This window comes from Streptomyces sp. NPDC046881, assembly GCF_040645015.1.
Classification (GTDB): Bacteria; Actinomycetota; Actinomycetes; order Streptomycetales; family Streptomycetaceae; genus Streptomyces.
The window spans coordinates 57086-108368 of sequence record NZ_JBEYXJ010000008.1; the positions used below are offsets into that span (position 1 = coordinate 57086).

The 51283-nt window shown below is 71.6% G+C and carries 40 protein-coding genes; 24 read left to right on the forward strand and 16 right to left on the reverse strand.

Going from position 1 to position 51283, the window contains the following annotated elements; genetic code table 11:
* Positions 1-225: 225 nt before the first annotated feature.
* Entirely contained in the window at positions 226-777 is a 552-nt protein-coding gene (locus ABZ923_RS06625; RefSeq protein ID WP_361467611.1) for a hypothetical protein, read from the reverse strand.
* A gap of 122 nt (positions 778-899) precedes the next feature.
* On the opposite strand from ABZ923_RS06625, the gene tsaB reads away from it, so the two are divergent.
* Genes tsaB through ABZ923_RS06645 form a run of 4 tightly spaced genes read left to right on the forward strand, consistent with a single transcriptional unit; the run spans position 900 to position 3424 of the window.
* The gene (tsaB, locus tag ABZ923_RS06630; RefSeq protein WP_361467614.1) at positions 900-1556 is read left to right on the forward strand and encodes a tRNA (adenosine(37)-N6)-threonylcarbamoyltransferase complex dimerization subunit type 1 TsaB; all 657 of its coding nucleotides are present in this window, start codon (positions 900-902) and stop codon (positions 1554-1556) included.
* A gap of 29 nt (positions 1557-1585) precedes the next feature.
* The gene (gene rimI, locus ABZ923_RS06635) at positions 1586-2086 is read left to right on the forward strand and encodes a ribosomal protein S18-alanine N-acetyltransferase (RefSeq protein WP_361467720.1); all 501 of its coding nucleotides are present in this window, start codon (positions 1586-1588) and stop codon (positions 2084-2086) included.
* Positions 2079-3170, forward strand: coding sequence for a tRNA (adenosine(37)-N6)-threonylcarbamoyltransferase complex transferase subunit TsaD (gene tsaD, locus ABZ923_RS06640; RefSeq protein ID WP_361467616.1), 1092 nt, complete (start codon positions 2079-2081; stop codon positions 3168-3170). Before rimI ends, tsaD begins: the two co-directional genes overlap by 8 nt.
* Positions 3167-3424 (forward strand): hypothetical protein, encoded by a 258-nt coding sequence (locus tag ABZ923_RS06645; RefSeq protein WP_361467617.1) that lies wholly within the window; start codon positions 3167-3169, stop codon positions 3422-3424. The genes tsaD and ABZ923_RS06645 overlap by 4 nt, the downstream gene beginning before the upstream one ends.
* A gap of 204 nt (positions 3425-3628) precedes the next feature.
* Here the strand turns inward: ABZ923_RS06645 and ABZ923_RS06650 are convergent, their stop codons facing one another.
* A complete protein-coding gene (locus ABZ923_RS06650) occupies positions 3629-5923 on the reverse strand; it encodes a glycoside hydrolase family 3 N-terminal domain-containing protein (RefSeq protein WP_361467620.1) in 2295 nt (764 codons plus the stop codon).
* Between the two features lie 138 nt (positions 5924-6061).
* On the opposite strand from ABZ923_RS06650, the gene ABZ923_RS06655 reads away from it, so the two are divergent.
* From ABZ923_RS06655 to ABZ923_RS06685, 7 genes are all read left to right on the forward strand, one after another.
* Complete coding sequence (locus ABZ923_RS06655) at positions 6062-7093, forward strand: LacI family DNA-binding transcriptional regulator (protein WP_361467622.1); 1032 nt, start codon at positions 6062-6064, stop codon at positions 7091-7093.
* Between the two features lie 87 nt (positions 7094-7180).
* Positions 7181-7414 carry a hypothetical protein gene (locus ABZ923_RS06660; protein WP_361467726.1) on the forward strand — a complete coding sequence of 78 codons (234 nt, stop codon included), beginning with the start codon at positions 7181-7183 and terminating at the stop codon, positions 7412-7414.
* On the forward strand, positions 7393-7539 hold the full coding sequence (locus ABZ923_RS06665) for a hypothetical protein (RefSeq protein WP_361467723.1): 147 nt from the start codon (positions 7393-7395) through the stop codon (positions 7537-7539). Before ABZ923_RS06660 ends, ABZ923_RS06665 begins: the two co-directional genes overlap by 22 nt.
* 23 nt (positions 7540-7562) lie before the next feature.
* Positions 7563-8600: an LCP family protein gene (locus ABZ923_RS06670; RefSeq protein ID WP_361467625.1), complete on the forward strand. Its 1038-nt coding sequence runs from the start codon at positions 7563-7565 to the stop codon at positions 8598-8600.
* Between the two features lie 72 nt (positions 8601-8672).
* On the forward strand, positions 8673-10028 hold the full coding sequence (locus ABZ923_RS06675; RefSeq protein ID WP_361467627.1) for an FG-GAP-like repeat-containing protein: 1356 nt from the start codon (positions 8673-8675) through the stop codon (positions 10026-10028).
* A 122-nt stretch (positions 10029-10150) separates the two neighbouring features.
* A complete protein-coding gene (locus tag ABZ923_RS06680) occupies positions 10151-10507 on the forward strand; it encodes a YciI family protein (RefSeq protein WP_361467629.1) in 357 nt (118 codons plus the stop codon).
* Between the two features lie 43 nt (positions 10508-10550).
* The gene (locus ABZ923_RS06685) at positions 10551-11831 is read left to right on the forward strand and encodes an RNA polymerase sigma factor (protein ID WP_361467631.1); all 1281 of its coding nucleotides are present in this window, start codon (positions 10551-10553) and stop codon (positions 11829-11831) included.
* Here ABZ923_RS06685 and ABZ923_RS06690 read toward each other — a convergent pair.
* The gene (locus ABZ923_RS06690; RefSeq protein WP_361467632.1) at positions 11809-12975 is read right to left on the reverse strand and encodes a methyltransferase domain-containing protein; all 1167 of its coding nucleotides are present in this window, start codon (positions 12973-12975) and stop codon (positions 11809-11811) included. The two genes, ABZ923_RS06685 and ABZ923_RS06690, sit on opposite strands and share 23 nt — an antisense overlap.
* 90 nt (positions 12976-13065) lie before the next feature.
* Here ABZ923_RS06690 and ABZ923_RS06695 point away from each other — a divergent pair, with 90 nt between their 5' ends.
* The 4 genes from ABZ923_RS06695 (at position 13066) to groL (ending at position 17097) form a co-directional block, all read left to right on the forward strand.
* The gene (locus tag ABZ923_RS06695) at positions 13066-13986 is read left to right on the forward strand and encodes a polysaccharide deacetylase family protein (RefSeq protein WP_361467633.1); all 921 of its coding nucleotides are present in this window, start codon (positions 13066-13068) and stop codon (positions 13984-13986) included.
* Positions 13983-14795, forward strand: coding sequence for a polysaccharide deacetylase family protein (locus ABZ923_RS06700; protein ID WP_361467636.1), 813 nt, complete (start codon positions 13983-13985; stop codon positions 14793-14795). The genes ABZ923_RS06695 and ABZ923_RS06700 overlap by 4 nt, the downstream gene beginning before the upstream one ends.
* Before the next feature lie 245 nt (positions 14796-15040).
* Positions 15041-15349: a co-chaperone GroES gene (gene groES, locus ABZ923_RS06705; protein WP_004955293.1), complete on the forward strand. Its 309-nt coding sequence runs from the start codon at positions 15041-15043 to the stop codon at positions 15347-15349.
* Positions 15350-15468: 119 nt separating this feature from the next.
* Positions 15469-17097, forward strand: coding sequence for a chaperonin GroEL (gene groL, locus ABZ923_RS06710; RefSeq protein WP_361467637.1), 1629 nt, complete (start codon positions 15469-15471; stop codon positions 17095-17097).
* Positions 17098-17212: 115 nt separating this feature from the next.
* Here the strand turns inward: groL and ABZ923_RS06715 are convergent, their stop codons facing one another.
* From ABZ923_RS06715 to ABZ923_RS06735, 5 genes are all read right to left on the reverse strand, one after another.
* Positions 17213-19357, reverse strand: coding sequence for a DEAD/DEAH box helicase (locus ABZ923_RS06715; RefSeq protein ID WP_361467638.1), 2145 nt, complete (start codon positions 19355-19357; stop codon positions 17213-17215).
* On the reverse strand, positions 19354-20703 hold the full coding sequence (gene brxD, locus ABZ923_RS06720) for a BREX system ATP-binding protein BrxD (protein ID WP_361467641.1): 1350 nt from the start codon (positions 20701-20703) through the stop codon (positions 19354-19356). Before brxD ends, ABZ923_RS06715 begins: the two co-directional genes overlap by 4 nt.
* Positions 20700-23432: a BREX-2 system phosphatase PglZ gene (pglZ, locus tag ABZ923_RS06725; protein ID WP_361467643.1), complete on the reverse strand. Its 2733-nt coding sequence runs from the start codon at positions 23430-23432 to the stop codon at positions 20700-20702. The genes brxD and pglZ overlap by 4 nt, the downstream gene beginning before the upstream one ends.
* Positions 23432-27355, reverse strand: a complete 3924-nt coding sequence (locus tag ABZ923_RS06730; RefSeq protein ID WP_361467646.1) for a hypothetical protein — start codon at positions 27353-27355, stop codon at positions 23432-23434. Before ABZ923_RS06730 ends, pglZ begins: the two co-directional genes overlap by 1 nt.
* A gap of 197 nt (positions 27356-27552) precedes the next feature.
* Positions 27553-27999 (reverse strand): ATP-binding protein, encoded by a 447-nt coding sequence (locus ABZ923_RS06735; RefSeq protein ID WP_361467648.1) that lies wholly within the window; start codon positions 27997-27999, stop codon positions 27553-27555.
* A gap of 216 nt (positions 28000-28215) precedes the next feature.
* Here ABZ923_RS06735 and ABZ923_RS06740 point away from each other — a divergent pair, with 216 nt between their 5' ends.
* From ABZ923_RS06740 to ABZ923_RS06760, 5 genes are all read left to right on the forward strand, one after another.
* Positions 28216-29853 carry a restriction endonuclease fold toxin-2 domain-containing protein gene (locus tag ABZ923_RS06740; protein ID WP_361467650.1) on the forward strand — a complete coding sequence of 546 codons (1638 nt, stop codon included), beginning with the start codon at positions 28216-28218 and terminating at the stop codon, positions 29851-29853.
* 28 nt (positions 29854-29881) lie between these two features.
* On the forward strand, positions 29882-30316 hold the full coding sequence (locus ABZ923_RS06745) for a hypothetical protein (RefSeq protein WP_361467653.1): 435 nt from the start codon (positions 29882-29884) through the stop codon (positions 30314-30316).
* Between the two features lie 68 nt (positions 30317-30384).
* Positions 30385-30867 (forward strand): hypothetical protein, encoded by a 483-nt coding sequence (locus tag ABZ923_RS06750; protein WP_361467654.1) that lies wholly within the window; start codon positions 30385-30387, stop codon positions 30865-30867.
* Positions 30864-32261 carry a ParA family protein gene (locus tag ABZ923_RS06755; RefSeq protein ID WP_361467657.1) on the forward strand — a complete coding sequence of 466 codons (1398 nt, stop codon included), beginning with the start codon at positions 30864-30866 and terminating at the stop codon, positions 32259-32261. The genes ABZ923_RS06750 and ABZ923_RS06755 overlap by 4 nt, the downstream gene beginning before the upstream one ends.
* Positions 32258-33733 carry a hypothetical protein gene (locus tag ABZ923_RS06760; RefSeq protein ID WP_361467660.1) on the forward strand — a complete coding sequence of 492 codons (1476 nt, stop codon included), beginning with the start codon at positions 32258-32260 and terminating at the stop codon, positions 33731-33733. The genes ABZ923_RS06755 and ABZ923_RS06760 overlap by 4 nt, the downstream gene beginning before the upstream one ends.
* Here ABZ923_RS06760 and ABZ923_RS06765 read toward each other — a convergent pair.
* Positions 33676-34752, reverse strand: a complete 1077-nt coding sequence (locus ABZ923_RS06765; RefSeq protein ID WP_361467663.1) for a hypothetical protein — start codon at positions 34750-34752, stop codon at positions 33676-33678. The two genes, ABZ923_RS06760 and ABZ923_RS06765, sit on opposite strands and share 58 nt — an antisense overlap.
* Positions 34753-34978: 226 nt before the next feature.
* On the opposite strand from ABZ923_RS06765, the gene ABZ923_RS06770 reads away from it, so the two are divergent.
* Complete coding sequence (locus tag ABZ923_RS06770) at positions 34979-35821, forward strand: helix-turn-helix transcriptional regulator (RefSeq protein WP_361467666.1); 843 nt, start codon at positions 34979-34981, stop codon at positions 35819-35821.
* Positions 35818-36024, forward strand: coding sequence for a DUF397 domain-containing protein (locus ABZ923_RS06775; protein ID WP_361467669.1), 207 nt, complete (start codon positions 35818-35820; stop codon positions 36022-36024). Before ABZ923_RS06770 ends, ABZ923_RS06775 begins: the two co-directional genes overlap by 4 nt.
* Positions 36025-36076: 52 nt before the next feature.
* On the opposite strand, the gene pglX is transcribed toward ABZ923_RS06775, so the two are convergent.
* The 6 genes from pglX to ABZ923_RS06805 all read right to left on the reverse strand — a co-directional run bounded on the left by pglX (position 36077) and on the right by ABZ923_RS06805 (position 48396).
* The gene (gene pglX / locus ABZ923_RS06780; RefSeq protein ID WP_361467672.1) at positions 36077-39811 is read right to left on the reverse strand and encodes a BREX-2 system adenine-specific DNA-methyltransferase PglX; all 3735 of its coding nucleotides are present in this window, start codon (positions 39809-39811) and stop codon (positions 36077-36079) included.
* Between the two features lie 248 nt (positions 39812-40059).
* Positions 40060-41274, reverse strand: a complete 1215-nt coding sequence (locus tag ABZ923_RS06785) for a hypothetical protein (protein WP_361467675.1) — start codon at positions 41272-41274, stop codon at positions 40060-40062.
* Between the two features lie 209 nt (positions 41275-41483).
* Positions 41484-45890, reverse strand: coding sequence for a BREX system serine/threonine kinase PglW (gene pglW, locus ABZ923_RS06790; protein WP_361467677.1), 4407 nt, complete (start codon positions 45888-45890; stop codon positions 41484-41486).
* Positions 45891-46096: 206 nt separating this feature from the next.
* Positions 46097-46804 (reverse strand): ester cyclase, encoded by a 708-nt coding sequence (locus tag ABZ923_RS06795; RefSeq protein ID WP_361467680.1) that lies wholly within the window; start codon positions 46802-46804, stop codon positions 46097-46099.
* Positions 46805-46878: 74 nt separating this feature from the next.
* A complete protein-coding gene (locus ABZ923_RS06800; protein ID WP_361467683.1) occupies positions 46879-47652 on the reverse strand; it encodes an SDR family oxidoreductase in 774 nt (257 codons plus the stop codon).
* A gap of 75 nt (positions 47653-47727) precedes the next feature.
* Complete coding sequence (locus tag ABZ923_RS06805) at positions 47728-48396, reverse strand: MOSC domain-containing protein (RefSeq protein ID WP_361467685.1); 669 nt, start codon at positions 48394-48396, stop codon at positions 47728-47730.
* Between the two features lie 81 nt (positions 48397-48477).
* On the opposite strand from ABZ923_RS06805, the gene ABZ923_RS06810 reads away from it, so the two are divergent.
* Positions 48478-49386 carry a LysR family transcriptional regulator gene (locus ABZ923_RS06810; protein WP_361467687.1) on the forward strand — a complete coding sequence of 303 codons (909 nt, stop codon included), beginning with the start codon at positions 48478-48480 and terminating at the stop codon, positions 49384-49386.
* Positions 49387-49523: 137 nt separating this feature from the next.
* On the opposite strand, the gene ABZ923_RS06815 is transcribed toward ABZ923_RS06810, so the two are convergent.
* Positions 49524-49853 (reverse strand): WhiB family transcriptional regulator, encoded by a 330-nt coding sequence (locus ABZ923_RS06815; RefSeq protein WP_030641276.1) that lies wholly within the window; start codon positions 49851-49853, stop codon positions 49524-49526.
* Positions 49854-50234: 381 nt separating this feature from the next.
* Here ABZ923_RS06815 and ABZ923_RS06820 point away from each other — a divergent pair, with 381 nt between their 5' ends.
* A complete protein-coding gene (locus ABZ923_RS06820) occupies positions 50235-50846 on the forward strand; it encodes a response regulator transcription factor (RefSeq protein ID WP_003948568.1) in 612 nt (203 codons plus the stop codon).
* The last annotated feature ends 437 nt before the right edge of the window (positions 50847-51283 follow it).

Sequence of the window (51283 nt, forward strand, 5' to 3'; positions counted from 1 at the left end):
CGCGGCCCTTCCCGGTGGAGCGGCTGGGCGACTGGCGGATCACTGCGACCCGGCCGGCGGCACGTCGCGGCCCTTCCCGGTGGAGCGGCTGGGCGACTAGCGGATCGCTGGGACCTGACCGGCGGCACGTCGCGGCCTTTCCCGGTGGAGCGGCTGGGCGACTGGCGGATCACCGCGACCCGGCCGGAGGCACCTCGCGGCCTTCCCGGCGGAGCGTCCGGGTGACTAGCGGATCACCACGACCCGGACCCCGATCGTCGCGAAGCGCCACATCGCGTCGCCGTCCGGTCGGCTCTCCCGGATGCCGCCCGTCTTCACGTCGGGGTCGGCCATCAGCCCCGAGCCGTCGTCCACCGCCGCGCTGAACCCGATGGTCACCCCGTCCACGCTGGTGAACCGCACGACGTGCTCGATGGGCACGCCGTCGGTGCCGGTGGCCGCGTTGGAGCGGGAGGTGACCCAGTACGTGCCGGCCGGCGGGTCGACGCTGCCCGGGCGCACCGGGAAGGTGCGCTGCACCCGGTTGCCGGGGGACACCAGCCAGACCCGGTCGTCGTCCACCGAGTACACGACCCGTTCACCCGTTCCGGAGCCGCTCGGCAGCGCGGTCGGGTGGCGCCGGTCCCGGGGCGCCTTGGACGCGGCCGTCGCGTGCGCCGACGGTCCCGCGCCGGGACGCGCCGGGACGGTCGCCTGGGCCCGGAAGGCGAGGAAGCCGACGGTTCCCAGAGCCACCGCGGTGAGGCCGGCCACGATCGCCGAGCTGGTCCCTGCCACCTGCGCCCACCTCTGCCTCGTCGGACTCGTGCCATATGTCGTACTTCGTACCGACCGTAGCAGTCCGTGACCGTCCGTCCGGGACGGCGATGCGCGAGCCGCGGGCGCCGTAGGCTGTTCGCGTGCTCTTGCTCGCTCTGGATACCGCCACACCCGCTGTCACCGTCGCGCTGCACGACGGCACCGACGTCATCGCCTCGTCGAGCCAGGTGGACGCGCGCCGGCACGGAGAGCTGCTGCTGCCGGCCGTCGACCGCGTCCTCGCCGAGGCCGGCCTGGAACTCGACGCCGTCACCGGCATCGTCGTCGGCACCGGGCCCGGCCCCTACACCGGTCTGCGCGTCGGTCTGATGACCGCCGACACCTTCGGCCTCGCGCTCGGCGTCCCGGTGTACGGCCTGTGCACGCTGGACGGCCTCGCCTACGCCGCCGACATCGAGAAGGGCCCCTTCGTGGTGGCGACCGACGCCCGCCGCAAGGAGGTCTACTGGGCCACGTACGCCGACTCCCGGACCCGGCTGACCGGCCCGGCCGTCGACCGCCCGGCCGACATCGCCGAGCAGGTCGCGGGCCTGCCCGCGGTCGGCGCGGGCGCGCTGCTCTACCCGGACACGTTCCCGAGCGCCCACGAGCCCGAGCACGTGTCCGCCGCCGCCCTCGCCTCGCTCGCCGCGCGGAAGCTGGCCGCGGGCGAGGAACTCCCCGCGCCCCGGCCGCAGTACCTGCGCCGGCCGGACGCCCAGGTCCCCAAGAACTACAAGGTGGTCACCCCCAAGTGACACAGCCGGCATCCCTGCGACTGCGCGACATGCGCTGGTGGGACATCGACCCGGTCCTGGAGCTGGAACGGGACCTGTTCCCCGAGGACGCCTGGTCCCGGGGCATGTTCTGGTCCGAGCTGGCCCACGCCCGGGGCACCGGCGCCACCCGCCGCTACCTGGTCGCCGAGTCCGCCGACGGCCGGATCGTCGGGTACGCGGGCCTGGCCGCCGCCGGCGAGCTGGCCGACGTCCAGACCATCGCCGTGGCCCGCGACCACCAGGGCACCGGCCTCGGCGCGCGGCTGCTGACCGAGCTGCTGCGGGCGGCGACCGCGTTCGAGTGCCACGAGGTGATGCTCGAGTGCCGGGTCGACAACCTGCCCGCGCAGAAGCTCTACGAGCGCTTCGGCTTCGCCCCCATCGGCTTCCGGCGCGGCTACTACCAGCCGGGCAACGTGGACGCCCTGGTGATGCGCCTGACCACGGAACCCGGCAGCGGCTCCGCCGCGGGCTCCGCCCCAGTACAAGGAACCGATATCAATGACTGACGAACCTCTCGTCCTCGGCATCGAGACCTCCTGCGACGAGACCGGCGTCGGCATCGTCCGCGGCACCACCCTGCTGGCGGACGCCGTCGCCTCCAGCGTCGACGAGCACGCCCGCTTCGGCGGTGTCGTACCGGAGGTGGCCTCCCGGGCGCACCTGGAGGCGATGGTCCCGACGATCGACCGCGCGCTGAAGGAGGCGGGGATCAGCGCCAGGGACCTGGACGGCATCGCGGTCACCGCCGGTCCCGGCCTCGCCGGTGCCCTGCTCGTCGGCGTCTCGGCGGCCAAGGCGTACGCCTACGCCCTCGGCAAGCCCCTGTACGGCGTCAACCACCTCGCGTCCCACATCTGCGTGGACCAGCTGGAGCACGGCCCGCTGCCCGAGCCGACCATGGCCCTGCTGGTGAGCGGCGGCCACTCCTCGCTGCTGCTGTCCTCGGACATCACCTCCGACGTCCGCCCGATGGGCTCAACCATCGACGACGCGGCCGGCGAGGCCTTCGACAAGATCGCCCGCGTGCTCGACCTGGGCTTCCCCGGCGGCCCGGTCATCGACCGGTACGCGCGCGAGGGCGACCCGGAGGCGATCGCCTTCCCGCGCGGCCTGACCGGCCCGCGCGACCCGGCGTACGACTTCTCCTTCTCCGGTCTGAAGACCGCGGTGGCCCGCTGGATCGAGGCCAAGCGGGCGGCCGGCGAGGAGGTCCCGGTGCGCGACGTGGCCGCCTCCTTCCAGGAGGCCGTCGTCGACGTGCTGACCCGCAAGGCCGTCCGCGCCTGCAAGGACGAGGGCGTGGACCACCTGATGATCGGCGGCGGCGTGGCGGCCAACTCCCGGCTGCGCGCGCTCGCCCAGGAGCGCTGCGAGGCGGCCGGCATCCGGCTGCGCGTGCCGCGCCCCAAGCTGTGCACGGACAACGGCGCGATGGTGGCCGCGCTCGGCGCCGAGATGGTCGCCCGGGGCCGGGCCGCGTCCGACTGGGACCTGTCGGCCGACTCCTCCCTGCCGGTCACCGACCCGCACGTCCCGGGCCGCGACCACGACCATGTGCACGAGGTCGGCGAGGAGAACCTGTACTCGTGACGGTCGCGCTGATGTGGGAGGCCCGGGCCGCCGAGGGCCGGGGCGCGGACCTGCTCGCCTGGGTGCGGGAACAGCCGCTCACCGGCGAGCCGTTGCGCCGCGAGACCTTCCGCGCGCCGCAGGACCGGGTGCTGGTCATCACCTGGTGGGACGCCCCGTACGACGCCCCGCTGCCCGAACTGCCCGAGCCGGGACCCGAGTTGGTGACCCGGGCCGTGCACCGGTGGCGGTTCGAGGCGGTGGCGGACCACTGAGGTTGCGCGAGCACCCCCCACCTGGGCTATGATCATCACACAGCGAACGGCCGGAACCCGGAAACGGGAACCGACCCGGACGCAGTGCGTTGGTGGTCCAAGGAAAGACGCCCCGCTTCCTGCGGGGAGATGCAGGTGCAAGGCCTGCCCGGCGCTCCACTCGTCACCCCGCCCCCGGGTTCCCGGCGGCGGGGTGTCGGCGTTCTACGCCACCACCTCGCAGCGCAGCCTCCGTTCGGACCCGACCACCCGCGTCGGCCCCGTCAGCCGCAGCCGCGCCCGGTGCCGCACCTCCGCGCTCGACGGGCCGAGGCGCAGTTCCAGCTCGCCGGGCTCCACCACCCGGGCTCCCGTGCGGTCCGTGAAGGACGACAGGTCGGCGTGGAAGCGGAAGGTGAGGCGGCGGGCGGCGCCCGGGGCCAGGTCCAGGCGCTGGTAGCCGATCAGGCGCACGTCCGGGCGGGTCACCGAGGCCACCGGGTCGTGCAGATAGAGCTGGACGACCTCGGTGCCCGCCCGGTCGCCGGTGTTGCGGACGGTGAGGGAGAGGTCGTACGAGCCGTCCGTGCCGATGTCGGCCGCGGAGCCCGCGAAGTCCTCCCAGGCGAACCCGGTGTACGAGCGGCCGTGCCCGAACGGGTACAGCGGGGTCGGGTCCAGGCTGCTGACCTCGCCGGCCAGGCCCAGCGGCGGCTGGAGGTAGGTCCAGGGCTGCCCGCCGGGCAGCCGCGGGACGCTCACCGGGAGCCGGCCGGAGGGGTTCACCCGGCCGGACAGCACCCCGGCGACCGCCGGGCCGCCCTCCTCGCCGGGGAAGAAGGCCTGCACCACCGCGCCGAGCCGGCCGTGCCAGCGGCCCAGGGCGTAGGGCCGGCCGGTGAGCAGCACCAGGACCACCGGGACGCCCGTGGCCACCAGCGCGTCCAGCAACTCGGCCTGCACGCCGGGCAGCCGCAGGTCCGTCGCGTCGCAGCCCTCGCCCGAGGTGCCGCGCCCGAACAGGCCCGCGCGGTCGCCGAGCACCGCCACGCACACGTCCGCCTCCGCCGCCCGGGCCACCGCCTCCGCGAAGCCGGCGGTGTCCGGGTCCGCGACCCCGCCGCCCTGCGCGAACGTGACCTTGGCGTCCGGGAGTTCGGTGCGCAGGGCGTCCAGCACGGTGGGGATCTCGATGCCGGGCGGGATGTCGGGGTGGTGGGTGAGGACATGGGAGGGGAAGGAGTAGCAGCCGAGCATGGCGAGGGCGTCCGCCGCGCGCGGGCCGACGACCGCGATCCGGGTGTCCGGGGCCAGCGGGAGCAGCCCGTCGGGGTTGTCCAGCAGCACCACCGACTCCTCGGCCAGGCGCCCGGCGAGCGCCCGGTTCGCCGCCGAGTCCAGGTCGAGCGGGCCCTCCGGCTCCGGCCGCCAGTCCTCGTCCAGCAGGCCCAGCTCGCACTTCTGCAGCAGGACGCGACGGGCCGCGCGGTCCACCAGCGCTTGCGGGACGCGGCCCTCCCGTACGGCCGCCACCAGGGGCTTGCCGTAGCAGTTGACGGTCGGCAGCTCCACGTCGATGCCGGCGGCCAGCGCCCGGTGGGCCGCCTCCGCCTCGTCCGCCGCGACCCGGTGCAGGCTGTGCAGGAAGGCGATGCCGAAGTAGTCGGCGACCACCGTGCCGGTGAAGCCCCACTGCTCGCGCAGCAGCCCGGTCAGGAGCCCCGGGTCGGCGGAGGCCGGCACGCCGTCGGTCTCCGTGTAGGCCGCCATCACCGAGCGGGCGCCGCCCTCGCGCAGCGCCATCTCGAACGGCGGCAGGGTGACGTCCGCGAACTCCCGCACCCCCGCCCGCACCGGGGCCAGGTTCCGGGCGCCCGCCGAGGACGCGTACCCGGCGAAGTGCTTGAGCGTGGCGACCACACCGGCCGACTCCAGACCCCGCACGTAGGCCGTGCCGATGGTGCCGACCAGGTACGGGTCCTCGCCGATCGTCTCCTCGACCCGTCCCCAGCGCGGGTCGCGGACGACGTCCAGGACGGGGGCCAGGCCCTGGTGGACCCCGGCCGCGCGCAGGTCCCGGCCGATGCGCCGGCCCACCTCCTCGACCAGCTCCGGGTCGAAGGAGGCACCCCAGGCGAGCGGGACCGGGTAGGCGGTCGCCCGCCAGGCGGTGAAGCCGGCCAGGCACTCCTCGTGCGCGACCGCCGGGATGCCGAAGCGGTTCGCGGCGGCGATCCGGCGCTGCGCCCGGGCCAGCGCCCGCGCGCCGACGTCCGGGTCGACGGGGGCGGTGCCGAAGGAGCGGGTCAGCTGGCCGAGGCCGTGGGTGATCAGCTCGTCCCAGTCGTACTCGGCGGTCATCTCGCGCTGCAGCGGGGCGACTCCGTCGCCGTCCGTGGCGGCACCCACCCACACGCCGTACAGCTGGGCGGCCTTCTCCTCCAGGGACATCCGGGACAGCAGGTCGGCCACCCGGGCGTCGGCGGACAGGGCGGGGTCGCGCCAAGGAGCGGTGGTCATGGAACTCCCGTCTCGACTCTGCTTCGCAAGCCGGGCCACGAAGGCCCCGAATGTTTCGACTGATACATCGAATGTTCCGGGAACCTATGGCGCGCGAGGCCCTTCGTCAAGAGGTCCGGCGGGGATACGATCGCGGGCATGAAGCCTTCGAAGTCCGCAGAAACGCAGACGGCGACCCTCGCCGAGATCGCCCGGGAGGCCGGGGTCTCCGCTCCGACTGTTTCGAAGGTCCTCAACGGCCGCGCCGACGTCGCCCCCGCGACCCGTACCCGCGTCGAGGAGCTGCTGCGCGCCCACGGCTACCGGCGCCGGCGCGCCGAGGCCTCCCGCTCGCCCTTGATCGACCTGGTCTTCCACGAGCTGGAGAGCGCCTGGGCGCTGGAGGTCATCCGGGGCGTGGAGAACGTGGCCCGGGACGCCGGGCTGAGCGTGGTCCTGTCCGAGTCGGCCGGCCGGCTCACCCCCGGCCGGACCTGGGCCGACCAGGTCGCCGCCCGCCGCCCCCACGGCGTGGTGCTGGTGCTGTCCGGTCTGGACGAGTCCCAGCGGGCGCTGCTGACCAGCCGGTCCATCCCGTTCGTGGTGATGGACCCGGCCGGCGACCCGGGCCCGGACGTGCCGTCCATCGGCGCCACCAACTGGCAGGGCGGGCTCGCCGCCACCCGCCACCTGGTGGAACTCGGGCACACCCGGATCGGCGCGATCAGCGGTCCCTCCCGGATGATGTGCAGCCGGGCCCGGGTGGACGGCTACCGGGCCGCCCTGGAGACGGCCGGGCTGCCGGCCGACCCCTCGCTCGTCGTGGCCGGCGACTTCCACCACGACGCCGGCTACCGCCTGGGCCTGGAACTGCTGCGCCGCCCGGACCGGCCCACCGCCGTCTTCGCGGGCAACGACCTGCAGGCGCTCGGCCTGTACGAGGCCGCCCGCGAACTGGGCCTGCGCATCCCGGAGGATCTGAGCGTGGTCGGGTTCGACGACCTGCCGGTGGCCCGCTGGGTGGGCCCGCCGCTGACGACCGTACGGCAGCCGCTCACCGAGATGGCCGAGGCCGCGGCCCGGCTGGTGCTGGAGCTGGGACGGGCGCCGGAGGAGCGGGCGGCGACCCGGGTGGAGCTGGCGACGAGTCTGGTGGTGCGGTCGAGCACGGACGTGCCTCCGGCGGCCTGAGCCGTCCGCGTAGTGACGGGGGTGAGGGGTCACCCCACACGGCACCGAAGTCAATCGGTTTCCCAACCGAAACTTTCGGATGCACCCGTGACGAGATCCTCCTTGAGCGCCGTGGTGGCCGCGCTCGTCGCCGCCGTCGGCCTGTCCACCGGTACGCCGGTCCAGGGCACCTTCGACTGGACCGAGGGTGGCCGCCTGCGCGGCCATGGCAGCGGCGGCTGCGCCGCCGCCTACACCGTCACCAGCCAGTGGATTCCGGCGCGGCCGTCTCCTGCACCAACGCCTCGTGCAACGGCCCGGTGCCGGACGGCGGTTCGGTGACGTTCGGGTTCAACGGCTCCTGGAGCGGCAGCAACCCCGGTGCCCGCCGTGACGCTTGGGTGAGCCGTGAGATGAGAAATTCCGAAGAAAACCGACTCGGACGGCTTCCGCTAACAGTCCCCTAATAATTCGGACTTACGTTCCTGCCGTGACGCGACACGAGGAACAAGGCGATACGGGCGGCCCAGGGGGCCGGCGACCGAGAGCGCTGCGGATCGCCGGCCTCACCCTGGCGGGCACCCTGGTGCTGGGCGCTGCGACGGCCGGCTGGGCCTACCGGCATCTCGACCGCAACATCCGCAGCGTCGACATCAACAGCGCCCTCGGCGACGACCGTCCGGCCCCGGCCACCCCCTCCACCAGCGCCTCCCCGTTGCCCACCGGCTCCCTGAACATCCTGGTCCTCGGCTCGGACTCGCGCAGCGGCAAGGCCAACCGGGAGCTGGGCGGCGGGGACAGCGGCGGTGCCCGGTCCGACACCGCGATGGTCGTGCACCTCGACGCGGGCCGCACACGGGCCACCGTCGTCAGCATCCCCCGCGACACCCTCGTCACCCGCCCGTCGTGCCCGCTGTCCTCCGGCGGCAGCACGGCACCCGCGTACGGCGCCATGTTCAACAGCGCCTACGAGGTGGGCGGTCCGGTGTGCGCGGTGAAGACCGTCGAGTCGCTCACCGGCGTCCGCATGGACCACTACCTGGAGATCGACTTCTCCGGCTTCGCGAAGCTGGTCGACGCGCTCGGCGGGGTCGACGTCACCACCACCGAGGACATCGACGACGACCGGAGCCACCTGCACCTCGCGGCCGGCACCCACCACCTCGGCGGCGAGCAGGCCCTGGCCCTCGCCCGCACCCGGCACGGCATAGGCGACGGCAGCGACCTGGGCCGCATCGGGCTGCAGCAGATGCTGGTCAAGGACCTGCTGGAGCAGCTCTCCGGCGCCGGACTGCTCACCGACCCGGCCAAGCTGTACCAGGTCGCCGACGCCGTCACCGCCGGCCTCACCACCGACACCGGCCTGGACTCCCTGAACGAGCTGGTGGGCCTCGGCCGGAGCCTGCGGGGCCTGACCGCCGACCGGGTGCGGACGGTGACCATGCCGGTCGTCACGGCCCCCTCCGACCCCAACCGGGTCGTCGCCGAGGAGCCGCAGGCGGGCCGGCTCTGGGCGTCCCTGCGCTGATGCGTACAACCTTCCGGGTGACCCACGGGTCTGCTGCGATGACCGAACAGCTGTACACCAGGGGGTTTTCCGTTGTTCCGCTCGCGTTCGCACGCCCGTTGGGCGCTGCCGCTGACCCTGGGCCTGACCGCCCTCGGCCTCGCCGTCCCGGCCGTGTCCGCAGCCCCGGCCAAGAGCGCCACACCGGTCCGTGACGACTTCGACGGGGACGGCTACGCCGACCTGGCCGTCGGCGCGCCGAACGCCACGGTCGGCGGCCAGGCCCGGGCCGGTTACGTCGCCGTGCTGTACGGCGGCCCGCACGGCCTGTCCGCCGGCCACCGCACGATCCTCAGCCGGGCCACCCCCGGCATCCCCGGCGACCCCGTCAAGGGACAGGGCTTCGGGGCACAGATCGCCAAGGGCGACCTGGACGGCGACGGGTACGCCGACCTCGTGACCGGCGGGGTCGTCGTCTGGGGCGGGCCGCGCGGACTGTCCGGGGGCACGTCGGTCGGCGGCAACAGCCACCAGACCGGGGACTTCGACGGCGACGGACGGCTCGACCTCGCCGTGATCGTCGGCGGCTCCGGCATGGGCGACGACCCGGCCGGCACCACCGCCGAGATCTGGAAGGGCCCGCTCAAGCGCAGCGGCAGGCCGGCCGCACGCACCCCGCTCGACCCCGACCACCTCCGGTACGTCGACATGCACGACGGCGACACCGGCGACATCAACGGCGACGGCCGCACCGACCTGGTGCTGACCGGCTACTGCGGCGACGGCAACAACTGCAGCCGGGTGTACCTGAGCGGCCCCGCCGGCCTCGCCCCCGTGACCACCCCCTACCGCAGCGGGGACGGCGCGGCGGCCATCGGCGACCTCAACGGCGACGGCTACGACGACCTCGTCACCGGCTTCCAGGACGACAACGCGATCTGGGTGATGTACGGCAGCGCCGCCGGGCTGCGCGGCGAGGACACCTGGAAGCGGTTCACGCAGGACACCCCCGGCGTCCCCGGCAGCCGCGAGTCGAACGACAAGTTCGGCCAGGCGGTGGCCGTCGGCGACATCACCGGGGACGGCATCGACGACGTGGCCGTCGGTGTGCCCGACGAGAACGGCGAGGGCGTGGTCGACGTGCTGCGCGGCAGCCGCTCCGGGCTGACCGGCGCGGGCGCCCAGGCCTTCGGCCAGGACACCGAGGGCGTGCCCGGCACCGCGGAGTCCTACGACTCCTTCGGGTACGTGGTCCGGCTGCTGGACGTCAACCGCAACGGCCACGCCGACCTGGTCGCCGCCGCCCCCGGCGAGGACGGCGGCAACGGCGCGGTGTGGGTGCTGCGCGGACGCCCGTCCGGCCTGGTCACGGACGCGGCCGCGGTCTTCGGCGGGAAGGCGCTCGGGGCGCCGTACAAGAAGGCGGCGTTCGGCTTCGCGCTGAGGTGACGGCGGGCCGGGACAAAATTCCCGGAGATTCTTCCGCGAGCGTGTCGATCCGGGTCGCTCCCGTTCGACGCAAGGGTGAGCGGCGGGGAACGGACCCCGCCGCCCCGACCGAAGGAGTCACCATGCCCCGCTACCTGTCGCTCGTCCGCGTCGACGAGTCCGCCGCCCCCGCCGGAGGACCCGGCGAGGAGCTGATGCAGCGGATGGGCGAGCTGATCGAGGAGATGACCAAGGCCGGTGTGCTGCTCGACACCGCCGGGCTCACCCCGTCCGGCGAGGCCGTCCGGGTGGACTGGGACGGCGCGCAGGTGGCCGTCACCGACGGGCCGTTCACCGAGTCCAAGGAGGTCGTCGGCGGCTACGCGCTCATGCAGTGCAAGGACCGGGCCGAGGCGCTGGAGTGGACCCAGCGCTTCCTGAAGATCCACGGCCCGGAGTGGCGGATCGCCTGCGAGCTGCGGGAGATCGCCGAGGGCTGAACCCGTTTGGCCGTCCGTCGCCCAGGGTGTTGCATGGTGGGCTGTGGAACCACAGCCCACCGCGGCACACGCGATCGAGACCGTCTTCCGCCTGGAGTCCCCCCGGGTGATCGCCGGCGTCGCCCGCATCGTCCGGGACGTCGGCATCGCCGAGGAGCTGGCACAGGACGCCCTGGTCGCGGCCCTGGAGCGGTGGCCCCGGGAGGGCGTGCCGGACAACCCGGGCGCCTGGCTCATGGCCACCGCCCGGCACCGGGCCGTCGACCTGGTCCGGCGCCGCGAGACCTACGCCCGCAAACTCGCCGAGGTCGGCCGGGACCTGGAGACGGCCCCGCCGTCGTACGACGAACCCGCCGACCCGGACGACATCGACGACGACCTGCTCCGGCTGGTCTTCACCGCCTGCCACCCGGTGCTGTCGCCGCAGGCCCGCACCGCGCTCACCCTGCGCCTGCTCGGCGGCCTGACCACGGCCGAGATCGCCCGTGCCTGCCTGGTCCCGGAGCCGACGGTCGCCCAGCGGATCGTCCGCGCCAAGCGCACCCTGGCCACGAAGAACGTCGCCTTCGAGGTGCCGTACGGACCCGACCGCGAGGCGCGCCTCGGCTCCGTCCTGGACGTCATCTACCTGATCTTCAACGAGGGGTACGCGGCCACCGCCGGCGACGACTGGCTGCGCCCCGGCCTGTGCGAGGACGCGCTGCGGCTGGCCCGGGTGCTGTCCGCGCTGATGCCCGGGGAGCCCGAGGTGCACGGCCTGACCGCGCTGCTGGAGTTCCAGGCCTCCCGCGCCGCCGCCCGCACCGGCCCCGACGGGACGCCGGTGCTGCTGAAGGACCAGAACCGCCGCCGCTGGAACCGCATGCTCATCGCGCGTGGGGTCCGCGCCCTCGACCGCGCCGAGGCCACCGCGAGCGGCCCGCCCGGGCCGTACACCCTCCAGGCCGCCATCGCCGCCTGCCACGCGCACGCGTACACGTACGAGGAGACCGACTGGCGCGCCATCACCACCCTGTACCGGCTGCTGGCCGTCCGCGCGCCGTCCCCGGTGGTCGAGCTGAACCGCGCGGTCGCCGTGTCGATGGCCGACGGCCCCGCGGCGGGCCTGGAGCTGGTGGACGCCCTGGCCGCCGCCCCCGCGCTGCGCGGCTACCACCTGCTGCCCAGCGTCCGCGGCGACCTGCTGTCCCGCCTCGGCCGCACCGCCGAGGCCCGCGAGGAGTTCCTCCGCGCGGCCGGCCTGACCCACAACGAGCGGGAGCGGCAGCTGCTGCTGCGCCGGGCGGGGGAGTGCGCCGGCGTCAGCGCAGCGGACGGCCGATGAGCATCGTCGGTGCCCCGGCGACCCGGGTGAGGAACACGGTGGCCGCGTTCGGCCCCTGCGGCCGTACCTTGCGGCGCAGTTCCTCCGGCTCCACCGCCGAGCCGCGCTTCTTCACGGTCAGCGTGCCGACCTCGCGCTCCCGCAGCAGGGCCTTCAGCTTCTTGACGTTGAACGGGAGCCGGTCGGTGATCTCGTAGCCGGTGGCGTACGGGGTGGCCCGCGGCTCGTCGGCCGTGACGTAGGCGATGGTCGGGTCCAGCAGCCCGCCGCCGATCTCCTCGGCCACCTCGGCGACCAGGTGGGCGCGGATCACGGCACCGTCCGGCTCGTACAGGTAGCGCCCCACCGGCCGCACCGCGGGATCGGGCAGTCCGCGGCCGAGCAGGGTGCGCGGGCCGGGCAGCAGCGTGGCCCGCACGGCGCCCGGCGCGCCGGTCCCGAACCACAGCACCGCCTCCTTCACGTCCCCGCCGTCGGAGATCCACTCGGCCTCGGCCGCCGCCGGGACCACCTCGTGCGGGATGCCCGGCGCGATCTTCAACGCGGCCCGGGGCGCCGCGAGCGCGGTGTCGACCGCCCAGGACAGCGGCGGCGAGTACGCCTCCGGGTCGAACACCCGGCCACGGCCGCCCCGGCGCGCCGGGTCAACGAACACCGCGTCGTACCCGGCGGTGTCCACCTCGGTGACGTCGGCCTCCCGCACCTCGATCAGTCCGGCCAGCCCCAGCGCCTCGGCGTTCGCCCGGGCCGCCGCCGCCGTGGCCGGGTCCCGGTCCACGGCCAGCACCCGGATCCCGGCCCGCGCCAGCGCGATCGCGTCCCCGCCGATCCCGCAGCACAGGTCGGCGACGGAGGTCACGCCCAGCTCCCGCAGCCGACCGGCCCGGTACGCCGCCACGCTCGCCCGGGTCGACTGCTCGACCCCGTTCGGGGTGAAGAACATCCGCCCGGCGTCCTCGGCCCCGAACTTCGCCACCGCACGCTGCCGCAGCCGGGCCTGGCCGAGCGCGGCCGAGACCAGCTCGGCCGGGTGGTCGCGGCGCAGCCGGGTGGCCACGGCCAGTTCCTGCGCGGGCTCGGTGTCCCGCACCTCGTCGAGGAGGGCGCGGCCTTCGGGGCTGAGGAGCAGAGCGAGGTCGTTCACCGGCTCATTGTGGGCCAGTCGGTGGATGGTGCGCCCGGCGCGGCGGTGTCGGCCGGGATCGGCGGCCGGGGCCTGGGAGGATCCGGCACCATGCGAGCAGTAGTACAAAATGACAAAAAGCGGGCGCAGCTCGCCGTGAGCACCTTCCGGAAGACGGCCGTGGGCTCCGCGGCCCTCACCCTGGCCGCCGCCGCCCTCCTCTCCGGCTGCGCCGACGGCACCGAACCCGCCACCGGCCACGGCGGGCCCGCCCACGCCGTGGACCCCCGGGCCCGCGCGGCCGCCGAACACGCCAGGCTGGCCGCCGCCGCCCGGCGCTGGGGCCTGGCCCGCGCCCCGCTCACACCCCCCGCACCACCGGCGAGGAAACCGGAGATCACCCCCCGGGACGGCTTCGAGGTGGACGGCCAGGAGGAGGACGACCTCCCGCCGGTCTTCACCACGATCCCCACCAAGCAGCGGATCGTCTTCCTCACCATCGACGACGGCGCCGAGAAGGACCCGGCCTTCCTGCGCATGATGAGCGAGCTGAAGGTGCCGTACTCGGCCTTCCTCAGCAACTACCTCGTCAAGGACGACTACGGCTACTTCCGCCGGATGCAGGCCCAGGGCGTGACCCTCAACAACCACACCCTCACCCACCCCTACCTGCCCGGGCTGACCTACGAGGAGCAGAAGGACGAGATCTGCGGCATGCAGGCCGTCATGAAGAAGCAGTTCGGCAAGGCACCCACCGTGTTCCGGCCGCCGTACGGCAACTACAACGGCGACACCCTCCGCGCCGCCAAGGCCTGCGGGATCAAGTACGCGCCCATCTGGGACGAGGAGGTCTTCGTCGACCACTGGGAGTACCGCGACTGGGACCGCAGCCTGCACCCCGGCGACATCGTCCTCACCCACTTCCGCGGCCGGGACGACTGGGACGGCACGATGGTCGACGACATGCGCCGCTTCCTGGACAAGGTCACGCGCGAGGGCTACGCCGTGGCCCGCCTGGAGGACTACCTGTGAGGCGCCTGCGGGGCCCGGCCGCGGTCCTCGCCCCGGCCCTGCTCCTGGCGGGCTGCGCCCAGTCCGTCGACCCCATCGAACGCCTCGGCAAGAAGGCCGCCGAAGGGGTGCGCCCGCACACCACCGCGCCCGGCCCCCGCTACCGGTACTGGGGCCTGGCCCGGCCGCTCGCCCGTTCCCCGGTGCCCCCGGCCCGCCCGCTCGCCGAGCACCCGGGGGTCCCCGCCCTGCCCCCGGTGGCCGACCACGTCCGCACCCGCGACCCGGTCGTCTTCCTCACCTACGACGACGGCGCCGAACGCGACCCCCGCTTCGTCGACATGGTCCGCGACCTCCGGCTCCCGGTCACCCTGTTCCTCACCGACAGCGTCGCCGCCCCCGGCTACGGCCACTTCGCCCGCCTGCGCGCGCTCGGCGCCGGCATCGAGAACCACACCGTCGACCACCGCGCGCCGGCCGGACTGCCGTACGCCGGCCAGCGCGCCGAGATCTGCGGCCAGCAGGACCGTCTGCGCACCCGCCTCGGCGTCACCCCGCGCCTCTTCCGCCCGCCCTACGGCTCCTACGACCGCACCACCCGGCGCGCGGCCGCCGGCTGCGGCATCTCCGCGCTCGTCCTGTGGCGCGCCGCCCTGACCCCGGCCGGCCTCGCCTACACCCACGGTCCCCGGCACCTGCGCCCCGGCGACATCGTCCTGGTCGGCCCGGACGAGTCGACGGGCCCCTCGCTGCGGGAACGCACGGTCCAGGTGGTGCGCACGGCCCAGGAGAGGGGGCTGACGGTGGGACGCCTGGAGGACTACCTCTGAAGCCCGGCCCGGCACACGGGACCCCGGAGCACTCGCGCGGGGTGTTCGCGGCCGACGCGCCGCACGGCAATTGGCACTCCGCTTGACCGAGTGCTAATCCCGGTCATAGTCTCGGGTCTGGCACTCCCCCCTGGAGAGTGCCAGATAAACGCGACGGGCAGGTCCGGCACCCGCGACGACGGATCGACCTGGTCGCCACCTCAGACAGTTAACCCCGTGAGATCTCCGAAGGGGGAGGTCGGATCGTGACGACCGCCAGCTCCAAGGTTGCCATCAAGCCGCTCGAGGACCGCATCGTGGTCCAGCCGCTGGACGCCGAGCAGACCACGGCCTCTGGCCTGGTCATCCCGGACACCGCGAAGGAGAAGCCCCAGGAGGGCGCCGTCCTCGCCGTGGGCCCGGGCCGGTTCGAGAACGGCGAGCGTCTGCCGCTCGACGTCAAGGTCGGCGACGTCGTCCTCTACAGCAAGTACGGCGGCACCGAGGTGAAGTACAACGGCGACGAGTACCTCGTCCTCTCGGCTCGCGACGTGCTCGCGATCATCGAGAAGTAATTCACCTCAAGCGACTCTCTGCTTGAAGCTGCGCCCCTGGCCCCCCGCGATCGATATGAAGCCGGGCGCCCGGGGCGCGGCGTTTTCACCCACAGATTTCCGAGAGGGCTCCCGCTGCCATGGCGAAGATCCTGAAGTTCGACGAGGACGCCCGTCGCGCCCTTGAGCGCGGCGTCAACAAGCTTGCCGACACCGTCAAGGTGACGATCGGCCCCCGCGGCCGCAACGTCGTCATCGACAAGAAGTTCGGCGCCCCGACCATCACCAACGACGGTGTCACGATCGCCCGCGAGGTCGAGATCGAGGACCCGTACGAGAACCTCGGCGCCCAGCTGGTGAAGGAGGTGGCGACCAAGACCAACGACATCGCTGGTGACGGCACCACCACCGCCACGGTCCTCGCCCAGGCGCTGGTCCGCGAGGGTCTGAAGAACGTCGCCGCCGGTGCCTCCCCGGCCGCCCTGAAGAAGGGCATCGACGCCGCCGTCAAGGCCGTCTCCGACGACCTGCTGGCCTCGGCCCGCCCGATCGACGAGAAGTCCGACATCGCCGCCGTCGCCGCGCTGTCCGCCCAGGACCAGCAGGTCGGCGAGCTGATCGCCGAGGCGATGGACAAGGTCGGCAAGGACGGTGTCATCACCGTCGAGGAGTCCAACACCTTCGGTCTGGAGCTGGACTTCACCGAGGGCATGGCCTTCGACAAGGGCTACCTGTCGCCGTACTTCGTGACGGACCAGGAGCGCATGGAGGCCGTCCTGGAGGACCCGTACATCCTCATCCACCAGGGCAAGATCTCCGCCATCGCCGACCTGCTGCCGCTGCTGGAGAAGGTCATCCAGGCCGGCTCCTCCAAGCCGCTGCTGATCATCGCCGAGGACCTCGAGGGCGAGGCCCTGTCGACCCTGGTCGTCAACAAGATCCGCGGCACCTTCAACGCCGTCGCGGTGAAGGCCCCCGGCTTCGGCGACCGCCGCAAGGCGATGCTGCAGGACATGGCCGTCCTCACCGGCGCCACCGTCATCTCCGAGGAGGTCGGCCTCAAGCTCGACCAGGTCGGCCTCGACGTGCTCGGCTCCGCCCGCCGCGTCACCGTCACCAAGGACGACACCACGATCGTCGACGGCGCCGGCAAGTCCGAGGACGTGCAGGGCCGCGTCGCCCAGATCAAGGCCGAGATCGAGAACACCGACTCCGACTGGGACCGCGAGAAGCTCCAGGAGCGCCTCGCGAAGCTGGCCGGCGGCGTGTGCGTGATCAAGGTCGGCGCCGCCACCGAGGTGGAGCTGAAGGAGAAGAAGCACCGTCTGGAGGACGCCATCTCCGCGACCCGCGCCGCGGTCGAGGAGGGCATCGTCTCCGGTGGTGGCTCCGCCCTGGTCCACTCCTCCAAGGTCCTGGACGGCAACCTCGACAAGACCGGCGACGAGGCCACCGGTGTCGCGGTCGTCCGCAACGCCGTGGTCGAGCCGCTGCGCTGGATCGGCGAGAACGCCGGCCAGGAGGGCTACGTCATCGTGTCCAAGGTCAAGGACCTGGACAAGGGGCAGGGCTACAACGCCGCCACCGGCGAGTACGGCGACCTGATCAAGGCCGGCGTCATCGACCCGGTCAAGGTCACCCGCTCCGCCCTGGAGAACGCCGCCTCCATCGCCTCCCTGCTGCTCACGACCGAGACCCTGGTCGTCGAGAAGAAGGAAGAGGAGCCGGAGGCCGCGGGCCACGGCCACGGCCACGGGCACGCCCACTGAGCTCGGCATTGACCTGAACTGAGCCTACGGTGCCCAGTGTCCCTGCGGGGGCGCTGGGCACCGTGCGTTGTGCCGACCGGGCGGGTCCGCGCACTCTGCGCCACCCCGCGTGCCGCTACAGGGACCTGACGAACCGTACGGGCTCCGTGAGCGCGGCTCCGGCCCCCTCCTCATCCGCCAGGCGGGCCGCGAGCGTGGCCTCCGCAAGCCGCTGGGGCAGAGCCTCCGCGAACTTCAGGCCCCGGACCGCGCGGGCGTCCACCTCGGGAAGGGTCAGGCCCGACGCGGCGTCTGCAACCGCCGTTCGCCAGGCCTCGCGCGTCACGTCGTCGCGCAAGCGGACAAAGCGGTCGTCGACGAAGCGGTGTCGCAGAACGACGGACGGCAGAGATGCGGCCAGCGTGGCATTGGCCCGGTGCCCGGCCCACGTCCACCAGCGCACGTCGTCGTCACCGCGGCGGGTGATGACGGTCCCTGCCGGGTGCACTACGTCGAGGTGTGCCTCCCGGGCCTCGGCGAGCTTCGCCTCGCCCCGGCGGGTGAGCCGCACCGGGGGATCGGCACCGAGCAGGACCTCGCGGGCGGCGCGGGTCAGCTCGAAGGAGCGGACGCGGTCCGGGCCGAAGCCGCTCCACTTGGCACGTCCACCCTCGTCCACGGGTTCGACGAAACAGCGCCTGCGCCGCCAGTCGATGTACGTCACCAGCCAGCTGCGGCCCGCCAGGAGCAGTTTCCGGGGGCCGTCGACTTCCTCGGTGAGCAGGTCCGGGTCCGTGCGGCCGATCTCCGTCCGACCGCTGAGCACGGTGAACTCGGGCGGTGCGGTGAATGAGGCCGTCAGGTTCATGAAGTGCCGCTGGCCGAAGCGGCGTTCCGCCTCCGGCCCGATGAACAGCATGCCGCCGTCGCGTTCCAGGTAGTCCTGTTCGACGAGGTGCCGTACGACGGGTTCGGCCCCCGCCGCGAACGGGCTGAGATCGCCCCACCACTCCTGCCACAGGTTCTCCCCGACCCGGTGCTCCTGGAGGCACAGCGCGAGGAGCTGCTGCGCGACCAGGTGCCGTGGCGCGGGAGGCGCGGTCACCGGTTCCACCCAGCCGCGGGACCAGGCCAGCAGCAAGGCTGCCGCGGAGAGGAAACCGGCGTCGGTCACGGTGAGGAACAGGCAGTTGCGGGTCGTCCCCGGGCGGCGTCCGGTACGGCCCAGCCGTTGCAGGAACGACGCCACCGTGGTCGGCGCCTCCAGCTGGATCACCCGGTCCAGGTCGCCCACGTCGATGCCGAGTTCGAGCGTGCTGGTCGAGACGATCACGCAGTCCCGCGCCTCGGCGAAGGCCTCCTCCGCTCTTCGGCGTTCGTCGGTGGAGAGCGAGGCGTGCGAGAGGAAGGTGGTGACACCGCGAAGCCGGAGCTGCTCGCCCAGCTCCTCGACGGTGCGCCGGGCCTCGCAGAACACGAGGCGTTTCTCCCCGCGGTGCAGGGCCGCGATGACGGTCGCCGCGTTGGCGACCGAGCCGACGAAGTCCAGCTCGATGTCACCCGGCGGCACGCTGGGGGACACCGCGGCAGGCAGGCCCCCAGTGCCCGGGAGCGTTACTCCGGGAGCGATGACCTGTCCCGGACGGCGTCCCTTGCCGGACCCCTGGAGCCAGTCCAGCAGTTCGTGTGGATTACCGACGGTGGCGGACAGGCCGACCCGCTGCACCGGCCGCTCCACGATTCTCTGGAGCCGCTCCAGTACGGCGAGCAGGTGCCACCCCCGGTCGTCTCCGGCGAAGGCGTGCACCTCGTCGACCACCACGCTGTGCAGCCCGGAGAAGAACGCCCGATGGTCCACGTGCGTGCTGACCAGCATCGCCTCCAGCGACTCGGGAGTGGTCAGCAACAGATCCGGACGCTGGTGCAGGATGCGGCGGCGCCGGGTTGAGGCGATGTCACCGTGCCACAGTTCGGCCGTCCTCCCCACCCAGCCGGCATACGTCTCCAGACGGGGATGCAGGTTGTTGAGAAGGGCCTTCAGCGGGGTGACGTACAGGATGCCGGTGCCCTTCCACCCGTGCCGCTGCGCACGGGTGAGCAGGGGAAAGGAGGCTGCCTCGGTCTTGCCGCCGGCGGTCGGCGCGAGCAGTACGGCATCGTGCCCGGCCAGGAGCGGGCCGATCGCCTGCTCCTGGAGAGGCCGCAGTGAGCGCCAGCCGAGTGAGTTGACGATGTGGTGGGTGAGAATCGGGTCCAGCAGGTCCAGCGCGTCGGCGCTCACGGAAGCTCCAGCTCCACGTCACCGGCGTTCGCGGCGGCGTTTCGTTCGGTCGCGTCCAGTTCCGACGCCTTCACAGTGAGCGTGTAGTGGGTGCGGGGATCGAAGTCGTCGAAGCTGTCGACCCGGTCCAGGACGTCGGCGACCAGCTTTCGCAGGTACAGCCGCGGCGCGATCCCGGCCTTGCCACCCAGCGACCCGGTGACGGCACGCGCCAGCTCGTCCAGGTAGTCGTCGTCCGCCCGGACCGCGATGCGCTCCGGGTGACGGGCTGTGACCTCGTAGACGCTCCGCACCTTTCGGCCGAGTCGGCCGAGCGAAGCCAGGTCGAAGCCGGGGAGGCGGAGCTGGACCGCGCGCGGGGAGTCGAAGCGCGGATCGGTCGTGAAGTCGGTGGCCAAGCGCTGGGCGAGCGGTGCCAGACGCTGCACGCCCTGCTGTCCGTCGTAGAAGGCGGGCGTACCGGTGATGACGAGGAACAGGCCGGGAAACCGCCCGGCGTCGATCTCGTCGAGGAGCTGGCGCAGGGCGTTCAGCGACTTCTCACGCACGTCGCCGCGTACCCGCTGGAGGGTCTCGACCTCGTCGAGGACCAGCAGGAGACCGGGATGCCCGCAGTCCCGCAGCACGGTCAGCAGCCCCTGGAGGAACCCGAGCGCCGCGAAGTGGTCGAGGTCTCCGCGGACTCCTGCTGTGCGCTTGGCGGAGGCTGCCACCGACTTCTGCCCACCCAGCCAGGCGATGAGAGCCTCGGCGCGGGCTCCGTCACCGGCGGCCACGGCATCCCGGTAACCGCGCAGCGCTGCGGAGAAGGCCGGCGTGGTGCGGGCCACGTCCGCCAGCCGCCGTTCGAGGAGTTCGTCCACGGCTCTGGCGAGGCCGGCTTCGTCGTTCTCGTCGGCGTCGCCGGCGGCGAGGACCTCTTCCTCCAGCGCGTAGAACCAGGAGTCGACCACGGCCCGCAGCGCGGACGGCGCGTGGGTGGCGGTGGTCAGCCGTTCGGTGAGCCGCCGGTAGACGGTCTCCAGCCGGTGCAGGGGGGTCTCCGTCTCGGAGATCTGCACCTCGCTGACGGCCAGGCCGCGTCGTTTCGCGCGTTCGGCGAGCCATCGGGCGAAGAAAGTCTTGCCCGAGCCGTACTCGCCACGCAGTGCGTGGAAGGCAGACCCGCCGCGCGCGACGGTGGTCAGGTCGTCGTCGAGGGCGTCCGCGAACCGGTCCAGTCCTACGGCGAACAGCCCGAGCCCCTGCTGCGGCACGGTGCCACGGCGCAGCGCGTCGACGACGTCCCGGGCGCGTGCGGCGCTGATCGGGGGAGCGCCCGCCGGATTCGGGGTCGGGGTACTCACAGGGGGGTGCCTTCCGGGAACTGCTGGCGCAGCAACTCTCTGTCGAGGTGGACGGTGCGTCCGGACTCCACCAGCTGCAGCACGGGGTAGCCGTCGATGTTGAGCAGTCGTTCGAGCATGGTGACGAACCGCTGCGGGTTGCGTTCGGACTTCCCGGTGGCGGCTTGGGCGGCCGCCGCGACAGCGGCCGGGGACAGCTTGCCACCGGCCTCCAGCAGCGCGTCGAGGGCTGCGGCCACGGCCGTGTTGGTGGGCGCGTTGCGCACGAACTCACGCTGGGTCTCGAAGGGTTTGCTGCGCACCGTCTGCTCACCGAGCGTGCTGTGGCCCGGTTGCGGGAAGAGCCCTTCGGACTGGGGCTGCTGCTTGCGCGTCCCCCTGGCGCGGGGAGCCGGCGCAGGCTCCTGCGGTTCCGTCGGATCCGAACCGCCCAGCCACCACTCGGGAGCCGTACGCTCGGCGGGCAGTGCCGTCCAGCCGGCGGGGATCTCGCTGCCGGACGGCACGAAGGCCAGGACGGGCACGGTGACCTCCGCGAGCGACGCGCCGCCGTGGTACCCGGCCTGTCGGGCGGTGTAGCGCAGGTCGTCCCGCCAGGCGGCGGTGATCCGGCCGCCTCCGGCCCGTACCCGCGGCCCGGACAGCTCCACCTCGCCGGGCCCGGCCGGGCCGATGCGCCAACGGGCGCCCTGCACCCCGTCGACCACCGTGGGACCGGTGTCACGGGGACCGCGGTCGAGGACATGGCCGTGGTCGGAGACGAGGAGGACGGGACGGCCCGCGCCGAGGGCTGCACCGAGCAGGTCGGGCAGCTTGGCGATGTCCCCTATCCGCCATCGGGCGCGTCCGTTCTCACGACCGTCGGCGAGTGCGTCGTCGATGGTGTTGACGACCACTCCGACGATCTTCTTCTCGTCCGCGAGGGCGCCGAGCAGTTCGGGCGCCAGTCGGTGCCCTGCCGTCCCCTCGTAACCGCCCTTGTGGAAGAGGACGGCCTCACGGCGCCGCTTCTTCCAGAAGGTGGTGAACCCGGCGCGCTCCACATCCTGCCCGCCTTCGACGGGCGTCCCGCTCAGCAGCGATGCCCTGCTGATCTTGGTGAGGGTGGGCAGCATGGCGACGGCGGCGAGCCGGCCGGCACGACGGTCCGCCGTCGCGGTGGGCACGATCTCGGTCCAGGCCCGCCGGTCCAGCCCGGCGGCTAGTTCGACGGCCACGTCGGCGCTCATGCCGTCCAGGACGAGGACGAGCGGCCGCCCGCCCTCACGGGCGAGCGGTGCGGCGACCTCCGCCAGGACGTCCTCGATCAGGAGGGCCCCGTGCGGTGCCTGCGGGGAGGCTCTTTCCGCCCAGACGGCGAGAGCCGCCGCGAACTGTTCGTCGAGCTGCCGCCGCCGGTCCCGGACCCGGCCGATCAGCCGGTGGTAGGCCTCACCGACCTCGCTGTCGCGCGAGGCGTCGCCTTCGGCGAGTATCCCCGTCGCCAGGTCCACCCAGCCGGTCGACTCCAGGTGGTGACGCACGCTGGTGCCGACCGCGTCCAGCGTGGGCTGCGGGGCGCAGAGCCAGCGCAGCAGGCGTACGGCTGTCCGGGCGCGCTCTGTGGAGTCGGCGTGCAGGAGCGCGAGCTGGTGGTCGGCGAGGTCGCGCAGTGCGGCCTGCGCGGGTTCGGGACGTCCGTCGAGTGCGGCAGCGAGTGTGCGCAGGCGGGTCCGGTAGCCGGAGGGCAGCAACCGGTTCCCGGCCAGCAGGCCCGTCAGATGGGCCGTCTCCGCGAGTTGATCGGCGCGGTCCAGCACCGTCAGGACGCGGGCCCGGGCGTCTGCGCCCGCGCTGCCGCCGGCCTCCGCCTGGGCGATCCACCGGCTGAGGACACCGGTGGCGGCCGTCGCGTACGGGGCGAGCGCGTCGAACGAGCCGAGGGCTCGTCCGAAGAGTGTGCCGAGCGCGAATCCGGCGTCGGCGGCGGACTGACAGGTCAGCGCGGTGGCGGCGAGCGCACCCAGCGGAAGTGCGTCCGATCCGCGACCGTCCGCGGCGAGCGCGAGCAGCGTGGGGGCGGCGGGGCCGGTCACCTCTTCCAGCCAGGCGGCCAGGCCGGCACGCTCCTGTTCCGGCAGTTCGGCGTATCGCCGGGGCCCGGCCGGGGTCCTTGTCCAGTCGAACAGCGTGTCGGCGTCGAGATCCAGGGAGTCGTCACGCGTGTCGCCGAGGCCCACCCGAGCGGCGAGCAGCGCCCGCATTGCCCTGTCACGGGTCAGTACGGAGCCCACCTGGGGCCAGCCCCCGGGCGGTTCGGCCTCCAGCAGCGCATCCAGCAGCCAGGTCTCGCGCACCATCCGGGTGTCCAGGTCACCAGCACCGAACAGCTGCTTGACGATGTCGGCCCGCTCCACGGCCAGCGGTCGGCGCCGCACCGCGTGCCCCCGCAGGTCCCAGCTCAGCTGGTCGGCTGGGACCTTGCCGGTGACCACCAGGACGCTGTCCCCGGCACGGTCGGTGTCGGTGGTGTGCCGCCGCCAGGCCTCGGCGATCCCGAGCGGCGAGTCGTGGTCGCTGACGTGCACGCGCCGGGTGGTGTCGCCGACCTTCACGGTGAACTCGCGCTCCTCCTCACCGCCCGCCCACACGGCGTCGACCAGCACGAGCCGACGCCCCTCGGCGCGGGGCAGCTCCGTTTCGAGCAGCACCTCGATGGCGCGCCGCCCTGCGGCGGGCCGGGCCGCCATCAGTGCGCCTCCTCGGTGTCCTGCCCGGAGTCGGCGGACTCGACCGGCTGCCAGCTCACCGCCACGGTGGCGCCTGGATGGGCGGCCAGGAAGGCTCGGATGTCGTCACGAACGCCGGCCAGCTCACCGGCGAGCCGCTCCTCCAGCGGTGTCGTCCCGACGGCGGCGATCAGCCGACGACCCGACTGGCGGGCACGGACCGGGGTGCCTGCTTCCCCGCCGGGGGTGGTCTCCGGCTGGGGAGGTACGGCAGCGGGTACCGGCTGCGGATGGTGGGTGGCCACCTCTGGCTCGCTCACCCTGACGTCCTGCGCGCCAGGAGCGGGTTCTTGCCGCGGTGCGAACACGTTCTCCACCTGGAGCGCGGCATTGATGATCGCGTTGGCCTTGTCGCCGGCCTGGCCGAGCACCGGTACCAGCGACCGTTCGAACTCGGAGGCACGGGCGGCCTGGGCGATCTCGCCGAAGAGCCGCCGGGCCCGGTCGCCCACGCCGTCCTCGCGTCGGGTCAGGCCCCGTACGTTGGTCAGGACCGGCCACGCGGCGTCGTCCAGTGCCCGCAGCACCTCTCCGGCGCTGCCCATCGCGGTGTTCAGGTCCCGCTCGCTCGCGGAGTACGAGGCTGCGGCCAGCTCGCGCACGAGGGCCGTGGCGTCGCTGCCGTGCCGGGTCAGCCGGGCGAGCAGACCGGCGGCCTCACGCAGGATGGTCACCCGGGGGGTGGCCTGGTCGGCAGCGTCGAGACCGAGCAGAGCGGCATGCCGGTCCAGCGAGGCTCGTACCCCGGCGACCTCCTTCTCCCAGGCCTCGGCCTTGGTACGGATGTCCTCGGCGAGCCGGTTGACGTTGCGGGCGTACATGTTCGGCTTGGCGGACACGCCGAACAGCCGGGCCGCCCGGTCCCGGGCCGCTGCGTACTCCTCCTCGCTGGGCAGCGGCTGCGCGCGCAGCGACCAGCCGGGGCCGATCTCCTGGAGCGTGGGCGCCTCGCGTTCCGGCCCGCCCTGGAAGGCCCAGGCCCGGTCGTCGAGCAGTGCGTAGGAGGCGATGATCAGGTTTCCGGTGAGCTTGTCGAGCCCGGTGTAACCGAGGTCCTTGGTGATCCAGGTGCGGATGTCCTCGACGCCGAGGTCGCCGCGCTGCTTGTGCGCTGCGGCGGCCTGGTTGATCCGGGTGCGCCAGTCCTGTCGCATGACGAGGGGACCGTCGTGCACCGTGCCCAGTTCCAGCGGCTCCACGACCCGCTTGACGGTCTTCAGGTGGTGGCTGTCGACGTTCTGGGCGCGCCCGCCCTCGTCCATCGCCCGGGTGATCCACTCCAGGGCGGTGCGCAGTTCGGCGGCCGTGACGGGCTTGCGCTGTCCCTTGCTGTCGAGCCCGAAGTCGGGGTGCTTGGGGTACAGCGCGGAGAACATCCCGTCGGCCAGGTGCTGCACGTTCGCCTCGAAGCCCTTGCCGCCCTCCTCGCGGGGCTGCGAGAACTCCGGTTGGAGCGAGAGCACGTGGCGGCCGTCGGGCACCTCGGGGCCCGGGTTGGAGTCCGTCGGCCGGGCCAGCCCGTACACCTCGGCGAGAGCGCCGGTGAGCTGGTCGGTGAGCGTGTCACGGGCCACTTCCAGTTGCCGCCGGACCTTGGCCCGGTCGTCGGGCGGGAAGTTCCCGGTGTAGTCGGTGAGCCGGTCGCGTTCCAGCAGGAAGTTGATGCGCATGAGCCGGCCGAGCTGGGCCCTGCGCTGGTCCGAGAAGAAGTCGGTGAGCCACACCAGGGTCGGCGCGGTCAGCCCGTCCTTCCTGAGCTGCTCGACGCGGTGGAAGTCGTCGCTCGGGAAGTGGTCGCCGTCGTCGAAGGGGTAGTCCACGACGAAGCGCACGTTGCCCGCGGTTGCGGGTGCGAACTGCTCGTCCGGCAGGTCGGCGCGGTCTCGTACGTTGCCGAAGACGAACTCGGCGATGCGCCGGGTGCCGCGCCAGACGATCTCCTTCTCCGCGACGAACTGCCCGTCCCGGACGCCCACGGCTTCCCACAGCCGGTCCCGCAGCCAGACCCGGCGCACGCCCGCCTTGTCCTCCTCGGCGACGGCGTCGAGGAGCGGTTCGATGTCCAGCTCGGACAGGTGCAGCGAGAAGACCGGGTCGGCCTCGCCGTCCGAGCGCACCTCGGACGGGAACGCGGCCTGGAGGTCACGCATCCGGCGTACGACCACGTCACCTGCGGGCACGGTCCGGGAACGCACCGAGCCGTGGTTGAGGGCCGCCAGCCGCGCCCCGGTCAGTCGTCGCAGCGCGGGCACGTCCGGCGCGAGCGCCCCGAGCAGCAGGGTCTTGACGAATCGGTCGTCGGCCAGGAAGTCGGTGTGCGTCTCGGAGCCGTACTTCTCCAGCAGATGGGCGCGTGCCTTGGCGTAGAACTTCACGGCCGCCTCGGACTCGCGCTTCAGCTTGTCGGTGAAGGCGGCACCGGTGCCGTCGACCAGGACGTCCCACAGATCACCCAGCGGGATCAGCTGTCCGACGGCGGCGTCGGCGTTCTTCTGCAGCAGCTGCTGGACCAGCTTGAGACCGGTGCGCTCGCGCTGGAGCGCGCCGGAGAGGGCGACCAGCACGTTGAGCAGCGCCGGCGAGAGGGGGTAGACGGCCCGGAAGTCCTCCCAGCCGGCGTGGGTGGCGCCGCCGCCGTCGAGCAGGATGTCCTTGACCTGCTGGTTGGACCGGTCGACTCCGCCGAAGGCGTTCTCCAGCACCGTCTCCTTGCCGGGGAGCGGTTTCAGCACCCGCTCCTTGATGATCTCCGGCAGGTTGCGGTCCTCCAGGTCGACGGTGTCGAACCGCTCGTTGAGGTATTCGAGTGCCTGCTCCATCGCCTTGACGTCGGCCCCGAGCACATCGGTGCCGACGAGCTGCGAGAGGTCGCGCTGACGCGAGATGAACGACACGATCGGCACCGGCCGGTCCGCGTCCCCCGACTCGATCAGCTTCACCAGCTTCTGGATCTCGCTGTTGACGAAGGTGCGCTCCTTCATGTGGGCCTGGAGCCACAGCACCAGCTCGTCGAGGAACAGCACGACTCCGTCGTAGCCCAGCGCGCGGGCGTGCCGGCTGATCGCGGCGAGCCCGTTCTCCAGCGGTACGTACTTCGCGGCATCACCGCGCGCGCTCTCCGCGTACGACCGCATCGGCCCGGTGAGCAGCGCGGACACCAGGCGCTCACGGCGCTGGTCCCCGGCGGGCGCCGAGAAGGCGTCGTCCAGCTCGCCGGACGTCCACGCCCCACCGGCGCCGATCACCTGAAGCTCGTCATCGTCGTCGTCACCGGCCGCGACACCACCCTCGGCGGGCAGCAGTCGCACGAACGCGTCGTCCCCGAGTTGCTCACGCATCCGCCGCGCGTCGGCCAGCATCGCGTCGGAGCGGAACACCGTCGGTGTGGACGCCCCCGGGTGCTGCTCGCGCACGGCCCGGACATACCCGCCGAGCAGCGCTTCGTCCAGGTTGGCCGCACCGACCAGGTGGTACGGCACCATCAGGAACTTCTTCCCGCGCAACCACTCGTCGTGCTCGGCGATGACCTCCCGCAGCCGCGGCTTGGCCCGGGCGGCCGGTTCGCCGTTGAGGACGGCGTGCAGGACGGTCAGGAAGTGGCTCTTACCGGCGCCGAAGGAACCGTGGAGGTAGGCCGCGTACGACGCGTTCTTGCGCACCGCGCCGCGTACCAGCTTCAGGGCCTTGTCGAACTGCTCCTTGAGCTGCGGGGTGACGACGTACTCCTCGACCCGTCCGGCCGAGTTCCCCGCGAACCCCTGGGACAGCTCGACCTTGAAATCGCCGGCGTACACGTCCTCCTTGATGTCGAGGACGTCCTTCAGTACGACGGTGTCGCCGCCTCTGGCCATCAGCTGCTCCCCGCTCCCCACGGCATTCCTCACACGTCCCCCTTATCCTGCCAGGTCGCCACCAGGGCCTGGAGGGGAAAGGGACGCCTCGGGGAGGAGACGGTGAGCGCTTGCGGCACGGAGAGCGTAGGCAGCTGGCCCGGAGGCCGGCGATCAGAGCCTTGGCGCTCGTCGCCGGCCGCTCGGCTCGGGCGTCCAACGCCTCGTGCCGGGGCGTCGGCCGGGTTCCGTCACCGGGCCTCACCGGACACGACGGCCCACACGGTCTTGCCGGGCGCCCCGGTGCGGGGGGCCGTGCCCCACTCCTTGGCGAGTGCCGCGACCAGGAGGAGACCGCGACCACCGTCCCCGTCGGCCGGGGCGGCCCCGGCGACGGGCAGGCGCTCCCCACGGGTGTCGCTCACCTCCACCCGCACCCGTCCGGCCTCGGCGCTCAACCGCAGCTCGGCGTCGCGCCCCGGGACCCGTCCGTGAGTGACGGCGTTGGCGGCCAGCTCGGCGACGAGCAGTTCGACCGTGTCGTGCACGGGTGTGCCGTAGGGCCAGCCCCAGGCGTCCATCTGCTGGGAGGCGAGACGCCGGGCGAGACGGGCGCCGCGCGGAGTCGCCGTGAACCGCAACGTGAAGCCGGTCTCAGGGGACGGCCCTGGAGTGATGCTGTGGGGAGGGGTGGTCATGCGCCCAAGGTTTTCGTTCCCAGACGCGGCTGACCAGGGGAAACAGTACTACGGCCTCCGGTTGTAGGGGTGTGGTGGTCCGGTGTGGAGGTTGTCGGGGACCGAGTTCCGGAGGGAACCCCTTTGGCTTGCCACGCCGCTGTCTACTGGATCTCTGTGCGATAGAACGGAGATCCGATCATCCTGCTTGCGGGCGAGTGAGTGCTGGGGGAACGCGTGGGGCTGTCACCGGATCTGAAGCTGATCGTGGAGGGCATGGTCAAGGCATCCATGGGCATGGTGGACACGGTCATGGTCGGTACCCGGGACACGGCCATCGCGCTCTTCCACGAGCTCGACCGGCAGCACGGCATGGCCGGGGACGACGACGCGGGACGCGCCTTCGCGAAGGTCTATGAGCCCGCGGCCGCCACGACACTCGACATGCTCGGCTTCAGCGCCTATGTGATGGGCGAGACGGGGAAGGGGCTGATGCGCACCTGCCGGGAGTTGATGGCGCAGGAGAGCATCGTCGCCTCGGCGATCCTCGGCAAGCAGGTGGACCTGACCTACCGGATGGGCGACCCTGCTGCGGACTGTTCCGAGAGCTTCCTCGGCCGCGGGCAGGAGCTTCCGGAGGTCGTCGGCGAGACCGCCTGGTACGACCAGTACGCGCCTGCCGGAATGAGTGACCGCTTTCGCGGCTCTCCGGAAAAGCTGCGGGACGTGGCGGGTACCTGGCGCCGCGGCGCGAAGCTGATGACGCGCTTCCTGGAGGACGCGCAGGCGTACGCCCATACCGCGGACAAGGCCCATTCCGGGGAGGCCGCGGACGCGTTCCGCAGCTACTTCAAAGGCTTCGTCGGCTTCGCGGCCCCGCCGGAGCAAGCCCATCCGGACGAGCCGTTGGTCGCCAACCTTGTGGCGGCCTGCACCCAACTGGCGAAGGCGTGCGAACGGTATGCCGAGCACGTCGAGGCGGCCAAGAGGCAGATCACCAAGGACCGGGTGGACCCCTTCCACGTGGACATGCCGTGGGACTCACCCATGTTCGGCGGCAACGGTGACGACGGCGGCCTCCTCGATGCCGTGCTCGGGGACCCGTGGATCCACCGGCTCGGCGACGTGGCCCATTCCCTCGACGGATCCGAGAAGCGCGTCAAACTCCCGCAGGGTTCCGGCGGCGCGCCCGGCCTCCCGGGCGTCCCTCTGCTACCGGTCCCCGAACCCGTGACCGTTCCCGTACCGCTGGCTCTCGCGTCGTACAAGGGCGGTCTGCTGGGCGTCATACCTGCTGTTTACCGGGACCCCGACCCCAGCCTCCCGTTCAAGGACCCCCTGCCGCCGGAGCCGGGTACCACCCGCTTGCTCAGCACCGGCGAGCGGAAGGAGTTCGAGGCATGGGTGAACACGCTGCGGCCCATGGGATTCGGTGGAAAGGGCACCAGCACGACCGACCCCGCCAACGCCTACCAGTTGCGGACCGCCGGGTATCCCGAACGGCTCATACCGCTCCCCGCGGAAGCTCGTAAGGGAGCCATCGCAGCCGACGGTATGCGGCCGGCCGACGGCTACATGATCGACGCGAAGTACGTGAAGGACACCGACGACGAGTGCAAGAAGAACTCGTGGCGCACGCCCGACACCTTCGCGCTCGAAGACAAGTACGACAAGAACGGCAAGAAGAAGTGGAGCAAGAAGGACATTCTCGTCGGCAAGGACGAGGACGAACTCGACGACTACCGGCAGGCGATGACGCAACACGAGCAGATCCGCGGCCTGGAGATCATCACCAACGACAATGACGCTGCCGCGTACTGGCAGACGCTCATGGCGGCACAGGGGGTCAAGGGCACCTCCCGGTACGTGCCCTGACCCCCGACGACAAAGGACGCTTCCTGCTGTGGACCTCGACGAATACCAGACGACCTTCCTGCTCTACGCGCCCGTCAAGAACCCCGCCGGCTGGAACCTGGACCTGGCTGCCTTCGGCACCGCCCTCGAAGCCGCGTTCCCCGAAGTGCGGTACGAGACCCGGCAGGGCAGGCAACTGCGCCTGTCTTTCTGGGCGGTGACGGACGAAGGGATCGAGTTCACCGGCTTCGCCAGCAACGAAGGCAGGGACACGGTGGTTCTCGTGGACAACACCGCGGAAGAGGCGGCTGTGTTCATCACCTGGCTCCGTGACTCCTACGTCGCCTCCCCGGACCTGATCCGCTTCAGTTCCGAGCCGGCCGTGGAGGCGGGCATCGAGACGGACTGGCGCCTGCCCGCGACCGGCGACACCGCGAGCATCGCCGAGGAGCTGAAGCACCACATCCAGGTCGTCGAACGCTGAAGCGCGGACTGGCACTCCTCCGGGACACTTTGGGCCGTTCGAGCGAATCAGGCTCTAAGATCCGGACCGTGTCGGTGAAATCACAAGAGCACCACTACGCACACGCCGCCCTGCGGCACTTCAAGGACGCCGTCTTCCTCCTGGACAACGCGCGGTTGCCCAATGCGGACTATCACTTCGGCTTCGCGGTCGAATGCGCCCTCAAGAGCCTGCTGCTCCGCTTCACGGCGGCCACGATGGACCCCAAGAAGCCCGGAGGGCAGCCGGCCAAGGCTCCGTGGGTGAAGGATCCCGCGACCGGCAAGGTGGCCCACTCCTACAGCCACCTGCCGTGGGTGGCCACCGACGTGGCGCTCCTGACGCACGGCAGGTCGGCGACCCGCCTGTCCGCCGCGCTCGGCGGTCTGACGGCCTTCGACACATGGTCGGTGGACCACCGGTACCTCGACGGCAGCAGCGTCGTCGAGGCGGACGTGCGGCATCGGCGTACCGTGGCGGAAAACATACTCCGCCTGCACGAGCAGGCGCTCATCACCGGAAGGCTGCCGTGACCCTCGCCCCAGACCCGGCCGGCGGACCCGTGCGGTTCGCGCAGGCGCGAGTCCGCGCCCTGGACCTGGCCCACGAAGTGGCGGCAGCGGGGGTGGACGTGCTCGCCGTACGGGACGTGCTGGGCCGGTTCACCCTGATCGTCGACGACCGTACGCAGCCGCTTCCGTCCGCGCTGGAGAGCCTGGAGGACGACTACGGCCCCCGTCTCGCCCGGGAACTGGGCCGGTACGCCGCCGACCGCCCCCTGATGCGGGCGTCCGGCCTCTTCTCGGCCGACGGCCTGCTCGACTCGGAGCGTGCGGTCCGGGACCCGGAGCGGCCCGCGGGCCGGGTCCGGATCCTCGACAACACGGTGGTGGGCGAGGACTGGGCACAGGTCTCCACACCCGCCCCCGAAGCGGACGGCTCCCGCACCCACCGCACGGCGCTGTACGGGTTCAAGGGCGGCGTCGGCCGCAGCACGGCCACCGCGGTCCTGGCCCGCCACCTGGCCGACCAGGGTCACATCGTGCTCGTCGTGGACCTGGACCTGGAGTCCCCGGGCGTGGGCCCGTTGGTCGCCGCCGGGACGGAGCTGCCCCCGCACGGCATCATCGACCAGCTGGTCGAGTCGGCCGTCGACAACGCGGACGGCCTGGAACTGGTGGTCCGCACCGGCTACGAGCCGCGTGGCGGCCGGGGCGAACTGTGGGTGGCGCCCGCCCGGGGCCGCGGGACACCGGGCGTGCCCTACGCCTACGTCGACAAGCTGAACCGGGTGTACGCGGACGTCCCCGGCGCCGACTTCGCCGACCGGCTGGAGCAGGCCGTGCGCGCCTGCGAGGACGCGGTGGCCCGGGAGGGCGACAGCGGTCGCCGCCCCGACGTCGTGCTGCTCGACAGCCGCGCCGGCATCCACGACATCGCCGCCGTCACCATCTCCCGCCTGTGCGACCTGGCCCTGCTGTTCGGCACGGACAACGCCCAGACCTGGGAGGGCTACGGCGACCTCTTCGAGGCATGGCTGCTGTCCGGGCAGGCACCGGCGATCCGGGAGAAGCTGCGCATGGTGGCCTCGATGGTGCCCGACTCGCCACTGCGCCCCAGGGACGCCTACCTCCAGTCGTTCCGCGAACACGCCTGGGAGTGCTTCGCGCTGCTGTACGACGACGACGTCCCCGACCCGGAGACGAACGAGCTGGACCTCGACACGTTCTCCCCTTTCCTGGAGGACGAGGCGGCGCCGCACCACCCCATTCCGATCCTGTTCGAACCCGGACTCGTCGGCCTGGATGCCGTCTCCGTCCCCGGCTGGCAGGACCGGGCTTTCGTGCAGGCGGCGTACCGGGACTTCCTGCCCACCGCTACGCTCCTGATCACCGCAGATCCGCAGAGCATCGAAGGACCGCGATGAGCACCCCACTGGGCGTCGAGGAGTACCGAGACCTCCTGGCCGCGGCCCTCCCGGAGGCCACGGACGCCGACACCGCCGAGCCGAACGTCCGCAGCCTGTTCACGCCGGACACCCACCGTGCCGCCCTCTACGTCGACAGCACGGTGGTCCGCGGCGGCCGGGGCGTCGGCAAGACCTTCTGGTACCGCTCGCTGCTGGACGAGACGCTGCGCGAGGTCGCCGCCCAGGAGTACGGCATCGAACGCCTGCGGCGCGTCAGGGTCTCCCGCGGCTACGGCGCCGCCCTGGAACCCGATCTCTACCCCGGGCCGGGCAACCTGAGGCAGCTGGTGGAGGAGGGCGTCCGCCCCTACGACCTCTGGTACGCGGTCCTGCTGACCGCCTTCGGCCAGCCGGAGCTGCGCGAGCTGCCCGAGTGGCGGGACAAGGCGACCTGGGTGCGCAACAACCCGGGCGCGGCCGAGCGCACGGTGCAGATGGTCGACCGGGAGGCGCAGGGCAAGGGGATCACCCACCTCATCCTCTTCGACGCCCTGGAACACCTGCACCGGGTCCGCTCCCAGGCCGACCGGCTGGTGAGCGGCATCCTGGAGCTGGCCCTCGCCATGCGCCTCGGCACGCGCAGCATCCGGTTCAAGGTGTTCATCCGCCCCGACATGTACGACGGCGCGCTGCTGCACTTCCCGGACGCGTCCAAGCTGACCTCGAACGCGGCGGCCCTGACCTGGTCCCGCGCCAACCTCTACGGCCTGCTCTTCCACACCCTGGGCAACCACGACGGCGAGCTGGCCGCCCGCTTCCGTGCCCTGACGGGTGGCTGGCAGCCCGAGGCCGACGGCCGGCGCTTCGTCCCCCCGGCGCTGCTCAGCGGTGACGAGCAGTCCCAGCAGGAGCAGTTCACCGTGATAGCGGGGCCCTACATGGGGTCCAACTTCCGCAAGGGTCACACCTTCACCTGGCTGCCCAACCACTTGATGGACGGCGTTGAACAGGTGAGCCCGCGCAGCTTCCTCAGCGCGTTGCAGAAGGCGCTCTCGGAGACCCGCGACCAGTACGCGGGCCACGAGTTCGCCCTCCACCACGAGGGCATCCGCCGGGGCGTGCAGACGGCATCGGAGACCCGGGTCGCCGAGGTCAGCGAGGACATGCCATGGGTGCGCCTGGCGATCGAGCCGCTGGCCGGCCATCAGGTGCCGATAGAGCGGGAGAAGGTCGAAGTCCTCTGGCAGGAGCACCGGTTGGTGGACGCCCTGCACAAGGAAGCCGAACGGTATGTGCCCAGTGACCCGAACGACGACTTCCTGGTACGCACCGGACCGCGCTACCCGGAGGACCCGGCCCTGCTGATCGAGGAACTGGTCGGCTTGGGCGTGATGCGCCAACGCCGGGACGGCCGCATCGACCTGCCGGACGTCTACCGCATCGCCTTCGGCGTGGGCCGCAAGGGCGGCGTTCCGAGGGTGGCCAACTGAGCCGGTCGCTCAGGCGGCGCTGACAGGGCGTCGACTGCGGCGCAGCGCGGGCAGAGCGTCTCGTCCCCGACCGGCCGGAAGAGGGCGGGCTGGACGTGGTCGCCCTCGCATTCACGGGTGCCGTGGAGGCGGGGGGAGAGGGGGCGGCCGGGTGTGGGTTCCTGGGCTGGGGTGGGCTGGGGCTCGGGTGCGGCCGGGGTAGGGACTGGTGGCACCTCGCGGAGCAGGTAGCGCAGCAGACCGCCGGGGCGGTGGACGGGGGCGCCGTCGCCGGGGAGGCCGCGGAGGATGTGCGCGCGGATGGCGGTGGGCGGATGCCCGGCGGCCAGCCAGCGCGCGGTGAGGTCCGTCAGCTCGGCATCCATGGCCCGGGGGATGTGGCGCAGGGCCGGGTCGAGGTCGCGGTAGGCGTGGGCGAGGGCGCGGGCCGCGTCTAGGTGAGGGCCGGGATCGGGACGCTCGCTGCCCCGGTCCACCTCCGGGGCTTGCGCGGCTTGCGGGGCTGCCGTGGAGTGCGCGGCTTCGGGGGCTTCGGCGGGTGCGGAGGCATCGGCGGCGTCCTCGGGGGGCTTGGGGGGTCGGTTGGGGGTGTTCACACAGGTGTCGCCATAGGGATGACCGTCGGCGGGCCGACCGGTCCGCTCACCGACCGCCGGATTGCGGGGCCTCGGTGCGACGTGCGCGGATGCGGGCATACGCCCGAGGAGCTTAGCGGCCTCGGCTTCGCTCAACGGCACGTTGGAGACGAGTTGTTGGGTCACCCAGTGACCGCCGGGACCCTGGACGCGCCGCTCGTGCACGAACCCCTCGTCCTTGAGCTGGCGCTTGGCGCGGGTGAAGGCGCAGGCGCCGATGTTCGCGCGTTCAGCCGTACGGGAGAGGGATTCTCGCGCGCCTTGAGGGAGCGAGAGTTGCCAGGTGAGAAGGCGTACAGCGTCGGAGGAGAGCCGGGGGTGCCGGATGATGTCGTGGGAGAACTGGGTGTAGGCGCGCGGGGGCGCGATATGGTGCCGGTACATCACTGTGGGAGCCCTAACTTCCACTGGTGGTTCAGGCCCTCGCTGACGGGTCCAGCCGTCGCGGGGGCCGATTCATGTCGTGCTGCTGGGAGGGACGGTAGCGCACGCAAAGTATCCACGTGGACGCGTTGAGTGAAGAAAGCTTTCGCGGGGGGCCGTTCACTCACACGAGGCAACTTGTGCCTGTTGGGGCGTGGTTGGCGTACTGGCGTCCTAGTGTGCGGCCATGGATACGGGTGCCGATTCGGGTACGGGCGGCGCCGAGCCGGACTCGAACGTCGAGTTCCTGCGCTGCTTCGGCCGGCAGATGAAGCTGCTGCGGGAAGCTGCCGGGCTGACTCAGGCGGAGCTGGGGAGCCTGGTCGGGTACGGCGAGGCGCAGATCGCGGCGGTGGAACAGGGGCGGCGGATCCCCAAGCCGGAACTGATCGACGCGGTGGACCGGGCGGTGGGGGCGCGGGGCGTGCTGGTGGCCATGAAGGACGAGGTGGCCAAGGCGCGGTATCCGTCGTTCTTCCGGCGGTACGTGCAGTTGGAGGCGGAGGCTGTTGAGCTGCATGCGTACATCAGCCATGTGATCAAGGGGCTCTTGCAGACGGAGGAGTACGCACGGGCTGTGTTCCAGATGTGGCGCCCGCTGCTGGATGAAGAATCCATTGAGCAGGGTGTGTCCACCCGGATGGATCGACAAAAGCTCTTCGCGCGCCGGCCGGCTCCCCTGTTGAGCTTCGTCATCGATGAACACGTCCTCAGACGACCACTCGGGGGACGAGAGGTACATCGGGGGCAGCTGGAGCAGCTCCTGATCTACGGCCACCAACGCAATGTCGAGATGCAGATCATGCCGCTCGCCCAGGAAGAACATGCCGGACTGGCAGGGCCGTTCACATTGATCCACTCGCAGAAGCAGCGCAGGATGGCGTATGTGGAAGTGCAGGGGCTGAGCACCTTGCACACGGAATCGAGGAAGGTCAGCTCGCTGGAAGCAACGTATGGCGTCCTCCGGGCGCAGGCGTTGACTCCCCGGGCATCCCTGATCTTCATCGAGAAGCTGTTGGGAGAGCTATGAAGGCAAGCAGCTCCGAGCCTGCCGTCCATGAACTGAGCTGGTTCAAGAGCAGCTACAGCGCGGGTGATGGCGGTGACTGCGTGGAGATCGCGGACGCGGGTACGGCCGTACTGGTCCGTGACTCCAAGCGCCCGGAGGAAGCGCTTCTTTCCGTCGGTGCCGACGAGTGGGCGGCGTTCGTGCGGATGGCCGCGCACGGCTGAACGGTGTGGTGGAGGGGCGGTCGGCTGCTGCTGGCCGCCCCTCTGTGCTTGCCTACTCGCTCTTCTTCTTCCGCCCGCCGGTCTTCTTCTCCGGACGCCACTTGACGAGGTCCGTCTCGGAGACTTCCGCGTCCGCGCGGCCCGAGTCGAGGGCGGCCTGGAACTCCTCGGCGGGGTTGCCCTCCCACTCCTCGTCGTACTCGCCGTACCACTGGTGGACCCAGGGCATCACTTCCCGGAGCCCGGCGAGCAGAGGCACGAGCCGGGGGTCCTTCTTGTCCCAGCCGCCGACCTCGATCCGGCTGCGGATCAGACCGACCAGGGCGTCGGCCTGATCGCGGTGGTTCCAGCCGGCCCAGCCGAGGAGGAGGGAGCTGTCTGACTCCAGGGAGGCGCCGGGGTAGGAGATGAAGCGCTCCTTGGGGACGTCGAGCTTGCCTCGGTTGGACCAGTAGGAGTGCTTGAGGAAGTCGGCGCTGGAGTACTTCGGCGGCACCTTGATGTCGAGCCGCTGTCCCGTACGGTCCTCCTCCCGCTGCTGCTCCCAGACCTGCTCCCACTGGGCCCGCTTGCGCAGACCGGAGTCCTTGTAGCGGAGGGCCGCCAGGTACGGCACGTGCTCGGGGTCAATGACGGCAGCCAGCACGGTGGCGAGGGAGGCGTCACGCTTGCCGAGGTGATCGGTGGCGTACAGCTCGGCCACGGCCTGGACGTCCTTGTCGTGGCGCAGGGCGTCGGCGAGCTGGTTGACGGTGAGCGGCCGGGGCACGGTGAACCCGTCTCGCTCCTCGAACCACAGGTCTTCCCGCTCGGCGGCATCGAGCAGCCAGCTCCGGAGGGCTGCGGCTTCCCGCTTTTCCCAGGGCTCGATGGACCAGCGTCGCTTGTACTCGGGCCGCTCGATGAGACGGATGTCCTTGTTGGCCTCGATGAGATCGATCCGGGCCTGGACGACCTTCCGGTACGCCTCCGGCCAGTGGGCGGGGATCTCGGTGGTGGGGGTGGAACTGTGCCGCTCGAACCATGCGGTCTCCGCTTCCCCAGCGGCCACCTTGCGAGCAAGCACGATCTCGAACGCACGCTGGCCAAGGGCGACTTCCGGGACGTCGTCAGTCGTGGTCCGCGCAACCTCTTCGCTGCTGAGTAGCCCGTACGCGCCGTAGACGGTCCAGTCCAGCTCCTCTTGCAGGGCGATCATCCGGGCGCGGATCTGCTCCTGGGTGCGGCGAGCTTCGTCCAGGGCTTCACGGGTGGGCACGGCCTTACCGGTGAGGACGGAGGGCGCGTGCTTGGCCGACTCCTGGGCAAGGGCGTCCAGTTCCCGACCGAGAGCGAGGGGAAGCTGCTTGGGGAGGGGGAACTCCTGGAGCTTGGTGCCGGTGAACTCGTACCGCTCCTCCCACTCCTCATCTTGCAGGCCGCGCCCAAGGCCGCTGCCGCCCTTCCCTTGACTCACCTGCTTGAGCCAGAAACAGGCAGCCGAGGAGTTAAGCACCCCCAGCAACTCCAGATGCCGCTCCTCACTTGCCCCCTCCGGCAACTTGATCACCGGCGCCGAACGGTTGAACACCTTCCCGCCTCGGTCTAGCACGAAGTGGTTGTGCGTCGCTACGAATGCGAAAGGAATCGACATGGGCGCGCGATAGCGCTTGGGGAAGAACATGCTGTGGTCGAACCACCGCAATCCGCGCTCTTCAGGAGTCTGACCAAAGTCCAGTCGTGCTCGGAGAACTGCTCTGTTAGGCCACAGGAAAGCTTCCTCGGTTGAGAGCAATTCTCTTGCGCTGCCTCGGGCGCTGGAGTCCTCAGTGGTTGTATAAGGGAAAAAGGTAGCCGTTGCCGGGTAGATTGCGTACTCACGCACTTCCTCGCCTAGTACGACGGGGACGGTGCCCTGGGAGATCTGTCGTGTAAGGGCGGAGGCAGGCGGCATGTAGTACGCCTCGTCGTTCCCGGTGTGAGTGGTTCGCCCTACCTCGTCGATGGCGCCGCTCAGCCGTTCAGTGGCCGCTTCCAGCCTGGCCAAAACACCCGGCGCCCCACCGCCGGATAGTGACCACGGGAACATCGCCAGGCGCGTGCGCTCTGCGTCCTCGACGGAAACCCAGTCCGACTCGCTATGTGGCGATCCGACCTGAGCAACGATCGCCTGCCAGACGAGTCCCTTCTCGGGGTCGTCTGGCTGACTAGGCTCCCCGCGAATCCCGAGCACAGCCCGCACCGTCTCACTCTGCCGAGCCACCTGATTCCGCCCCACCAAAATAACGGTCGGCGTCCCATGCCCCGGAATGTAAGCCCCAGACGTGTCGATAACATGCGTAAGCTGAACCCTCGGAAAGAACTCCTCAATCAGCTTCTTTCCGAACTCTCTCTTCATGAACGAGTTGGCCGTGATCTGCCCGGTGAACCCGCCATCCCGATGGTCACCCCCCGCCCGAACCGCCAACTCGAAGATCCGCTGAGCGAACGGAACCGACAACGCGTACTGTCGATAACAGGCGTCGTAAGCAGCCTTGTAGTTCTTGTTCTCGTTGGCGTCCTTGACCGTGATGTAAGGCGGATTCCCCACCACCACGTGATACGACCCCCGCCCGAGAAGATCAACTTCCCGCGCGTACTCCTCCACGTCCTCGGTGCGGAAATAGAACGGCTCGTTCTCCGCGAACAGGGTGTCCAGCGCCTCGGTAACCGTTTCGGCGCCCCGCCCATGAAGAAGCGAGTCCGCCACAGCCACCCGAATGGGCAACCCGGGAGCCGCGCTCAAGTCCTGCACGCCGCCCGCCTTCAACGCGGCCACCAGCAACCGGAACCGAGCGATGGCCACGGCGAACGGGTTCTTGTCGGCGCCGTGCACGGACTCCAACGCTCGCCGCACCAGCACCCACGGCTCAGTACCCGGCTCGGCCTCCCGCCACTTCGCCAGCAGCCGTTCGAACATACCCAGCAGGAAGTGCCCGGAGCCGCACGCGGGGTCGATGCACCGCAGCCCCCGGACGACCTCCTCACCACCCGGACCGTCGGCCCACACCTCGCCGTCCCACCCGGAGGGCCGGTGTTTCCACGCGGGTGTCAGCCCGAACTCCTCCACGGCGGGCTCAAGCGTCAGGTCGAGGATGAACTCCTCCACGAACACCGGGGTCTGGAGCAGCGCGTACGTCTTGCGGGCGTGCTCGGACAGGTCCTGGTACAGGTCGCCGAGGAAACGCGTGTCCAGCGAGGAGTCGGTGAAGTCGTGGACGATCTCGCCGTCCGCGCCCCGCTGCCGCCAGAACGCGAGCAGGGCCGTGGCAGCCTCGTACGACGGCGTCACCTCGTACAGGGGGTTGTGCGCGCGGTCGAACAGCCCCTCCACCGTCCGGTGCGACTTGGCCAGCGCGTCGAAGGAGTCCAGCAGCCAGTCCCGGTCGTTCTTCGACGGGTTCTCCCGGAAGTACGCGTCGTGCCGGTCCTGCGCCTCGGCCAGCCGATCACCCGGCCCCGAGAGCCACGCGTCCGGGATCAGCCCGTTGTCCTCGCTGAACCGTACGAAGACACACGCCAGCACCCACGCGGCGGCGATCTGCACGACCCGCTCGTCCCGCCAGGTCTCGTACATCGCGGCCGTACGCTCCGCCGCGACCGCCTTCTCGTACTCGACGCGCAGCGCGTCCCGGAACTCGGGCTCGTTCTCGGTACGGGCCCGGAGATCGTCCTCAAGGATCCGGGCCTGGGCCTGGAGATCCTTCAGCAGCCGTGTCCTGTCGAGCGAGGCCCCCGCCCCCTGTGTCTCCTCGGGCGTCACCGTCACAGCCGCACCTCTCATCCCGCTCACGGTCCCGCGATCACCGCGGATGCACCGATTTCCCTGCGAACCCCCCGGCCCGCCGTCCCATCCTGCCAGCCCCGCCGCACCGCGTTCGTTGAAACTGATGCGTACCGAGCCGTCCACCAGGCGCGACTCGGTATTTGTGCTGGTCAGACGGTTGGTGCCACACGCCAGCGGTCCGGCCATGCGGACCGGGACGGGCGCCACCCCACCGCCGTACGCGCCCTCGCCTACATGCCCCGCTCGTGCTCACGCACGTACGTGAAGCCCCGGGGCAGCTCGTGGGGCCCGGCCAGGCCGGCCCGCGCGTGATCTTCCCGGTAGGCGGCTGCCGCCTCCGGGCTCGCGTCCTTGCCGAGGTGGCCGATGCGCATCAGATGCCCCGCGACACGGTGGGCGCTCACGCCGTAGCCCGTGCTTGGGTCATCGCGAAGATCCTCGCGTTCTGCCACCCGGAGCACCGGGGCGTAGCAGAGCAGCGGAACCGGTGTCTCCCCGCGCCGCGCGGGATAGTGCAGCATGGCGGCCCGGTTGATGCTGCCCTGCTCCCACGTGAGGATCCGGCGGGAGAGAAGCCGCTCGATCGCCCCGTGGATCTTCTTCTCGGCCGGCCGCTCCGACGGTTGCGCGCGCTCGACGGTGTTTCGGACCAGTGCCTCCTGCGGAAGCAGCGCCCGGCCCTTCTCGTCCAGGTAACCGAGTTCGCGCAGCGCGATCAGGACGAGTTCCTCCACCCGGTCCACGCGGGCGTCGAACGCCGCGAGTTCACGGGTCATGATCCTCGGGTCGTACGCGTAGCGGACCACGGTGCCGCCGAAGACGACGGGCTCGTCCAGCGGGGTGTAGGCCAGGCGCAGCTTCCTCCAGGTGTCCCACCGCACCGACACGCGGGTGCCGGGCAGGACGAAGGACTGCCACGTCAGACCGGTCAGGACCGGCTCGGTGCCGTTGGCGTCGAGCCTGATGCCCTTCTGCTCGTCCAGGATCCTGATGCGGCGGCGCCCGCGCAGGAACGTGAGGTCGAGCGGCTCCTGGGGAGCGGCTCGGCCGGCCATCTCGGCCGGTACGGGGCACGTGCCGTGCAGGAGGTGCTCGGCACGCACGTGGAACTTCCACTCCACTGTGAGACCGGTGTTGACCACCGAGTGGGGCAGCCCGCTGTCGAGTTCCCCGACGACGACGCGTGCGAGGTCTTCCGCCTCCGGGGCCGGCGGCTGCGCGTCCGCGACCGGCTGCGGGGCCGACGCCTCCATGCGCCCGTAGCAGCCGTTGCAGTACAGGGCGTCACCCCGGGCGGCGACCAGCTTCGCCGTCTTCGTCTGATCGCAGCGCGCACAAGTGAAGGGCGCGACCGCCGCCAACCGCACCAGCTGCGTGTCGCCACGCGGCGGATACGTCTTCACGATCTTCTTGCCGAGGAGGCCCCCGCCCACCTTCATCACCATCGATCCCCCCGGATCTTCCGTCCTCCAGGTCTTCCCTCGGCAGCGGCAGACCGGGAGCACAGCACGAGTGGGACCCGGGGCGCCGTTCCGCGGAAGGAAAGGTGATCAGCGTAGATTTCCCCACTTGGCCGGGCAAGGTGTTCGGTCCGGATGGCACTCGGTGCCCGCGAACTCCGCGGGCGCCGGTACGATCCGCCGACCTCGGACGATCAAGCGGGTGACTCGGCCATGCGCAGGCTCTTCAGGAACAGCCCGTCCAGCACCTCCCACTCCGTCGCCCGGTCCACCACCTCCACGGTCCGGCCGTCCAGCGTCGGCGTGGCACGCGGATCCTCCGCCGGAAGCAGCAGCCACAGCCCGTGCGGGGCGTCGGCGGGGCGCCGTGCCGACTGCTGGAGCGAGGCCAGCAGCTCCCGGCCCCCGGCCTCCCAGTAGCGGGCGATCAGGCCGGCTTCATGGGCGAGCAGGACGGTGCGCGGGCCGGAGCGCTCCGCGAGGTCCACGAGCCGCTGCCGTACCCGCTCCGCCGCGAGCCGCGTGTACGAGGCGAGCGCCGCGCCGAGGGTGCCCGTCGCCGTGAACTTGGCGTCCGCCTTCAGCAGAGCCTGCCAGCGCACCGACTGCTCCTCGGCCAGCTCCTTCAGCGCGTCCAGGAACATGCCGTTCAGCGGCACGGTGATGGCGTCGAACCGCTCCGCCAGCGCATCGGCGACACCGGGCAGCTCCGCGCCCTTCAGCGTGAGCGCCAGGAAGCCCCCATGGCGACGGGCGTCCGCGAGCCGTGCCGACAGCACCTCCCTCGGGTCCCGGCCCTCGGCGATACGGCCCTGGGCGGCGGCATAGAGAGAACCGGTGCTGGTCAGCATCGAGGAGGACAGGTTCAGGCGACTGCCCGCACCCTCCTGCGCCCTGGGTACGAAACGGCGCCGGTCCTGGTCGTAGACCAAGGGGAAACCCGCCTCGACGAGCGCCTCGGCCAGCTCCACGTACGTCGTCCCGTCCAGCACGGACAGGCCGGGGAACCGCGCCCGGACCCGGGCCAGCAGGTCCGCCGTGGAGATGCCGGTCTCGGGGCGGACGCCCGCCGGGGCCTGCGAGATGCGCAGCGCCCGCTCCAGGCCGAGCGACAGCGGGAACAGTTCCAGCCGGGGGGAGAAGGCCACGCCTCCCGCCATGGAAGCGGCCAGCTCCACCAGTCGTGTGTCGGCGAGCGGAGCCATGCCGTCGGGCGCGGGCACGGCGCGCAGTTCCCGGAGCACGGTGGCGCGGCCGGGCAGGGGGTCGCGTCCGGCGAGGTCAGCCGCCTGCTCGCCCAGCAGGGTCGCGTAGTCGGCGAGTTCGGCCGGCGTGGGATCGTCGGCGCCCGGCTGGTCCTCCAACGCGATGACGACCCGGCCGCCGCGCCGCTGCACGGCGAAGCGGGGCGGTGCCTCGCCGGCGTCGGCGGGCTCGTCGTCCCGCTTGCGGATCTCCGTCTCCACCGCGGCCCGGACCACGGCCAGCGCCTTGGCCTGGGCCTCGGCCGGGTCACTGGTGCCCGCGCCGTGCCGGGCGCGCAGCTCCGACGCCAGTTCCTCCGCCGTCGACACACGATCCCGGTCGGTCAGAATCGCCACCAGCTCGTCGCGGACCCGGCGGAGCCAGGACAGCTCGGCCCATTGCTCGACCGCGGCCTGCTGGTTCTGCGAAACCGTCGGCTGGCTGATGCCCAGGGCCTTCGCGATCAGGCTCTGCGCAGGCCACGGCTCCAGTGCCTCCCCGACCTCCAGGACCCCCGGCAGCTGGAGGGTCGCACGCACCACGTCGGGGCGGGGCCGAGTGCGACGCTTGCCCTCGGGCGGCGTGAGACGCGCGGCCAGGGTGTCGACCGACTCGAGGACCTCTTCCGGAGCGTCCGGCTCCAGCGCCACCGGCCTCTTCACGGCGGCCTTCCGGCGCAGCGCCTGGGTCCACTGGCGGTGCCGGCGGTTCAGCTCCTTGCGGATCGCGTTGCCCGCGCCCCGCGCCCGGGAGATGTGGTGCGGGGGAATGTCCAGCAGCTGTTCGACGGTGTGGGCCTTGAGGCTCTCGGCGACCGACACCGCGCGCGGTGAGAGACCGGCAGCAGCCAGCGGAGTCTTCAGGGTGGCCGCCTCGGCGGCCTGCTCCCGGGCGTCCTCCAAGTCGTCCGCGCTCAGTCCGACCGTGGCCGGCGTCGTCGCCGGGCGGGCCGCGTCCGCCTTCCGGAAGACCTGCCGCCACGCTTCCTGGAGCTGCGGAAGGGTGTCGTACCGGTGCTCGACGTCCCGGTGCAGTGCCCGCTCGAAGAAGGCCTTCAGCCCTTCGCTCAGGGCCTGCGGGAAAAGCTCGGCCGACACGTGCAGACTCGCGTCCGCGACCATCCGCGGGTCACCCTGCCCGTCCCCCCACACCGGCCGCTCCCCGGAGGCCATCTCGTGCAGGGTGACCGCGGCGGCGTACCACTCGGCGTGATCGTCGTAGCGTGAGCGGCCGGCCCCGCCCAGGAACGGATCGAGGTACCCGCGGGTGCCCGCGTGCAGGTCGTGGTCCGGAGCGTCCGCCAGGGAGAAGTCGAACAGCATCAGCTGCCAGGAACCGTCGCTCCGCTTGAACAAGCCCAGGTTGTCCGGCTTGATGTCGCGGTGCCGCACCCCGCGCGCCGCCAGGGTGTCCAGCGCCTGGAACAGGTCGTTGCCGAACCGCTCCAACTGGTCGTAACCGAGCGGGCCCTGGTCCCGCAGCCGGGAGCCGAGGCTGACGGGCTCGCGGTCGTCCTCCCCCCGGAAGCCACCCGCGTACTCGATGTCGAGGACCGTGTGACCGGCCAGCTCGCGCGGTTCGGCGAGCAGCTTCACGATGTGACCGCCACCCACCTCCTTCAGCGCCTTGGCCTCCGCCAGCAGGCGCGCGTCCTTCTCCTGGTCGAGGGCGACCTTGAAGACCCTGAGGAGCTGCTCCCCGTCGTCGGTATCGGTGCGGCGCACCAGCAGTGCGCGGGCCGTGGCACCGGTGCCGAGTACACGGACCACCGTCCAGGTGCCGTCCAGCGGCTGCCCCGGCTGCACGGTCAGGGGATCGGCGACCGGCCCCCCGCCCGCGGAGGGCGCGGCCGCGTCCGCTTCCGCCGCGCCCAGCAGCTCCAGGAACTCGTCGACCGACGCCAGACGGTCCCGGACGTCTGCCGACGTGGCCCGGAAGACGAGGGTGTCCAGCGCCGCCGAGACGGAGTCGGAGACGGCATAGGGGTGCAGCCCGCCGTCGCTCTGTAGGCGTTCCAGCAGCGCGCTGCGCCGGTCCGCCGGCGGTCGGCCCGTGAGCAGCAGGTAGGTGAGGGCGCCGAGCCCGAAGACGTCGAGGTCCACCGGGTCGGCGAACTCCTGATCCGTCTCCGGCGCCAGATACACCTGCGCCGTGTCCGCGATCAGCCCCCCGTCCAGAGGGGTGTCTCCGAGCGAGCGGTGCAGCGTCGTCTCGAAGTCACGGGCCGCGGTCTGCCAGTCGGCGATCCGCAGTACCGGTTCACTGCCGTCGTCGCGTGCCGAGACATAGACCGAGCGCGCGGCCAGGGCCCGGTGGTAAAGGGACCGGTTGTGCGCGTACCGCACGGCCTCGGCGAGCTGCCGCACCAGATCGAGACGCTGTGCGGGGGTGAGACGACCGCCGTACGCGTCGAGGTAGGCGTCCAGCCGGAGATCCGACGCACGATGCCGGAAGAGGATCGCCGGGCCGCCCTGGTGCTCACGGATCTGCGCCGCCTGCACGATGCCCCGGTGATTGATGCCCTGCAGCACCTGGTACTCACGGCGCGCGGCCCGGTCCACCTTCGCGCGCTGCTCGTCCGAGGCGGCGGCACCTGCCAGGTATATACGGACCCGCCCACTCTCCTGGACCAGGCCGTCGTCCCGCACCGCCAGCCGGTCCTCCCAGCCGGGACCGGCGTCCAGAGCACGAGGTTCGAGCTTCCAGTCGTCCCCGAACCGCAGGTGCGCGGTGGAGTGGCTGACACCGACCTTCTGCATCAGCCGTTCCAGGCGCTGGCTGATCAACGGGGTGATGCGCCAGCTCTCCCGCTCCGGGGGGCGGCCCAGCAGATCGTCCCAGATTTTCGGCAGCCCGCTCGCGCCGTCGTTGCGGCCGTAGACCGAGGTCCGCTGGAACTCGTCCAGCTCGCTCACGAGACCCGGATCGTGCAGGAACACCGCCGGCTTGATGAACGGCACGTCCCGCACGTTCATGCCCAGCGCGCGGGCCGCCCGCTCCAGCTGCCCCTTCAGCTCCTTGGCTTTGAGGTCGGTCAAATAGAGGGGATTGCGCAGCGTGCGCACCCGGTCACCGTGGAACTGCCAAGTGTCACCGTGGTTCACCACCCTCCCGGGGTGGCCCTTCAGCTCCAGGAGATAGAGGCCGCCCGGAACGGCGATCAGTACATCGCACTCGTTGATCCGACCGGACGCCCCAGTGAACTGGAACGTCGCCCATGCCCGGAAAGGTTCCGTTTTCGGCATCAGCTCCCGGAGATGGTCCAGCCCCTCCTGCTCCCACTGGAATCCCGACCGCCGGGGCTGGAACCAGCACTCCCGGGGAGCGGGAGCTGTCGGCTTGGGAACAGCGGGCACCAAGCACCTCCGGAACGGCAGTAGTGAAGGAGGGGGACGGCACGACGACACGCCCCATGCCACCCCCTCGACGGCGAGGTCAGAATCCTATTTCGTTCCTCTGACATCGACTCCGATCCGGTTCGCGCGAGGAACAATCGGGTGTCCCGCGAAGGCACCGGCTGCGAGAAGGCACCCCGATGCCGGAGGCCGCCGGTGCGCGTCCCCTACTGCTCCAACGCGTCCAGCGCCCCGAGCTGCTGCATCAGCCCCAGCTGGTCGTGCTGCCACCAGATCTCGGCGATCTTGCCGTTGTCGGCGAACCGGAACAGCGCCAGCCCCGTCATGGCGACCCGCCTGCCGGTGGGCCCGATCCCCAGGAAGTCGCCCTTGTGCGTCGCGTTCCACGTCCACCGCGCGCAGGCCCGGTCGCCCTGGGCGATCACGTCCTCGACCGTGAACGCGAAGTCGAAGGCGCCGCGCCACATCCGGAACTCGGCGCGGGCGTTGTCCAGTCCGATGGTGTCCTGCGGGTTCACCGGGTCGTGGCTGTGGACGTCCTCGTCCAGCAGGTCGTTCAGCGGCGGCAGTTCGCCCGCGGTCGCGAGCGCCTCGAAGAACCGCCGGACGGTGTCCACCGCCGGGTTCTCGTCCCGTACGACGTCCAGATCGATGAACGTCGGCATCTCGTCGCACAGCGCGACCATCTCCCGGAAGATCCGGTCGGTCTCCGGGAGGTTCGAGTTCCGCATCGCGTCCTCGTACGACGGGAACTCCACCACCTCCACTACGTGCGACGCGTCGGAGCGGTCCGTGCCGACCACCGCGTGCGTCGCCGTCCGCTTCCCCTTGGTCTGCTCGACCCAGTCGTCGATGAGCCGGTTCATCTCGTCCAGCCGGCTCGTCCTGCACTCGATGAGCTGTACGAACGTCATGGCGCCGCCTCCGGGCCCCCCTGGTCCGGTACCGTCCCGCCCATTTTCCCACCGGGACGGCAGCGCCACCGCCGCTACTGCGGCCCGTACTTGCGCCCCGTCCGGGAGCTGATCCCGCCCAGCAGCCCGCGCGGGGCCACCTTCACCAGCCCCATCAGCGCCTTGTACCGGGGGTCGGGGATGGACAGGGTCTTGCCGCGCGCGAGATCGGCCAGGGCCGCCGCGACCAGCTTGTCGGCGTCCAGCCACATCCAGCCCGGGATGTTGTCCGTGCCCATCCCGGCACGCTGGTGGAACTCGGTGCGCACGAAGCCCGGGCACAGTGCCATCAGCCGGACCCCGGTGCCGGCCAGGTCCTTCGCCGCGCCCTGCGTGAACTGCACGACCCAGGCCTTGGACGCGCCGTACGTGCCGCGCGGGACGAACGCGGCCACCGAGGCGACGTTCACCACCCCGCCCCGGCCGCGCTCGCGCATCGCCGCGGCCGCCGCCGACGTCAGCCGGAGCACCGCCTCGCAGTGCACCTTGAGCATCCGCAGCTCGTCCGCCATCGTCACGTCCAGATAGCGGCCCTTGTTGCCGAAGCCGGCATTGTTGATCAGCAGGTCGACCGGGTTCTTCCGGTCGCCGAGCCGGTCGGCGACCGCCTCGATGCCCTTGTCCTCGGACAGGTCGGCGGTCAGCACCTCCACCTCGATGCCGTGCCGGTCGTGCAGTTCCGTCGCCTGCTCGCGCAGCCGCTTGGTGTCGCGGGCCACCAGGACGAGGTCGTGCCCGTCCGCCGCCAGCCGGCGCGCGAACGCGGCGCCGATCCCCGCGGTCGATCCCGTAATCAGAGAGGTTGTCATGGCCCAAGGGTAGTGACCGGGAACGGCGGCTTCCGCTGTCCGGCTCGCCCTGCCCGGCAGCCTCCTGACGGCGGCTCAGGCTCCGTGTTCCGCCACGTACGCCCGGGCCCGCGCCAGTGTCTCGGTGTGCAGCGCCTCGCCCGCCGCGAGCAGCCGGGGCAGCAGTTCCCGCTCGGTGGTGACCGCGCGGAACTGCATGGTCGCCGTCACCCCGTGGTCCGGCCGGTGCACGATCTCCACCGGATCGCCGGCCCGGATCTCGCCCGGCTCGATCACCCGGAGGTAGGCACCCGTTGCGCCCTTCTGTGTGAACCTCCTGACCCAGCCGCGCTCGCCCAGATGGCCCTGGAACGTGTTGCACGGGATGCGGCCCGCGGTCACCTCCAGCACCACCTCGGAACCGATCCGCCAGCGCTCCCCGATCAGGGCCCCGGAGACGTCGAGACCGTCCGTCGTCAGGTTCTCGCCGAAACAACCATTGGCCAACGATCGGCCGAGTTCGCGCTCCCACACGTCGAGGTCCTCGCGGGCGTACGCGTACACCGCCTGGTCGTTCCCGCCGTGGTGGCGCGTGTGGCACACCGCATCCCCGGCGAGCCCGCTCGCGCCGATTCCCTTGGGCCCCGGCGCCGCCACCCGCACGGGCCCGTCGGCCGGGCGCTTGTCGATGCCGGTCAGACCCTCCGGCTGGCTCGTGTAGGCGACCTGCCGGGGGCTGCCCAGATTGACGGAGAGAAGCTTCATGTCCCGCACGGTAAGTGATCGGGACCCAAAGTGTCGACGCATTATCGGGTGCCGCATCCAAGGCTCCCTTATGCTCAAGAGGTGATCGAGGCCCGTCATCTCCGCGTCCTGCGCGCCGTCGCCACCAGCGGCTCCTTCTCCGCCGCGGCGCGCCAGCTGGGCTGCACCCAGCCGGCCGTCAGCCAGCAGATGAAGGCCCTGGAAGCCTCGGTCGGCACCCCGCTGCTGGTCCGCACCGGGCGCGAGATGCGCCTCACGCAGGCCGGCGAGGCCCTCGTCCGGCACGCCTCCGGCATCCTCGCGGGGCTCACCGCCGCCGAGGAGGAGGTCGCCGCCATCGCCGGGCTGCGCGCGGGCCGGGTCCGGCTGGTCTCCTTCCCCAGCGGCAGCTCCACGCTGGTCCCCACCGCCCTGGCCGCCCTGCGCGCCGCCCACCCCGGCACCCGGGTCTCCCTGGAGGAGGCCGAGCCCCCGCGGTCCGTCGAACTGCTGCGCGAGGGCGACTGCGACCTGGCCCTGGCCTTCCGCTACGAGGGCGCGGCGGTCGCCGAGGAGTGGGACGACCTCGTCGTACGCCCGCTGCTCACGGACCGTCTGGTCGCCCTGGTGCCCGAACGGCACCGGCTCGCGCGCGCGGAGGCCGTCGCGATCGGCGAGCTGGCCCAGGAGCCCTGGATCGCGGGCTGCCCGCGCTGCCGCGGCCAGCTGATCGAGGTGTGCGAGGGGGCCGGTTTCACCCCGCGCATCGACTTCGCCACCGACGACTACCCGGCCGTGGTCGGCCTGGTCGGCGCGGGCCTCGGCGTGGCCGTACTGCCCCAGCTGGCCGTGGAGTCGGTACGGCCCCGGGGCGTGCGCACGGTACGGCTGGAACCGGCGGTACGGCGGGAGATCGTCGCCCTCACCCTGCCGGACCTGGCACAGGTGCCGGCGGTGTCGGCGACGCTGGAGCAACTGGCCCGGGCGGCGCGTCCGGCCGTGCGCGGCTAGGGGCTGCCGCGGGGCGCGGCCGAGGGCTGCCGCGGAGTGCGGCGAGGGGCTGCTGCGGGCGTGGGGTCACGCGGAGCGAGGCACGGGCACGCGCGCGCGTGCCCGGTCATGGTTCCAATGGGTGAAGAAACGTTCCTTCAGTGATCCGAGGCGGTGTCCCCGCTGGTGGTCGACGCCGCCACCAGGCGGTTGCGCGCCCGCCCCATCAACTCCTCACGCTCGTCCTCGGTCAGTCCGCCCCAGACTCCGTACGGCTCGCGCACCGCGAGCGCGTGCGCCGCGCACTCCGCACGGACCGGGCACCTCATGCAGACCTCCTTGGCCGAGTTCTCGCGAGCGCTCCGAGCCGCCCCGCGCTCGCCCTCCGGGTGGAAGAAGAGCGAGCTGTCCACCCCGCGGCAGGCAGCCAGCAGCTGCCAGTCCCACAGGTCCGCGTTCGGTCCGGGAAGGCGGGAGAAATCTGCCATTACGTGACCCCTTGTCGCCGTTCTGGGCGGATACGGTGCCAACGACCGTACATCTCCGGTCTAAGGAGATGAAAATATGACTCATTGCGAATCTAGCCCCGGACACTGCGAAACGGGAAGAAAAGGTGCCAAATGGGGCATAGGTTGTGATGAAAACTTGTGGGTCCGTCGGGCATGTCTGCACCGTGTCGACCCCCTCACGTAGAGTGCCGAAGACGGCACGCGGCCCCGTAACTCTTTCGAGTGACCGTCGTTGAGAGTGCGGAGGCGGTTGAAAACACAAGCGCTCGGGCAGGCGTCCGAGACGGTCGACCGCACAGGTGACGATTCCGTACCAGCCTGGAGGCTCAAGGTGACGCGCATCAGCTGCGGAGGGCGGTCATGACATCCGTCCTCGTCTGCGACGACTCCCCGCTTGCCCGAGAAGCGCTGCGCCGCGCGGTCGCGACCGTGCCCGGTGTCGAGCGCGTGACGACGGCGGCCAACGGCGAGGAAGTCCTCCGCCGCTGGGGCGCCGACCGCTCCGACCTCATCCTGATGGACGTGCGCATGCCCGGCCTGGGCGGCGTCGAGACCGTGCGCCGGCTGCTGTCGGCCGACCCCGGCGCACGCATCATCATGCTCACCGTCGCCGAGGACCTCGACGGCGTGGCCCTCGCGGTCGCCGCCGGCGCGCGTGGCTACCTGCACAAGGACGCCTCGCGCGCGGAGCTGCGCGCCACGGTGACGCAGGCCCTCGCCGACCCGACCTGGCGGCTCGCCCCGCGCCGCCTGCGCTCGGCCGAGATGGGCGCCGCGCCCACGCTCACCGCGCGCGAGATCCAGGTCCTGGAGGGCATGAGCCACGGCCGCTCGAACGCCGAGATCGGCCGTGAGCTGTTCCTCTCCGAGGACACCGTCAAGACGCACGCCCGGCGCCTGTTCAAGAAGCTCGGCGCGTCGGACCGGGCCCACGCGGTGGCCCTCGGCTTCCGCTGGGGACTGGTCCGGTAACCGGTGCGAGGCCCTGCGGGCCGCCCGGCGCCGGTCACTCTCCGGTACGGCTCCTGCGCACGGCATCCGCACGGACGGGCGACCGGCTTCCCGGTGACCGACCCGCGGGCGGGTGTCCGGCCGGTGGCCGGCTCGCCTGGGGGCGTCCGGCTGATGCTCGGTTCACCGGTGTCCGGCTCGCTGGCGGGTGTCCGGGCGGTGGCCGGTCTGTTGGCGGGTGGTTCGCTGAGGTGTGACGTGCCGGCGGGTGCTGTACCGGTGTCCGGCTCGCTGACGGGTGTCCGGGCGGTGGCCGGTCTGTTGGCGGGTGGTTCGCTGAGGTGTGACGTGCCGGCGGGTGATGTACCGGTGTCCGGCTCGCTGACGGGTGTCCGGGCGGTGGCCGGTCTGTTGGCGGGTGGTTCGCTGAGGTGTGACGTGCCGGCGGGTGATGTACC

Bases quoted from the DNA above. Each gene is read 5' to 3' on its own strand.
- ABZ923_RS06775 (WP_361467669.1), top strand. From the start codon at position 35,818: ATGAAGGCAAGCAGCTCCGAGCCTGCCGTCCATGAACTGAGCTGGTTC.
- ABZ923_RS06815 (WP_030641276.1), bottom strand. From the start codon at position 49,853: ATGGCAGATTTCTCCCGCCTTCCCGGACCGAACGCGGACCTGTGGGAC.
- ABZ923_RS06820 (WP_003948568.1), top strand. From the start codon at position 50,235: ATGACATCCGTCCTCGTCTGCGACGACTCCCCGCTTGCCCGAGAAGCG.
- rimI (WP_361467720.1), top strand. From the start codon at position 1,586: ATGCGCTGGTGGGACATCGACCCGGTCCTGGAGCTGGAACGGGACCTG.
- ABZ923_RS06765 (WP_361467663.1), bottom strand. From the start codon at position 34,752: ATGTACCGGCACCATATCGCGCCCCCGCGCGCCTACACCCAGTTCTCC.
- ABZ923_RS06655 (WP_361467622.1), top strand. From the start codon at position 6,062: ATGAAGCCTTCGAAGTCCGCAGAAACGCAGACGGCGACCCTCGCCGAG.
- pglZ (WP_361467643.1), bottom strand. From the start codon at position 23,432: ATGGCGGCCCGGCCCGCCGCAGGGCGGCGCGCCATCGAGGTGCTGCTC.
- groL (WP_361467637.1), top strand. From the start codon at position 15,469: ATGGCGAAGATCCTGAAGTTCGACGAGGACGCCCGTCGCGCCCTTGAG.
- ABZ923_RS06805 (WP_361467685.1), bottom strand. From the start codon at position 48,396: ATGAAGCTTCTCTCCGTCAATCTGGGCAGCCCCCGGCAGGTCGCCTAC.
- ABZ923_RS06760 (WP_361467660.1), top strand. From the start codon at position 32,258: ATGAGCACCCCACTGGGCGTCGAGGAGTACCGAGACCTCCTGGCCGCG.
- ABZ923_RS06650 (WP_361467620.1), bottom strand. From the start codon at position 5,923: ATGACCACCGCTCCTTGGCGCGACCCCGCCCTGTCCGCCGACGCCCGG.
- ABZ923_RS06680 (WP_361467629.1), top strand. From the start codon at position 10,151: ATGCCCCGCTACCTGTCGCTCGTCCGCGTCGACGAGTCCGCCGCCCCC.
- ABZ923_RS06770 (WP_361467666.1), top strand. From the start codon at position 34,979: ATGGATACGGGTGCCGATTCGGGTACGGGCGGCGCCGAGCCGGACTCG.
- ABZ923_RS06800 (WP_361467683.1), bottom strand. From the start codon at position 47,652: ATGACAACCTCTCTGATTACGGGATCGACCGCGGGGATCGGCGCCGCG.
- ABZ923_RS06795 (WP_361467680.1), bottom strand. From the start codon at position 46,804: ATGACGTTCGTACAGCTCATCGAGTGCAGGACGAGCCGGCTGGACGAG.
- ABZ923_RS06695 (WP_361467633.1), top strand. From the start codon at position 13,066: ATGCGAGCAGTAGTACAAAATGACAAAAAGCGGGCGCAGCTCGCCGTG.
- ABZ923_RS06785 (WP_361467675.1), bottom strand. From the start codon at position 41,274: ATGGTGATGAAGGTGGGCGGGGGCCTCCTCGGCAAGAAGATCGTGAAG.
- tsaD (WP_361467616.1), top strand. From the start codon at position 2,079: ATGACTGACGAACCTCTCGTCCTCGGCATCGAGACCTCCTGCGACGAG.
- ABZ923_RS06735 (WP_361467648.1), bottom strand. From the start codon at position 27,999: ATGACCACCCCTCCCCACAGCATCACTCCAGGGCCGTCCCCTGAGACC.